Origin of the sequence: Paenarthrobacter sp. NPDC092416 (assembly GCF_044755025.1) — a bacterium.
Classification (GTDB): Bacteria; Actinomycetota; Actinomycetes; order Actinomycetales; family Micrococcaceae; genus Arthrobacter.
Genome location: NZ_JBIVQG010000003.1, coordinates 282219 through 337507, shown reverse-complemented (window position 1 = coordinate 337507; position 55289 = coordinate 282219). Strand labels below are relative to the sequence as shown.

The 55289-nt window shown below is 64.3% G+C and carries 52 protein-coding genes and 1 pseudogene (2 of these 53 cut by a window edge); 31 read left to right on the top strand and 22 right to left on the bottom strand.

Going from position 1 to position 55289, the window contains the following annotated elements; translation table 11 throughout:
* Nucleotides 1-679, top strand: partial view of a type II CAAX prenyl endopeptidase Rce1 family protein gene (locus tag ACIQC5_RS09350; RefSeq protein WP_400280762.1) — the 3' portion only. The gene continues 140 nt to the left of window position 1, outside the view; 679 of the gene's 819 nt are visible here — the last part of the coding sequence; its start codon lies beyond the left edge, outside the window; it ends in the stop codon at nucleotides 677-679.
* On the opposite strand, the gene ACIQC5_RS09345 is transcribed toward ACIQC5_RS09350, so the two are convergent.
* Entirely contained in the window at nucleotides 566-2017 is a 1452-nt protein-coding gene (locus tag ACIQC5_RS09345; protein ID WP_400280760.1) for an HNH endonuclease, read from the bottom strand. The genes ACIQC5_RS09350 and ACIQC5_RS09345 overlap by 114 nt on opposite strands.
* Before the next feature lie 148 nt (nucleotides 2018-2165).
* Between ACIQC5_RS09345 and ACIQC5_RS09340 the strand changes: the two genes are divergently transcribed.
* A complete protein-coding gene (locus ACIQC5_RS09340) occupies nucleotides 2166-2675 on the top strand; it encodes a MarR family winged helix-turn-helix transcriptional regulator (protein ID WP_400280758.1) in 510 nt (169 codons plus the stop codon).
* A 33-nt stretch (nucleotides 2676-2708) separates the two neighbouring features.
* Here the strand turns inward: ACIQC5_RS09340 and idi are convergent, their stop codons facing one another.
* Nucleotides 2709-3257, bottom strand: a complete 549-nt coding sequence (idi, locus tag ACIQC5_RS09335; protein WP_400280756.1) for an isopentenyl-diphosphate Delta-isomerase — start codon at nucleotides 3255-3257, stop codon at nucleotides 2709-2711.
* A 129-nt stretch (nucleotides 3258-3386) separates the two neighbouring features.
* Here idi and ACIQC5_RS09330 point away from each other — a divergent pair, with 129 nt between their 5' ends.
* Complete coding sequence (locus tag ACIQC5_RS09330) at nucleotides 3387-3722, top strand: hypothetical protein (protein ID WP_400280754.1); 336 nt, start codon at nucleotides 3387-3389, stop codon at nucleotides 3720-3722.
* On the opposite strand, the gene ACIQC5_RS09325 is transcribed toward ACIQC5_RS09330, so the two are convergent.
* Nucleotides 3719-4600, bottom strand: a complete 882-nt coding sequence (locus tag ACIQC5_RS09325; protein ID WP_400280752.1) for a helix-turn-helix transcriptional regulator — start codon at nucleotides 4598-4600, stop codon at nucleotides 3719-3721. The genes ACIQC5_RS09330 and ACIQC5_RS09325 overlap by 4 nt on opposite strands.
* A gap of 86 nt (nucleotides 4601-4686) precedes the next feature.
* On the opposite strand from ACIQC5_RS09325, the gene ilvD reads away from it, so the two are divergent.
* The gene (gene ilvD / locus ACIQC5_RS09320) at nucleotides 4687-6549 is read left to right on the top strand and encodes a dihydroxy-acid dehydratase (protein ID WP_400280750.1); all 1863 of its coding nucleotides are present in this window, start codon (nucleotides 4687-4689) and stop codon (nucleotides 6547-6549) included.
* 83 nt (nucleotides 6550-6632) lie between these two features.
* Here ilvD and ACIQC5_RS09315 read toward each other — a convergent pair whose 3' ends face one another.
* Entirely contained in the window at nucleotides 6633-7508 is an 876-nt protein-coding gene (locus ACIQC5_RS09315) for a LysR family transcriptional regulator (RefSeq protein ID WP_400280748.1), read from the bottom strand.
* Between the two features lie 68 nt (nucleotides 7509-7576).
* Here ACIQC5_RS09315 and ACIQC5_RS09310 point away from each other — a divergent pair, with 68 nt between their 5' ends.
* Nucleotides 7577-8494: an EamA family transporter gene (locus tag ACIQC5_RS09310; RefSeq protein WP_400280746.1), complete on the top strand. Its 918-nt coding sequence runs from the start codon at nucleotides 7577-7579 to the stop codon at nucleotides 8492-8494.
* Here ACIQC5_RS09310 and ACIQC5_RS09305 read toward each other — a convergent pair.
* A complete protein-coding gene (locus tag ACIQC5_RS09305) occupies nucleotides 8491-9528 on the bottom strand; it encodes a LacI family DNA-binding transcriptional regulator (protein WP_400280744.1) in 1038 nt (345 codons plus the stop codon). The two genes, ACIQC5_RS09310 and ACIQC5_RS09305, sit on opposite strands and share 4 nt — an antisense overlap.
* A 121-nt stretch (nucleotides 9529-9649) precedes the next feature.
* Here ACIQC5_RS09305 and ACIQC5_RS09300 point away from each other — a divergent pair, with 121 nt between their 5' ends.
* Together ACIQC5_RS09300 and ACIQC5_RS09295 are read left to right on the top strand one after the other, a co-directional pair.
* The gene (locus ACIQC5_RS09300; RefSeq protein WP_400280743.1) at nucleotides 9650-10834 is read left to right on the top strand and encodes a Gfo/Idh/MocA family protein; all 1185 of its coding nucleotides are present in this window, start codon (nucleotides 9650-9652) and stop codon (nucleotides 10832-10834) included.
* Between the two features lie 2 nt (nucleotides 10835-10836).
* Nucleotides 10837-11832, top strand: a complete 996-nt coding sequence (locus ACIQC5_RS09295) for a Gfo/Idh/MocA family oxidoreductase (protein WP_400280741.1) — start codon at nucleotides 10837-10839, stop codon at nucleotides 11830-11832.
* Nucleotides 11833-11889: 57 nt separating this feature from the next.
* On the opposite strand, the gene ACIQC5_RS09290 is transcribed toward ACIQC5_RS09295, so the two are convergent.
* The 5 genes from ACIQC5_RS09290 to ACIQC5_RS09270 form a co-directional block, all read right to left on the bottom strand.
* Nucleotides 11890-12684 (bottom strand): TIM barrel protein, encoded by a 795-nt coding sequence (locus ACIQC5_RS09290; RefSeq protein ID WP_400280739.1) that lies wholly within the window; start codon nucleotides 12682-12684, stop codon nucleotides 11890-11892.
* A complete protein-coding gene (locus tag ACIQC5_RS09285; RefSeq protein ID WP_400280737.1) occupies nucleotides 12681-13829 on the bottom strand; it encodes a Gfo/Idh/MocA family oxidoreductase in 1149 nt (382 codons plus the stop codon). Before ACIQC5_RS09285 ends, ACIQC5_RS09290 begins: the two co-directional genes overlap by 4 nt.
* 125 nt (nucleotides 13830-13954) lie before the next feature.
* Nucleotides 13955-14248, bottom strand: a complete 294-nt coding sequence (locus ACIQC5_RS09280) for a hypothetical protein (protein ID WP_400280735.1) — start codon at nucleotides 14246-14248, stop codon at nucleotides 13955-13957.
* Nucleotides 14249-14352: 104 nt separating this feature from the next.
* Nucleotides 14353-15069: a hypothetical protein gene (locus ACIQC5_RS09275; protein WP_400280733.1), complete on the bottom strand. Its 717-nt coding sequence runs from the start codon at nucleotides 15067-15069 to the stop codon at nucleotides 14353-14355.
* 249 nt (nucleotides 15070-15318) lie between these two features.
* The gene (locus ACIQC5_RS09270; RefSeq protein WP_400280731.1) at nucleotides 15319-16239 is read right to left on the bottom strand and encodes an aminoglycoside phosphotransferase family protein; all 921 of its coding nucleotides are present in this window, start codon (nucleotides 16237-16239) and stop codon (nucleotides 15319-15321) included.
* Nucleotides 16240-16608: 369 nt separating this feature from the next.
* Here ACIQC5_RS09270 and ACIQC5_RS09265 point away from each other — a divergent pair, with 369 nt between their 5' ends.
* Complete coding sequence (locus tag ACIQC5_RS09265; RefSeq protein WP_400280729.1) at nucleotides 16609-16986, top strand: META domain-containing protein; 378 nt, start codon at nucleotides 16609-16611, stop codon at nucleotides 16984-16986.
* A 103-nt stretch (nucleotides 16987-17089) separates the two neighbouring features.
* Nucleotides 17090-18091: a LacI family DNA-binding transcriptional regulator gene (locus ACIQC5_RS09260; protein WP_400280727.1), complete on the top strand. Its 1002-nt coding sequence runs from the start codon at nucleotides 17090-17092 to the stop codon at nucleotides 18089-18091.
* Nucleotides 18092-18222: 131 nt separating this feature from the next.
* On the opposite strand, the gene ACIQC5_RS09255 is transcribed toward ACIQC5_RS09260, so the two are convergent.
* Both ACIQC5_RS09255 and ACIQC5_RS09250 read right to left on the bottom strand, forming a co-directional pair.
* Nucleotides 18223-19527, bottom strand: coding sequence for an MFS transporter (locus ACIQC5_RS09255; RefSeq protein WP_400280725.1), 1305 nt, complete (start codon nucleotides 19525-19527; stop codon nucleotides 18223-18225).
* Nucleotides 19528-19648: 121 nt separating this feature from the next.
* The gene (locus ACIQC5_RS09250; protein ID WP_400280723.1) at nucleotides 19649-19816 is read right to left on the bottom strand and encodes a hypothetical protein; all 168 of its coding nucleotides are present in this window, start codon (nucleotides 19814-19816) and stop codon (nucleotides 19649-19651) included.
* Nucleotides 19817-20024: 208 nt separating this feature from the next.
* Between ACIQC5_RS09250 and ACIQC5_RS09245 the strand changes: the two genes are divergently transcribed.
* The 4 genes from ACIQC5_RS09245 to ACIQC5_RS09230 all read left to right on the top strand — a co-directional run bounded on the left by ACIQC5_RS09245 (nucleotide 20025) and on the right by ACIQC5_RS09230 (nucleotide 23687).
* On the top strand, nucleotides 20025-20828 hold the full coding sequence (locus tag ACIQC5_RS09245) for a hypothetical protein (protein WP_400280917.1): 804 nt from the start codon (nucleotides 20025-20027) through the stop codon (nucleotides 20826-20828).
* Complete coding sequence (locus tag ACIQC5_RS09240) at nucleotides 20812-21561, top strand: LamB/YcsF family protein (protein WP_400280721.1); 750 nt, start codon at nucleotides 20812-20814, stop codon at nucleotides 21559-21561. The genes ACIQC5_RS09245 and ACIQC5_RS09240 overlap by 17 nt, the downstream gene beginning before the upstream one ends.
* Nucleotides 21562-21589: 28 nt before the next feature.
* On the top strand, nucleotides 21590-22384 hold the full coding sequence (locus ACIQC5_RS09235) for a biotin-dependent carboxyltransferase family protein (RefSeq protein WP_400280719.1): 795 nt from the start codon (nucleotides 21590-21592) through the stop codon (nucleotides 22382-22384).
* Nucleotides 22385-22502: 118 nt separating this feature from the next.
* A complete protein-coding gene (locus tag ACIQC5_RS09230) occupies nucleotides 22503-23687 on the top strand; it encodes a Fic family protein (RefSeq protein ID WP_400280717.1) in 1185 nt (394 codons plus the stop codon).
* A gap of 13 nt (nucleotides 23688-23700) precedes the next feature.
* On the opposite strand, the gene ACIQC5_RS09225 is transcribed toward ACIQC5_RS09230, so the two are convergent.
* Nucleotides 23701-25056 carry a DUF445 domain-containing protein gene (locus ACIQC5_RS09225; protein ID WP_400280715.1) on the bottom strand — a complete coding sequence of 452 codons (1356 nt, stop codon included), beginning with the start codon at nucleotides 25054-25056 and terminating at the stop codon, nucleotides 23701-23703.
* A 49-nt stretch (nucleotides 25057-25105) separates the two neighbouring features.
* On the opposite strand from ACIQC5_RS09225, the pseudogene ACIQC5_RS09220 reads away from it, so the two are divergent.
* Nucleotides 25106-25990 (top strand): annotated as a pseudogene (locus ACIQC5_RS09220) (glycerophosphodiester phosphodiesterase family protein); the annotation flags it as partial.
* Here ACIQC5_RS09220 and ACIQC5_RS09215 read toward each other — a convergent pair.
* Nucleotides 25982-26719, bottom strand: a complete 738-nt coding sequence (locus tag ACIQC5_RS09215) for a fumarylacetoacetate hydrolase family protein (RefSeq protein ID WP_400280713.1) — start codon at nucleotides 26717-26719, stop codon at nucleotides 25982-25984. The pseudogene ACIQC5_RS09220 and the gene ACIQC5_RS09215 overlap by 9 nt on opposite strands.
* A 127-nt stretch (nucleotides 26720-26846) precedes the next feature.
* Between ACIQC5_RS09215 and ACIQC5_RS09210 the strand changes: the two genes are divergently transcribed.
* The 3 genes from ACIQC5_RS09210 to ACIQC5_RS09200 are packed head-to-tail and all read left to right on the top strand — an operon-like array spanning nucleotide 26847 to nucleotide 28368.
* A complete protein-coding gene (locus tag ACIQC5_RS09210) occupies nucleotides 26847-27281 on the top strand; it encodes a hypothetical protein (RefSeq protein WP_400280711.1) in 435 nt (144 codons plus the stop codon).
* Complete coding sequence (locus tag ACIQC5_RS09205; protein WP_400280709.1) at nucleotides 27278-28060, top strand: AzlC family ABC transporter permease; 783 nt, start codon at nucleotides 27278-27280, stop codon at nucleotides 28058-28060. Before ACIQC5_RS09210 ends, ACIQC5_RS09205 begins: the two co-directional genes overlap by 4 nt.
* Nucleotides 28057-28368, top strand: coding sequence for an AzlD domain-containing protein (locus ACIQC5_RS09200; RefSeq protein WP_400280707.1), 312 nt, complete (start codon nucleotides 28057-28059; stop codon nucleotides 28366-28368). The genes ACIQC5_RS09205 and ACIQC5_RS09200 overlap by 4 nt, the downstream gene beginning before the upstream one ends.
* 56 nt (nucleotides 28369-28424) lie before the next feature.
* Here the strand turns inward: ACIQC5_RS09200 and ACIQC5_RS09195 are convergent, their stop codons facing one another.
* Nucleotides 28425-29054, bottom strand: coding sequence for a TetR/AcrR family transcriptional regulator (locus ACIQC5_RS09195; protein WP_400280705.1), 630 nt, complete (start codon nucleotides 29052-29054; stop codon nucleotides 28425-28427).
* Nucleotides 29055-29145: 91 nt separating this feature from the next.
* On the opposite strand from ACIQC5_RS09195, the gene ACIQC5_RS09190 reads away from it, so the two are divergent.
* The 4 genes from ACIQC5_RS09190 to ACIQC5_RS09175 are packed head-to-tail and all read left to right on the top strand — an operon-like array spanning nucleotide 29146 to nucleotide 31644.
* Nucleotides 29146-29478, top strand: coding sequence for an MTH1187 family thiamine-binding protein (locus ACIQC5_RS09190; protein ID WP_400280703.1), 333 nt, complete (start codon nucleotides 29146-29148; stop codon nucleotides 29476-29478).
* A 40-nt stretch (nucleotides 29479-29518) separates the two neighbouring features.
* Complete coding sequence (locus ACIQC5_RS09185; RefSeq protein WP_400280701.1) at nucleotides 29519-30190, top strand: O-methyltransferase; 672 nt, start codon at nucleotides 29519-29521, stop codon at nucleotides 30188-30190.
* 3 nt (nucleotides 30191-30193) lie between these two features.
* Nucleotides 30194-30697: a GNAT family N-acetyltransferase gene (locus tag ACIQC5_RS09180; protein WP_400280699.1), complete on the top strand. Its 504-nt coding sequence runs from the start codon at nucleotides 30194-30196 to the stop codon at nucleotides 30695-30697.
* 47 nt (nucleotides 30698-30744) lie between these two features.
* Nucleotides 30745-31644, top strand: a complete 900-nt coding sequence (locus ACIQC5_RS09175; RefSeq protein WP_400280697.1) for a spermidine synthase — start codon at nucleotides 30745-30747, stop codon at nucleotides 31642-31644.
* A 60-nt stretch (nucleotides 31645-31704) separates the two neighbouring features.
* On the opposite strand, the gene ACIQC5_RS09170 is transcribed toward ACIQC5_RS09175, so the two are convergent.
* Together ACIQC5_RS09170 and ACIQC5_RS09165 are read right to left on the bottom strand one after the other, a co-directional pair.
* Nucleotides 31705-32247, bottom strand: a complete 543-nt coding sequence (locus ACIQC5_RS09170; protein WP_400280695.1) for a TOPRIM nucleotidyl transferase/hydrolase domain-containing protein — start codon at nucleotides 32245-32247, stop codon at nucleotides 31705-31707.
* Between the two features lie 23 nt (nucleotides 32248-32270).
* On the bottom strand, nucleotides 32271-33167 hold the full coding sequence (locus ACIQC5_RS09165) for a LysR family transcriptional regulator (RefSeq protein WP_400280693.1): 897 nt from the start codon (nucleotides 33165-33167) through the stop codon (nucleotides 32271-32273).
* Between the two features lie 136 nt (nucleotides 33168-33303).
* Between ACIQC5_RS09165 and ACIQC5_RS09160 the strand changes: the two genes are divergently transcribed.
* From ACIQC5_RS09160 to ACIQC5_RS09150, 3 genes are all read left to right on the top strand, one after another.
* A complete protein-coding gene (locus tag ACIQC5_RS09160; protein WP_400280691.1) occupies nucleotides 33304-34713 on the top strand; it encodes an MFS transporter in 1410 nt (469 codons plus the stop codon).
* 4 nt (nucleotides 34714-34717) lie between these two features.
* The gene (locus ACIQC5_RS09155; protein WP_400280689.1) at nucleotides 34718-35467 is read left to right on the top strand and encodes a 3-hydroxybutyrate dehydrogenase; all 750 of its coding nucleotides are present in this window, start codon (nucleotides 34718-34720) and stop codon (nucleotides 35465-35467) included.
* Between the two features lie 197 nt (nucleotides 35468-35664).
* Entirely contained in the window at nucleotides 35665-37128 is a 1464-nt protein-coding gene (locus ACIQC5_RS09150; protein ID WP_400280687.1) for an HNH endonuclease, read from the top strand.
* Nucleotides 37129-37141: 13 nt separating this feature from the next.
* Here ACIQC5_RS09150 and ACIQC5_RS09145 read toward each other — a convergent pair whose 3' ends face one another.
* Nucleotides 37142-38602: an amino acid permease gene (locus ACIQC5_RS09145; RefSeq protein ID WP_400280685.1), complete on the bottom strand. Its 1461-nt coding sequence runs from the start codon at nucleotides 38600-38602 to the stop codon at nucleotides 37142-37144.
* Nucleotides 38603-38884: 282 nt separating this feature from the next.
* Here ACIQC5_RS09145 and ACIQC5_RS09140 point away from each other — a divergent pair, with 282 nt between their 5' ends.
* The 4 genes from ACIQC5_RS09140 (at nucleotide 38885) to ACIQC5_RS09125 (ending at nucleotide 44789) form a co-directional block, all read left to right on the top strand.
* Nucleotides 38885-41014, top strand: coding sequence for an ALF repeat-containing protein (locus tag ACIQC5_RS09140; protein WP_400280683.1), 2130 nt, complete (start codon nucleotides 38885-38887; stop codon nucleotides 41012-41014).
* A gap of 199 nt (nucleotides 41015-41213) precedes the next feature.
* The gene (locus ACIQC5_RS09135; RefSeq protein WP_400280681.1) at nucleotides 41214-42200 is read left to right on the top strand and encodes an ATP-binding cassette domain-containing protein; all 987 of its coding nucleotides are present in this window, start codon (nucleotides 41214-41216) and stop codon (nucleotides 42198-42200) included.
* Nucleotide 42201: 1 nt separating this feature from the next.
* Nucleotides 42202-43818: an ABC transporter permease gene (locus ACIQC5_RS09130; RefSeq protein ID WP_400280679.1), complete on the top strand. Its 1617-nt coding sequence runs from the start codon at nucleotides 42202-42204 to the stop codon at nucleotides 43816-43818.
* A 164-nt stretch (nucleotides 43819-43982) separates the two neighbouring features.
* A complete protein-coding gene (locus ACIQC5_RS09125; RefSeq protein ID WP_400280677.1) occupies nucleotides 43983-44789 on the top strand; it encodes an IclR family transcriptional regulator in 807 nt (268 codons plus the stop codon).
* Nucleotides 44790-44813: 24 nt separating this feature from the next.
* Here ACIQC5_RS09125 and ACIQC5_RS09120 read toward each other — a convergent pair whose 3' ends face one another.
* Nucleotides 44814-45272 carry an SRPBCC domain-containing protein gene (locus ACIQC5_RS09120; RefSeq protein ID WP_400280675.1) on the bottom strand — a complete coding sequence of 153 codons (459 nt, stop codon included), beginning with the start codon at nucleotides 45270-45272 and terminating at the stop codon, nucleotides 44814-44816.
* Nucleotides 45273-45479: 207 nt separating this feature from the next.
* Here ACIQC5_RS09120 and ACIQC5_RS09115 point away from each other — a divergent pair, with 207 nt between their 5' ends.
* The 3 genes from ACIQC5_RS09115 (at nucleotide 45480) to ACIQC5_RS09105 (ending at nucleotide 49256) form a co-directional block, all read left to right on the top strand.
* Nucleotides 45480-47207 carry a urocanate hydratase gene (locus ACIQC5_RS09115; protein WP_400280673.1) on the top strand — a complete coding sequence of 576 codons (1728 nt, stop codon included), beginning with the start codon at nucleotides 45480-45482 and terminating at the stop codon, nucleotides 47205-47207.
* Between the two features lie 8 nt (nucleotides 47208-47215).
* The gene (hutH, locus tag ACIQC5_RS09110) at nucleotides 47216-48808 is read left to right on the top strand and encodes a histidine ammonia-lyase (RefSeq protein ID WP_400280671.1); all 1593 of its coding nucleotides are present in this window, start codon (nucleotides 47216-47218) and stop codon (nucleotides 48806-48808) included.
* Between the two features lie 199 nt (nucleotides 48809-49007).
* Nucleotides 49008-49256 (top strand): hypothetical protein, encoded by a 249-nt coding sequence (locus tag ACIQC5_RS09105; RefSeq protein ID WP_400280669.1) that lies wholly within the window; start codon nucleotides 49008-49010, stop codon nucleotides 49254-49256.
* 111 nt (nucleotides 49257-49367) lie between these two features.
* Here ACIQC5_RS09105 and ACIQC5_RS09100 read toward each other — a convergent pair whose 3' ends face one another.
* The 3 genes from ACIQC5_RS09100 to ACIQC5_RS09090 form a co-directional block, all read right to left on the bottom strand.
* The gene (locus ACIQC5_RS09100) at nucleotides 49368-49589 is read right to left on the bottom strand and encodes a hypothetical protein (protein WP_400280667.1); all 222 of its coding nucleotides are present in this window, start codon (nucleotides 49587-49589) and stop codon (nucleotides 49368-49370) included.
* Nucleotides 49590-49694: 105 nt separating this feature from the next.
* Entirely contained in the window at nucleotides 49695-54563 is a 4869-nt protein-coding gene (locus ACIQC5_RS09095; RefSeq protein WP_400280665.1) for an NAD-glutamate dehydrogenase, read from the bottom strand.
* A 176-nt stretch (nucleotides 54564-54739) separates the two neighbouring features.
* A protein-coding gene (locus ACIQC5_RS09090; RefSeq protein WP_400280663.1) for a phosphogluconate dehydrogenase C-terminal domain-containing protein crosses the window boundary here: on the bottom strand, nucleotides 54740-55289 show its 3' portion. The gene runs 311 nt beyond the window's last position; 550 of the gene's 861 nt are visible here — the last part of the coding sequence; its start codon lies off the right edge, out of view; the stop codon is at nucleotides 54740-54742.

Sequence of the window (55289 nt, the reverse complement as noted above, 5' to 3'; positions counted from 1 at the left end):
TGTGTCCGCAGCACTGATCGACCTCGGGTTGCTGCGGCATCTCGCGCTGATTGCTGCGGGAATGGTCATTATCAGCTCGGTTCCCCTCAACGCCGATCTGAGTCTCGAACACATGGCGCTCATGGGTGGTGCGCTGGCTTTGGCCGTCCTCGTGCCGTGGCTGGCGTCGCGATTCGGTTACCGCGAGAACATCATCAAGTTTCCTGTGAACACGGGCCGTAAATGGCCTCGGACCGCCAAGCTGTACCTGATCGGAGTGGTAGCGCTCGGATATTTCATCCTGCCCGTCTATTTGATCAGCACAGGGTCTTACCAAAACTGGCCGAACGCCTCCAACCCCACCATTTTTTGGCGGCTGTTCCTTGGAGTGAATGCTGTTGGCATCTGGGACGAACTGTTCTTTATCTGCACCACCTTCACACTCCTGCGGCAACACTTTCCGGACTGGCTGGCGAACATCTTGCAGGCAACGATCTTTTCGTCTTTCCTCTGGGAGATCGGCTACCAATCGTGGGGCCCGTTGCTGACGTTTCCGTTCGCGCTCCTGCAGGGGTACACGTTCAAATTAACGAAGTCCTTCACCTACGTTGTCACTGTGCACCTGCTCTTCGACCTGGTTCTGTTCCTGGCGTTGGTGCACGCACACAGCCGTGACTGGCTGCCGATCTTCCTGTCCTGACGCGGCTGGCAGTGTCCCCGGCAATGGTGGCGCTGTTGAGCGGTAGGTGTGTCCGGTGGGTGTTGTGACGTTCAGAGTGTGTCGGCTGCCCGGTTGAGGTTTGACGCTCCATCCGGGTGTTTCTTTGGTGTGGTTGCAGGCTTCGCAGAGTCCGGCGCCGTTGGCCAGGGTGGTGGGTCCGCCGTTGTGCCAGGGGATGATGTGGTCGATGTGTCGGATGGGCGCGTCGCAGTAGGGGGTGCGGCAGGTGTCGTCACGGGCTTCGATGAAGCGCCGCATCCCTGGCGGGAAGAATCTCGCTTTCGAGTCCATGGCCAGCAGCTCGCCGCTGCCGGGGGCTGTGAACAGGCGGCGGAGGAAGACACTGAATTCTGGATCCGGCCCGGTTTCCCTCTCCGGTTCGTCGGGTCTTTCGGCAGCGATCTGCCTGGCCCATTGGGCCGGGAGGATGCCGTACCCGGCCAGGCGAGCCGGTTCGCTGTCGCCTTGGAGGAGGGTGCGGTCTGTCATGACGAGTTGGATATCGACCCGGGAGATCCCACCGGGGGTGCCGGTGAGCCGTTCGACCAAGGTGTCGGCCATGACCTGGCCGTGGGTCCGGGTGTCTGCGGTGGATCGTGCCGAAGCGGCCTGGCGGGTCAGGGCGGCATACGCGGCGACGCCTTGGGCGACCGGGAGAAGCGCGGTCAGGTAAGTCATGGTGTCCGGGGCGGGTCGGAGGCTGACGCTGCGTTCGGTGGCCGCGTGGGCGGCGCGTTGGCTGAGGGTGCGGGGGTCGCGCCGGTACGCGGCGGCTTTCGCTGCGGCGATGATGGCCCGGTCTCCGGCGCCGGTGAAGGTTCCGGTGTCCGCGGCGAGTTCCTCGTCCACCGCGGCCCGGTCCTCGACGGGAAGGCACGCTGTTTCCTTCACCAGCAACGCGGCCCGCCATTCGTTCAGTTGCCCGGTTTCGAGCGCGGCCATGGTCCGAGGCATCTCGGTGACCAACGCCTTCGCGAGCCCGAGGAGCCGGGAGCCCTTGTTGGGGGATTCACGCCGGGCCAGGGCCAGCTGCGCGGCCACACCCTGGCCCTGCTCCGGGGCGGGCACCCCGGCCTCGGCCTGTTCACGGTACTGGTCCATCTCAAAAGCGATGGCAAGCCGGGCTTGTAACGCCGCGATACCGGACTTTACCTCCTCGAGACCGCGAATCTGATCGATCAACGCAGCGCTGTCCGCACCTGCCAGGAAAGAACCCACCCCTGCCAGAAGGGCTTCCACCGACCCGGCGGCAGTAACCGAACCAGCAGACGGACTCCCGGCCCCGCTGCCTGTCTGCGCTCCCTCGATCCCGTCCATGGAATCACTCTTCCAGCCAACAGCCAGAAGAATCAGAGCCCATTTCACCTATGTGGAAAACCCTGCGAAATCGCGCCCTGCGCTGAGGTGGTTGACTTACTATCAAATGCTAGGGAAACGAGCTTCACGCTTATCGAAGGATCACCTAATGGACGCGGACGGCCACGCGAAGGGCTACTGGTACGGAAAAGACGCAGGTCAGAACGAAATTGCCGTTGATGTCCTGAACGCTCTGCGGGACTACCGTGTCTCGGAACAGGCGATGCGCAGGCGGACCCGTTCATCCATGGGCATGGGCGAAAAGGACCTGTTGGCCTTGAGGTATTTGTTTGAGGCAGAAGCTTCGGGCCGGGTGATGAAACCGAAGGACCTGGGTGACCGGCTCGGCATAACCTCGGCTTCCATGACCACGCTGATCGACCGCTTGGTTGACTCTGGACACATCCGTCGCGAGCCTCATCCCACGGACCGCCGGGCCCTCATCCTGCGGCCCACGCCTGGTTCAGACCGGGAAGTGCGGCACACGCTGGGCGGGATGCACCGCAGGATCCTGGACGTTGCGAGTGCGCTGAGCCCCGCTGAAGCAAGGGTGGTCATGGATTTCCTGCAGCGAATGCGGGAGGCCGTGGACACCATCGACGAGGACCCCGCTCAGTGATGGGTCAGGCTTTTGCAGCAGGGTGGCGGGCGGTCACGCGTCGGGCTCCAGGCGCAGCGCGTTGATGTCGATGAGCTGCCGGAACTGAAGCTGAAGCCACGGGCTGAAGGCCGCGGGCGTGTGTTCGAGGGCTTCGCCGAGCATCGCGGGCGAGACCCAGGCCCAGTCGGCTACCTCGGCGGGGTTCGGAGTCAACGGGCCGGCGGACCGGGCAACGTAAACGGGACAAACTTCGTTTTCGACCACGCCTGCGGGGTCCACTGCCCTGTACCGAAATTCAGGCAACACCTCCTCGATTGCCTTAATGTCCGTTCCCAGTTCGAAGTGGGCTCGGCGAATGACGGCGTCCAGGGGGTCTTCGCCCGGGGTTGGGTGTCCACAGAAACTGTTGGTCCATACCCCTGGCCACGTCTTCTTTTCAGGTGAGCGGCGGGTGATGAGGACTTCGCCGGATTCGTTGAGCAGGTAGCAGGAAAAGGCAAGGTGCAGTGGTGTCTGCCGGGTGTGAACCTCTGATTTGGGAGCCTTTCCGATGGCTTTGCCGGCGTGGTCGAGCAGAATGACCAATTCGGTCGCGTTCATCTGTCACCTTCCTCGCACCACATATTTGCTAGCAAGACTAGTAAGTAGACTACCATTGCAGTCGCGCGACGACATGGCTAACGGGTTTGCGCCGGAAGATGAAGCCGAGCGGATTGTTAGGCTGGATTCATGAAACGTCACCTCGCAGCCCTGTCCATAATTCCACTGATGGTGGTGCTCGCCGGCTGTGGCGCGGTAGAAGAAGCTGCTGGGAACGCTGCCAGTGAGGCGGCCTCAAAGGTGGCTTCTGCCGCTGCCGATGAGGTGACCAAGCAGATTTGCGCGGTAGTCCAGGACGGCTTGGTGAGCGTGCAGGACAAGCAACTGCTCAGCGGCCTCGTCGCCTCGGCGCAGGCTTCCGGTGTTCCCGCGGAAATCACGACGCCGTTGGGCCAGATTGCGGAGGCCGGGGACCAAGTGCCGGCCGAGTCGGTCAAAGCACTGAAAGACGCCTGTTCAGCTTAGGTTGAAGGGCGACGGCGGCTGGTACCTTGCGCCAAAAGCGGCCCTTGGCCGTTCCCTTCCATGAGGCGCCGCATCTGGCCCTCGGCATTGCTGCCCGGCGTAGGGGTGTACACGACGATATGGAGATCGGGCCGGTCAGAGGGCGCTACCTGGTGATGCTCGAGCTGGAGGACTCCAACGGCCGGGTGGTGGAAGAGCCGCTCGCGTGATTCGAAGCCCAGGATGTCGTATTGATCCCAGCTCTCCTGGAACTCCCGGCTGGCCTCCCTGAGCCGTTCCACTTGGTACTTGACGTCGGGGTCGCCGAGGCGCTGGCCGGTTTCGGCGCGGAACTCGGCCAGGAACCTCTTGCTGGTGACGTCCCAATCGGGGAGCAGGTCGCGCACATACGGATCCGTGAAAACGAGCCACAGCAGGTTCCGGTCCGAGGCGGCAACGTGGGCGATGTTCGGGTAGAGGGCTGCGTAGGCCCTGTTCCAACCCGCCACGCCCCAATCCGGGGACAGCGCATAAGAAGGGTTGGGGTCCAGGGCATCGAGCAGGCGTTGAACATGGGCGGGAGCGTCGGTCGCGACGGGACCCGAGGGCTGCGCCGTCGAATAGCCGCCCAAGGAAAGGACGTAGCTCAAGCCGGTATCGGACAGGTGGAGGGTCCGGGCGATGGCCTCGAGGACCTGCCGGGACGGCGTGATGTCCCGGCCCTGTTCCAGCCACGTGTACCAGGTGACGCTTACGCCTGAGAGGAAGGCGATCTCTTCGCGGCGAAGGCCGCGCTCGCGGGTGCGCCCAACCGGCGGGAGGCCGTAGTCGGAACGCAGTGCTTGGTTTCTGCGGGTTCTGAGGAACAGCCCGAGTTCCTTGCGCCTCTCATCACTCATGCATCCAACACTATTACTCTGGTACTTTCACTACTAGTAGCAGCGCCGTCTTCCACCTGCCGTAGAAAATCAGCAGGATGGTACTTATGCCTGCACTTCGCTCCAGAACAGTCACCCACGGCCGCAACATGGCCGGCGCCCGCGCACTGCTGCGCGCCTCCGGCGTCGCCAACACGGACATCGGTAAGCCGATCATCGCCGTCGCCAACAGTTTCACCGAGTTCGTTCCCGGCCACACCCACCTTGCTCCCGTGGGCCGGATCGTCTCCGACGCGATCCTTGCCGCCGGTGCAGTGCCGCGCGAGTTCAACACCATCGCCGTGGACGACGGCATCGCCATGGGCCACTCCGGCATGCTCTACTCCCTGCCGTCCCGCGACCTGATCGCAGACTCCGTTGAGTACATGGTCAACGCCCACTGCGCCGATGCACTGGTCTGCATCTCCAACTGCGACAAGATCACGCCCGGCATGCTCATGGCGGCATTGCGCCTGAATATTCCCGTGGTGTTCGTTTCCGGCGGTCCCATGGAGGCCGGCCGCGTGACCCTGACCGACGGCTCCGTGCGCTCCCTGGACCTGGTGAACGCGATTGCCGACGCCGTGGACGAATCCATCTCCGATGAAGACATCAACCTCATCGAAGAGAACGCCTGCCCCACCTGCGGTTCCTGCTCGGGCATGTTTACCGCCAACTCCATGAACTGCCTCGCCGAGGCTATTGGCCTGGCCCTGCCGGGCAACGGCTCCGTGCTCGCGACCCACACTGCCCGCAAGGCGCTGTACGAGAAGGCCGGCGCCACTATCGTCGAGCTCGTGAAGCGCTATTACGACGGCGACGACGACTCCGTGCTGCCGCGCTCCATCGCCACGGCCGAGGCTTTCGACAACGCCATGGCACTGGACATCTCCATGGGTGGCTCCACCAACACGATCCTGCACCTGCTGGCCGCAGCCCAGGAGGCGGGCGTGGAGTACGGCCTGGCCGAGATGGACGCCAAGTCCCGTCAGGTGCCCTGCCTGGCCAAGGTGGCCCCGAATGTGGCCAAGGACAAGACCTATTACATGGAGGACGTGCACCGTGCCGGCGGCATCCCCGCGCTGCTGGGCGAGCTGAACCGCGGCGGCCTCCTGCACAAGAATGTCCACTCCGTGCACTCCGCAAACTTGGACGGCTGGCTGGACGACTGGGACATCCGCGGCGGAAAGGCCACCGAGGAAGCGCAGGCGCTGTGGCACGCGGCTCCCGGTGGTGTCCGCTCCTCTACGGCGTTCTCGCAGTCGAACCAGTGGACGTCACTGGACACCGACGCGGAGGGCGGCTGCATTCGTTCTGTGGAGCATGCCTACTCCAAGGACGGCGGCCTGGCTGTGCTGCGCGGCAACGTCGCAGTGGACGGCGCCGTAGTGAAGACCGCAGGCGTGGACGAGTCCATCTGGATCTTCGAAGGCCCCGCAGTTGTGTGCGAATCGCAGGATGAAGCGGTGGAAAAGATCCTGAACAAGTCCATTAAGGAAGGCGACGTGGTGGTCATCCGCTACGAAGGCCCCAGGGGCGGACCGGGCATGCAGGAAATGCTCTACCCGACCTCATTCCTCAAGGGCCGCGGCCTGGGCAAGAAGTGCGCCCTCATCACGGACGGCCGCTTCTCCGGCGGCACCTCGGGATTGTCGATCGGGCACATCTCTCCGGAGGCTGCCTCCGGCGGCGCCATCGCCCTGGTGGAGGACGGCGACATCATCAGCATCGACATCACTCAGCGTTCCCTCCAGTTGCAGGTCTCGGACGAGATCCTCGCCGAGCGTCGCGAAAAACTCGAAGTCAACGGCGGGTACAAGCCGAAGGACCGCGAACGCCACGTGTCTCCTGCCCTCCGCGCCTACGCTGCGATGGCACTGTCCGCAGACAAGGGCGCCGTCCGCGACGTCTCGCTGGTGGAGAACCTCTAGCCGCGGGGCTTCCGCCCGGCCGTTTGCCGCCGTCGTGGTCCCCTTGAAGGGGCCCGGCGGCGGGGCCTGTCAGCGCGCTGCTCTTAGTCCGCGCTATACAACCCCGCCAGCAACTCCACAATCCGGTCGCATTCCCGCGGCGGGTCTTTCTTGGACCACGCCGCATAGACGGGCACTGGCGGGGCGTCACGAACCAGGCGATACAGCAGTCCGCGCCGGCGGTATTGGTGCGCCGTGGATTCGGCGGTGATGCCACGGGCTTTGCCGCCGCCAATCACATTCAGCCAGTCGTCGATGTCCTGGACAGGGATCACTTCCTGGGGCCGCCCTTGCTCGGGCCACAAATCCAATGAGGTGCTGCCCGTCCGCTGGTCCATGGCCACCGGTCGTTGGGCAATGTGCGCGAGAGTCACCGACCGTCTCGCCGCCAACGGATCGTCGGAGGACATGGCGCAGTAGCGCCTCTCCGCGCCAATCCGGACATGCTCGACGGCGGCAGCATCCGGCAGGCGCCGAAGGATGGCGAAGTCCGTGGTTCCATCCGTAAGGCCCGCAGTGGGGGTGTTGGACCGGACAAGCTGCAATTCCGTGGTGGGGAACGTAGCCGCCCAGCGTCGCTGGAACTCCGTCGTGTGCTCGCCCAGGGCGGACCAGGCGTAGCCGATCCTGATCTTGCCGGTGCCGGCGCGGGCATCCCGCTCCAGATCTGCCAGGAGCGAGAGGATGCGCCGCGCCTTGGCCAGGACGCGCTCTCCTTCTGCCGTGAGTCCAACGCTGCGTGTGGTGCGCTCAACCAGCCTGACGCCCAAAGCCTGCTCCAGCCCGGCGATGTTGCGGGACACTGCCGCCTGGGACATTCGGAGCTCGATTGCGGCGTCGGTGAAAGTGCCCTCCTCGACCACAGCGGCCAGGCAGCGCAACTGCCTCAATTCGACGTCCATGCGGCTCATCTTATTCATGCACGTAGCGTATAAATAGCGGCGTCCATGCATTTAGTGGATGCGAGACCGAAGCGCAGAATTTCACCATGATCGAGACCAGCGCTTCCGGTGCCCCGCAGTTCCGCCACGCCGGGAAGTCCCGTAAGGCCGGCGGGGCCGCAACCCTGGTGGCCAGCGCCCTGTCCAACCAGCTTGGCGCAGCCAGCGGTTCCCTCGCCTTCCCTGTGATGGGTCCCGTGGGTGTGGTGGCCGTCCGCCAGCTGGTTGCCGCAGCCGTGCTCCTGCCGATCGTCCGCCCGCGGCTGCACAAACTCAGTTGGCGCCAGTGGTGGCCCGTGCTCCTGCTGGCTGTGGTCTTCGGGACTATGAATCTCGGCCTCTATGCGTCCATCCAGCGCATCGGCCTCGGCCTCGCGGTGACCCTTGAGTTCCTGGGGCCCTTGGCGGTTGCGCTGATCAGCTCCCGCCGGAAGAGCAGCGCGCTCTGTGCAGTCGCAGCTGGGATCGGCGTCGTCGCCATTACCCGGCCGGAGGCATCCATGGATTTCGCTGGCATCGGCTTTGGGCTGATCGCCGCTTGCAGCTGGGCCGCCTACATACTCTTGAACCGGACGGTGGGCCAAAGGATCCCGGGAATCCAGGGGACAGCAGCCGCGTCGGGTGTTTCGGCCACCCTGTTCCTGCCTGTCGCCGTCGTGATTTTCCTGAGTCGGCCAGTGGACGGATTCGCTGTCCTCTGTGCGGTGGGGGCGGGTCTCCTCGCGTCCGTCTTGCCGTATGTGGCGGACCTGATCGCCCTGCGCCGGGTTCCAGCGAATCTTTTCGGCGTGCTGATGAGCATCAATCCCGTATTCGCCGCAATTATCGGCGCCGTGGCCCTGCACGAAGATTTGGCGGCCGGGCAGTGGGCCGGGATTGGCTTGATTGTGCTGGCCAACGCGGGCGTACTGCTACTGCGGGGCGGCCACGAACCCGACGGCGGCAAGCCGGCCGAACGCCGCTAGGAACCGGCCGGCGCGTGCCCCGTTGACCCCCGAACCTGAAGCTGGGAAGGCACTTGGTGGAGCCGTCCCGGAAGATCGGGTGTGGTGAGACGCTCCAAGATGAACTTGCCGGCCTCGACCCCCACTGCGAGGTTCCCGTTGTCCACCGAGGTCAGCGAGAGGTGTCGGATCTTGGCCAGGTAGGTGTTGTCGTAGCCCACCAGTGAGAGGTCTTCAGGCACGGAGAGGCCGAGATCGTCCGCCGCCGAGAGTGCACCAATGCAGGCGATGTCGTTGTAGGCGAAGATCGCCGTCGGCCGATCCGGGCCGGCCAACAAACGGCTCGCGGCGCTGTAGGCACTCTCTTCGCTCACGCCTCCGGCTACGACGGTCGGGTTGAGGCCGGCCGCACGCATGGTCCGTTCGAAAGACAAACGCCGCAGCTTTCCCACCTCGCCCGGCCCCTGCAGGTGGGCAATGCGTTGGTGACCCAGATGCAACAGATGCTCGGTGGCTTGCTGCGCGCCGGCGTCGTCGTCATTGACCACAATGTCCACGCCGGGAAGGACGGGTTCGCGGGTTCCAGCGAGGACCACCGGGATGATTCGCGCGGCCTTTTCGATCGCGGCCGACTCGTTGGTGGTTCCGACAACCACCAGCCCGTCTATTCGCTGCTCCAGCAAGGTTTCCACGGAACTCCGGCCCACGCGCTGATCCGTATACGAGTCGGCCAGGACGGGCGCAACACCTGCCGCATGGAGGGAGGCTGTCAGCCCTTCGAGCAACTCGACGAACCACGGGTTGCGGATGTCGTTGAGCATCACGCCGATGGTCCCGCTGCGTGTGCCGGAAAGTCTCTGGGCCAACCGGTTGGGTCGGTAGCCGAGGTTGTCCATGGCTTCCAGGACCGCACGACGGCGGCTTTCACTGACGTTGGCGGAGCCCTGCAAGACGAGGGACACCAGGGATTTGGAGACACCGGCGGCGCTTGCGACGTCGCGGATGGTGGGCTTGGTCCCGGGCATGCTGGGCACGGATGCGGGGGCATCAGTCACGGCGTTGTCTCCTCTCGGTCCCGCGGGTTCCATCCAAGCTTAGAGGGGTTGACGAGCGGCCTTCCCGCACTCCATTATGGACCGGTCCAAATAAATTCCAAAACGTCAATGAGGATCTTCAATGAGTGCACCAAATACGCGGCGGCTGATCGCAGGCATGGTGGGAGGCGGCGCCGGGGCGGACATCGGCAAGACGCACCGTTACGCCATGCGCCTGGACGACCATTTCGAACTGCAGGCCGGGATCTTCGGGCGCGATCACAACACTTCGCAACTGATCGCCGCTGAACTCGGCGTGCCGGACGACCGCAACTACGCCGACTACCGCGAGATGGCCGCCGCCGAGTCCGCACGTGAAGATGGCGTGGACATCGTGGTCGTGGCAACTCCCAACGACAGCCACTTCGAGATCGCCCGGACGTTCCTCCAGGCAGGGATCTCGGTGGTCTGCGAGAAGCCGCTGACCCAGGACTCGGAAACCGCAGCGGAACTGGTGCGCATCGCCGCCGCCAACGACGCCGTCCTCGCCGTGCCGCACTGCTACTCGGCCTACGCGATGGTGCGCCAGGCTGCCCGGATGGTCCGCAATGGTGAGTTGGGCGCCATCCGGTTTGTCGACGTCGAACATGCCTCCGGCTGGGCTGCGACGCCGCTCGAACGGCTGGGCCACAAGCAGGCAAAGTGGCGCACGAATCCGGACATCGCCGGTTTTCCCAGTGTTGTTGGTGACCTTGGCACTCACGCCTTCCACCTGCTCCGCTACATCACCGGGCTCGAAGCCGAGCGCGTGTCCGGCCGGTTGCAGACCTTGGTGCCCGGCCGCCGGGTTTTCGATCACGCCACCGTTGAACTTGAGTTGGTCGGCAACGTGCCCGCGCGGCTCTGGGCCAGCATGGCCGCGACCGGCCACAACCATGGGCTCCGCATCCGCGTCTACGGCGAAAATGGCAGCCTCGAATGGCAGCACGAAGACCCGCATCACCTCACAGTCCAGGACGTGGCCGGCGCCACCACCACCCTCACGCACGGGCTCAGCGCGCTGCACGAGGATGCGTCCCGGCTCACCCGTGTTGGCCTCGGACATCCCGAAGGCTTCCTTGAGGCCTTCGCCAACTTCTACTCCGACCTCGCCGAAGTCCTCCGCGCCCGCCGCGACGGCACTGCATTGCCGGAGCGTGAGCTCAGCTTCCCTACCGGGGTCGATGGACTGATCGGTGTCCAATTCGTCGAGGCCGTCGCCGCCTCACACCACGACGGTTCCATCTGGAAAGTCCCCGAGTCCCTGAACCAGAAAGCAGCAATCTGAACATGACCCGTTTTGCCCTCCTGGGAGCCGGCTTCATCGGCTCCGTCCACGCCGCCAACCTGGCCGCCCACCCCGGCATCGATTTCCGGCTCATTTACGATGTCGACCAGCAGCGCGCACAGACCCTCGCCGCTGCGCACGGCGCGAGTGCCGCCTCGACGCTGGATGAAGTCTTTGACGCTTCGGCGATCGATGCCATCTTTATCGCTTCATCCACCGACACCCATTCCGAGCACCTCCGCCGCGCGGCGGCCGCCGGAATCGGGGTCCTCTGCGAGAAGCCGATCGACCTGGACCTTGACCGCGCCCGCGAGACCGCGTCCTTCGCGCAGAACAGCGGCGTCCCAGTCATGGTCGATTTCAACCGCCGGTTCGATCGTGACTACGCCGAACTCAAGCGTGTGGTGGACTCCGGCGAGATCGGCAAGGTGGAGCTCATCCAGCTCACCTCGCGCGGCCCGTCCATGCCGCCGCTGTCCTATGTGGCAGTGTCCGGTGGCCAGATGCGCGACCAGACCGTGCACTTCTTCGATCTTGCGCGCTGGCTCAGCGGTCTGGATCCAGTGGAGGTCTTCGCCGCAGGTTCTGCTCTGGCGGAGCCCGGGATTGCGAAGTACGACGACGTCGACACCTCCGCCGTGACACTTCGGCTGCCCGGAGGTGCTTTGGTCCAGATCGATTCCGTACGGCGCACCGGATATGGCTACGACGAACGCATCGAGATCATGGGCTCCGAGGGAATGGTGGAAGCTCGGCGGCACCGCAACGGAGCGGTTTCCCGGTACCAGTCCGGCCGGGTGGTGGACGACGGGCTGCACCCGGGGTGGTTCGAGCGCGTGCAGCCAACGTACGCCGCTGCCTTGGCCGCATTCGTTTCCTCGCTTGAGGAAGGCTCTGCACCAGTGCCCTCCCTGGAAGATGGCTTGAAGGCCCAAGCCATCGCGGAAGCCGCCGTGCTCTCACTCCGTAGCGGTCGCCTGGAACCGATCAAGTACTAACCCAAGTAGGTAGCAGTAGTGCGCGTTATGAGCAGTCAAAACGCGCACTACTGCGACTCAGTTGAGAGAGAAAGCGGCGCGGAAGGCGGCCAGTGCGGTGTCCCCGGCCTCGATACCTTGGCCGCCCATCGCGCCGGCTTCCAAGCCAATCACTCCGGTGTAGCCGGCATCGCTGAGAGCCTTGGCGATACCCGGGTAGTTGACCTCGCCGGTGCCGGGTTCGAAGCGTCCGGGAACGTCGGCTACCTGGATTTCGCCGGTCCACGGCTGTGCCGCCCGGACCAGCTCGATCAGGTTCCCCTCGCCAATTTGGGCGTGGTAGAGATCCAGCATCATCTTCACGTTGGGGTGGTTGACGGCCTGTACGAGTGCCAGTGTGTCCTTGGCCCTCGCCAAGGGGATGCCCGGGTGGTCGAGGATGGTGTTCAGGTTTTCCAAGGCGAAAGTGATTCCGTGCTTCTCACCCAATTCCGCCAACTGCTCCAAGGTGCGCAAGCCGGTCAGCCACATCTCACCGGTGGAGCGATGTGCAGGCCGGACCGCCACCCCGCCTTCTCCGAGCTCGGCGGGGTGAACCACCATCCTTTCGACTCCGAGCTCCAGCGCCGTGGGGATCAGCTTCTCCGCCGAAGCCACCACCTCGTGCGCATTGGCGGGGTCGATCACGCTGCCGCCGAAGTAGCCGCTCATCGACGAGAAGGTGGCACCGGTTGCTGCCAAGGCCGCGATGTCCCGCCCACGGGTGTCCCACAACTCCACTTCGAAGCCGTAATCGTGGATGCGCCGAACGCGGTCCATCAACGGCAGTTCGCCGTAGACCATCTCAGCGCAGACGGCCAGGCGGAAGCTCATGCTCCGGCCGCCTGCAGCGAGGGGCTGCCAATGGGTGCAATCTCGGCGGCCTGCAGGTCCGCGATCGAGGACACCTGAACCGGCAGCCCGGTTTCTGCGGATTTGAACGCGGCCAGGGCAACGGCGAGGGCATTGCGGGCATCCACACCGCCGGGAGCGGCTGGCGCGTTGGCCGCCGTCGTGCTCTCTGCGACTGAGCCGCGGCGTGCTCTGACATCGTCTGCGAAGCAGGCAAGCTCTGACGTGTAAGCGTCGTGGAAGAGGTCGATGTTCAGCCTCGAGGTTTCAGAATTGATGCCCGCTGCCGTGTAGCTGGTCGCGTTGCTCGCCTGCGGCCCGCCGGCAGTGACCATGCCAGCCGAGCCGAAGACTTCGCCGCGGACGTCGTAGCCGTAGAGCGCGTTGAAGTTGGCTTCGGCAACCGCGATTGCGCCGTTGCTGTAGGTGACGGTCACCACCGCCGTGTCCAGGAGTCCGTCTGGCTTGGCTTCCGGGGCAACCAGCGCATCGGCTACTGCGTGAACCGTGACGGGGACGGCGCCGGGGTTCAGCCAGTTGAGGGTATCGAAATCGTGGATGAGGGTTTCCAGGAAAATCGTGCCGGGGGCAATGCGCTCCGGGTTGCTGAGGCCGGCCTCGGTTCCGGGGTCCCGCGTCAGGGAGCGAAGCAGTTGCGGGACGCCCACGGCGCCGTCGTCGATCAACCTGCGGGCCGCCGCGAAGTCGGTGGAGTAGCGGCGGTTAAAGCCGAAGCGGAGCACGACGCCGGCAGCCTCGGCCGCGGAAATTGCAGCGTCCAGCTCGTCGATGGTGCGCCCGCCGGGCTTTTCGCAGAAGACGTCCTTGCCAGCCGCGGCTGCCGCGGCGATCAGTTCGGAGTGGAAGCGAAGCGGCGCTGCGATCAGCACGGCATCCACGTCCGGATCGGCCAGGACATCGGCAACATCGGTGGTGATTTTGGTGACGCCAAGTCTGCCGGCCAGTGCTTCGAGCGCGGGAAGAACAGGATCCGCGATGGCCTCCAGGCGCGCATTGGGGATGCGGCGGGCGATTGACTCGGCATGGAATGTGCCAATCCAGCCCGCGCCGATCACGGCAATGCGGACGGGGTGGTCGTCGTTGACCGGATGCTGAAGGTACGTCATGGTGCTCCTCGATTCAAATCTCTAGATCGTTCTAGTCGAACCATCGTTACACGGCTTGGGTCTCGCCGTCTAGATCGTTCTAGTCGATGTTTTGCTGGATGAGATCACGACGGCGGATGGCAGCTTCAGTCGATCCCGCGCGGCGGAAGCGGCGGTTGCGCCTGGCGCCCCGCGTCGCCGTCGATCTTCCCGGGCTGCGTCGGATCCAATCGCTCGACGCTACGCGCGTTTGCGTCGCTTTGCTTGCTACGAAGGCCCCCAAGGGCGAGGGCGGCGAGCGGAGCCAGCAAGAGGAGGAGGGACACGCTGACCACCGCGACGACGCCCGTCAGGACAACCAGTCCGGCCATCAAGATCAGGTGGCTGTCCAGGGTGTCGAAAATCGACAAGGCGGACGGCATTGACTTGGGGGTTTTCACATCGTGCTCCTGCAGCGCATCCGGTTCTCATCTTCCAATACCTATGAGTGTCGGGAAGCTGCGGAATGTGTCGGGGCTTGCCGTACCAAGTCACGTATGCGGTGTCAGGGCTGGCGCAACGGCGAGTCCTTGGCGAGTTTGACCACGATCATCTGGTCATTTCCCGGGTCCATTGGGTCGTACCAGAGCGTAGTTTCCTGCCCGTCCAGTACCGGCTCGGCGGCGTCGATCAGCATGGGGCGCTGCACCCAGCGTTGGACCCCGCTGCCGTCGCGGAAAGTGAAAGTGACCGTGGTGAAGATCTTGGCGCTGTCTCCGAAGACGACGTAACCCTTGTCTGTGACGGTTGCCGTGGTCGCTGCGCCCGCGCTCATCACCGCTTGCTCACGGGCCGCCAAGGCACGCCGCTTTTGGGCGGCCCAGATTCCCAAACCGGCCAGCAGGAGGCAAATGGCCAGGCAGCCTGCGGCTACCCAGGTAAGCGTTGGAGGGTTACCGAGTTCGACGGCGGCCAGCGTGACGCCGGCTGCCGCGCCAAACCAAGCGATGGTCCCGCCCAACGTCAGGCCGAGTCTGTTGTGCTTCATCGCGATGCCCATCCAGGCAATGGAGCTAAGCACCAGTAGCGGGATGCTGGAGATAACGGCTGCCATGGCCAAAGCAGGTGGCTCAGCCCCTTCGAACTCGGCCAGATGTGGCCACCCAAAACCCGCGGCCAGTCCGCCGATGAATTGGAAAGCCAGTGCGAGCATGATGCTGACCGGGCCAGGGCGTTTGCTCGCGCGGAGTTTCCTGAGGGCGACGGGGTCAACGGTGCTCATGGGCACATTAAACCCTGCGGAATTGCTCAGGCTTGCACTCTTGGCGGTACTGCCTGCGTGTTTCGCTGCGTCCCTGAGGAAGTGCCGGTTGAAGTTGGACAGGTTGGCGAAGTCCGGCGGCCGGGTCCAGTCGCCGGAGCCGGACCGATCGGCATCATCGCGGCACAGGCCGCCCGGACTGCGTGGAAGGGTTCGACGTCGGTGCCTTCTCTGACATTTCCGGCGCACTCCAGGCGGTCCGTTCCGGAGTCAAAGCCGTGGTCTACCCGGGCCGGTGACGTCGGCGATTACTTGCTCGATTTGGTAGCGGGAGACGCGAGCCAGTGCCGGGTTGGTGTGGACGTAATACGGATACGCCACCAAGCCAATGGACAGCGCCCACGCCCGCCCGCGGTCCCAGGTATTGTGGTCAACCTCGACGGCGGTGCGGAACGCCTCCCGTGTTGGTGCGTCCAGCAGATTCCAGGCGACGATCAGGTCAACAGCCGGATCACCGATGGCGAGGCCACCCCAATCGATGACGCCAGCGAGCCGTGAACCGCTGACCAAGAGGTTCCCGGGTTGCAGGTCCGTGTGGATCCACACCGCGTTGCCGTCCCCTTCGGGAGCTTGGGCCACCAGATCCCACACCTCCGTCAGCAGTGCCGTGTCCAAGAGGCCGTCGCAGTCGGCAATGGCCTTGCGCGTGGCAGTTTCGCGGGCGTCGATTCGCCCGCCACGATAGCTGCTGAGCGTGGCGTCGGAGGCAGGGACACCGACGTCGATCGCATGCAGTGTCCGGACGAACGCGGCCAGATCGGCAGCGAGACCAAGCTCAGCGCGGCCCGGGACCGGGTTTTCTCCGGGCAGCCATTCCGATACCGTCCAAGCCCATGGATACCCGCGGCCCGGCGCCCCTTTCGCGATCGGAGCAGGTATGGCGGCCGGTAGCTGCGGGCCCAGGAACGCGGAGTATTTCCACTCTTTAGCGAGGGACCCGGCTGCATCGTCTATCCGCGGGAGCCTGACGACGAACCGATCTCCCAATCGGAGCATCACGTTGTCCGTCCCGCTCGACGCCACAGGAACCAGTGGCATGCCGGCCCACGCTGGGTACTGATCTGCCAGCATGAGGGCGACCATTTCGACGTCGATGTCTACCTCGGCCTCGTGCAGTTTGCTGATCAACATTCGGCCAATCTACAACCGAACTCCCATTTTGGGCTTTGGTCCGGGGGTACCTTGCCAAGAAATGAATATTGTTCGAAAAAGCCGCGTCACGAATTTGAGGGTCCCCACACATAACCAATGCTCACCTTGGAGAGCCCCGCAGATTGAGCCGTCGCCCTTTTCGGCCGCGATCGCGGGTTAGCCAAGTCTGCAGCGGCGGGTGTGGCGGGTTCTGGGGCCCGCCCGGGGCGCCGTCGCTGCGGCAGGTGGGCAAAGTGCGGTCGGTCGTCTGAGTCGCGACCGACCGCACCCTTTGATGGTCATGTAGCCTTCGCGGCGAGTTCGCCCGGTGGCTGGTGGCCGTGGGTGCGCGGCCCTAGACTGTGCCGCATGCTGCTGACCCAGTCCCGCCCGCTCCGCGCTGCCTGCCTTGCCGTCATTGGGATCGCAGTCCTGTCCGGGTGTGTGGGAGCGACCAGTCCTTTCGTTGGTGCGTGGGGTGACACGAACGACGCCAAGCAACCGTCCCTGGAACTCATGTCCGACGGCAGTGCAAGCGGGACTGACGGCTGCAACCGACTGGTGGGCTCGTGGTCCGAGGACGGTAAAACAGTAAGCTTCGGCGGCTTCTCCTCCACCCGGATGGCCTGCGAAGGGGTGGACACGTGGCTTTCCAATGCCGCCACTGCCAAGATCCAGGAGGATGGGAAGCTGGCCGTGTTTGGTCAGGGTGGCACCCAGATCGGTACTTTGTCGGCTCGGCACTAGGTTCCGCAGGCGTTCTACATGAGGCGCCGCTCCCGGCGTCAGCTTCCGGTGTGCGTGCTTAGAACGTTCTATAGACTGGCTGCGGCACGAGCGAAGGAGGGCCATGACCGGGAAACGTCCCACCTTGATGGACGTAGCTGAGGCCGCCGGTGTGTCAAGGGCGCTCGTCTCGATCGTCATGCGTGACGCGCCGGGTGCCTCCGAAGCCACACGCCAAAAAGTGCAGGAAGCTGCGCGCCAGTTGGGGTACAGGCCGGACAGCCGGGCCAGGCTTCTGCGGAGCAGCCGCACAAGGCTTCTGGGTGTCAGCTTTTCCACCTCCCACGCTTTCCACGCCGAAATTGTGGACGCTGCGTATGCCGGTGCCCAGGCGCGTGGATACGAAATCGCGCTGAGCGCAGTTACCGATGACCGGCCGGAGTCACGGGCAATCGAATCCCTCCTCGATCTGGGATGCGAGGCACTGATCATGATTTCTCCAACATTGGGCGAGCCCGAGCTGGCTGGCTACGCTGCCCGGTTGCCAGTGGTTAGCCTGCTCCGTGACGACGTCGGCGAGTCCCTCGATTCCATCAGCAGCGACGACCATGCCGGTATCAGGATTGCCGTGGAGTACCTCGCCTCGCTGGGCCATCGCAGCATTGCCCACATCGACGGCGGCCACACCATCTCGGGTCCGGAACGCCGGGATGCCTTCCGCGCCGAGATGACCGCCCGCGGGCTGGAGGTCAGGATCATCCCTGGTGGTCCCACTGAAGAAGACGGGCTTCGTGCCGGCCGCGAATTGTTGGATGACCTTCCCACCGCCGTCATCGCCTTCAACGACCGCTGTGCCCTCGGAGTCTGGGAGAGTTTCCGGGCTGCGGGACTCCGTGTTCCGGAAGACGTCTCGGTCCTGGGCTACGACGACAGCCAGTTCGCCCGACTCAGCTACGTACAGTTGTCGTCCATCAGCCAAGACGCGCCCCTTCTCGCCCGGGCTGCGGTGGACCGTGCCATCGACCGGTTGGAAGGCTCGACGTCGCCCGCCCACCTTGTGCGGACGCCGCACCTGGTACTTCGGAGCACCACGGCGCCGGTCAACGAGCATCAGCAGGGCAAGTAACCGCCTCCGGTGTGGCGCACCAGTTCCCGCCATCCGCTCCAGCTGTGCCTGGTGCGCTGGGCGTGAAGTGGTGCGGGCCCAGGCCGTTCCTGCGGCCATGGGGCACGTCCTTACTTGCGGTAGTGAACAGGCTACACAGCGTCGGGCTGTGTGTCTGCGGACTCGGAATCGATGGAATCCGAAGTCAGCGGATTCTGGATCTCGTCGGTAGTCATGCGGCCCGCGAAGAGTGCCACGAATGCCATGATCGGGCACACCAAACCGGCGATGAGGAAAATGAGCCAGATCGGCACCGCCTCCGCCACGGGACCCGCCAGGGCCATCGAAACCGGCATCAGTGCCAGCGACACGAAGAAATCGAGGCTGGAAATCCGGCCCAGCAGTTGGCGTGGAACGCGGCGCTGGAGGAGCGTGCCCCAAATGACCACGCCGATGCCTTCGGTGAGCCCGAAGATCAGCATTGCGGCACCGAGCACCCAGAAGTTGTTGATGACTCCGATTGCGGCAACGGGCAGGCTGCCCAAGCCCCACGTCACCACCATGACGGTCAGGTAGCGTCGTGGCAGCCGGAACGAAGCCGTGGCCAGCGCGGCCAAAGCGCTACCGGCACCCATGATGGCCAGCAGGAACCCGAACATCCGCGAGTCGCCGCCAAGCTGGTCTTGGACCACAAACGGCAACAGAACCTCGATGGGGCCGATCAGGAACAGCACGGACAGGCACGCCCAGATCAAGGTCCACAACAACCACGGTGTCCGGATGGTGTAGGCGAAACCCTCCCTGAGGTCGTGGAAGAAGGAGCTCGGAGTGTGCGGTTCGTCGTGCTCGTGGCCTCGACCTTCCAAGGCTTCGCGGCTCAGGAAGTTCAGGATGCCAAATGCCAGGAAGTGGCAAACGGCCACGCCGGCCACGGCGTGCGCCGGCGAAAGAGTTGCCACCACGATGCCGGCAATGGCAGGACCGGCGGCTTGCTGCAGGATCGGCCGGACTGTGCCTTCCATGCCATTTGCGGCCAGGAGATCCTGGGCGGGCAAGATACGCGGCAGCATGGCCGAATATGCCGGAAAGAAGAAGGCCTGCCCAACTCCAAGGATGAACGCACCGACGGCCAAGTGCCACAGTTGGATGATGTCCAGCATGGCAAGCAGGGTGACAGTGCCGATCACGGCCAGGTTGGCGCCCTCAACGGCGATAATCAGGAGCCTCTGCGGGAATCGGTCGGCTGCGATGCCACCCACCAGCACGAACGCCACCAAACCGATACTCGCCGCAGTTGCCACCAACGACAATTCCAACGGGCCGCCGCCGAGGTGGATCACCTCGTAGACCATGGCCACGGCCCACATGCCCGAGCCGAAAATGGAAATGGACAGCGCGGAAATCAGCACACGGAATTCCCGGTGGGCAAAGGGACGCAGCGCTCTGAGTGCGGCCATCCCACTAGCCTAAGCCTGCTCGGCGAGGCTGTGGAGGGGAAGTGTGGCGCAGGGTTGCACTACCCGCTTGGGCGACCAGCGGGACTTGGGCGACCAGCGGGAAGCGCGGGAGGTCCGGAAGTTATGAAGCGCCCGACGGCGGGGCGTCGCCGTCGTCGGTATCCGGCCCTTCGGCGGGTTCCTGACTATGCAAACCGGTATCGTGCGAAACCCAGCCGTCCGTTTCGCCTTCTGCCGGAGCGTCGCTGTGGTGACGGGTCACGTGTTCGATCTTGTCTGTTGCCTTCATTCCGGATTCTCCCTGTCCACTGTGGGACTGCTCGGACTTCTTCCGTGAACGCACCCAAGTCTACGCCGGGTGGTGCCACTTGTGGGGCCCGGTGTGCGCGGAAATGGGGACTGGAAGGGCGTAGTGCGGGCCCCGCAACGGAAGGTTTGGCATAGGCTGAACCCACTGGCTTTCCATCCAAACCGACTAGATGAACGCAGAGGTGAAGATGCCCAAGCGCCCCAACCCGGCGGTGAAGATCGCCACGGAAACCGCCCACAACGCAGTGTTCGACGCCGAAGGAAACACCAAGCCCGGCGTGCACAACGTGCTGTTGAAAGCTGTGGATGTCCAACGCCCCCTGGTCCTCGCCAACCTGCGGCGGATGCAGCGCCGCCACCCCCAAGCCTCACCGGCCCAGTTGGCTGCAAAACTTGAGCGCGACTATCTGGCTGCGGTGGCCGGCGGAGGAGCAGCGGTAGGGGCTACCGCCGTCGTGCCTGGTCTTGGAACGGCGGCCTCGCTGGGACTATCAGCAGTGGCCACGGTCGGCTTCCTTGAAGCCACGGCTCTGTATGCGGCGTCGCTCGCCGAACTGCACGGTATTCGCCTGACCGAACCCGAGCGGGCGAGGACCATGGTCATGGCCATCATGCTCGGTGAGGAAGGGACGTCTTTGCTCGGTGCCCTGAGCGGGCAGTCGATGGGGCGCGGGAAGGGCGTGACCAATGCGTGGGGCCGGACCCTGACCAAGAAGATTCCCGGAAGTGGTTTCGGCGTCATCCGTGATGCCATTCAACGCGCGTTCCTGAAAAACCTGGTGAAGCGTCAAGGGACAGCCTTCCTGGGCCGGGCTTTGCCTTTCGGTATCGGTGCCGTTGTGGGCGGCGCCGGAAACCTCATGATGGGCAGGGCCGTGGCCGCAACAGCCAAACAAGCTTTCGGTGCCTTGCCGGAAAACATTCCGGGCGAGCTGCTCCCAGCCGCCCCAAAACCCTCGCTGGAAGGCGGTATTAGTGGACCTGAACGCTGATTTGGGGGAGTCCTTCGGCTCCTGGACCATGGGTGACGACGCCGCGATGTTCCGCATCGTGAGCAGCGCCAACGTGGCCTGCGGTTTCCACGCCGGAGACCCCCTGACCATGTTGGACAGCTGTCGGGCAGCCTTCGAACTGGACGTCCGGGTGGGCGCGCACGTGGGATATCGTGACTTGGCTGGCTTCGGGCGGCGATCGCTGGACATGAGCTTCGACGACCTGTTTGGCGATGTCCTGTATCAACTGGGCGCCCTGGACGGCATGGCCCACGCGGTGGGCGCCTCCGTGGATTACGTGAAGCCGCACGGTGCGCTGTACAACCGGATTGTGCACGACGCCGAGCAGGCCGAAGCCGTGGTGGCCGCCGTGCACGCATACGACCCCGGCCTTCCCGTGTTGGGTTTGCCGCACTCAGCATTCCTTCGCTTGGCCGAGGAATCCGGGCATCCGGTGTTCCGCGAAGCATTCGTGGACCGGAGCTACTTGCCGGACGGCACGCTGATGCCGCGCTCGCAGGAAGGCGCCGTACTCCATGACCCTGCCGCCGTGGTGGCGCAGGCCGTTCGCCTCGCTACGAAGGGCGAGGTTGTTGCCGTGGATGGAACTGTGGTGCCTGTTCGTGCGGATTCCCTGTGTATCCACGGCGACACACCAGGTGCCGTGCAGATGGCCGCGGCCGTGCGGGCGGGCCTTCAGGACGTTGGGGTGCAGATTGAAGCTTTTGCCTAAGGCAGGCTAAGGACTTGAAGGGAATCTGATGGGTGCAGTGGTGGTGGATCCGGGCGCTTTGGCGTTGGTGCTGGAACCGGACCAGGCGTTGGACAGGGCATCGATGAACCTGGCCAACACTTTGGTTGGGAACCCCGGTTCGGCATCTGGGCTTGAGGTTTTGGTGGGCGGCTTGAAGCTGCGGTTCGTCACGGGATCGGCTGTGGCGGTCACCGGCGCCGAGGGCCTGACCAAGCTGAACGGATCTGAACTGCCGTTGAACACGGCAGTCCGAGTGGCTCCAGGGGCTGTCCTGGAATTCGGGCCTGCGCTGTTCGGGATCCGCTATTACGTGGCGGTTCAGGGTGGCTTCGAGGGGCGCATGGAACCGTTGCAGGCCGGAGATTCTGTCACCTTCGGCCGCCCGCACGGCCACGGTTTCCCCGCAGACAGCCAGACCCCACGGCGCGCCTTGGATCCTGAACGGCCGGTGGTTGCCAGGGTGGCGCGTGGCCCGCGGGCCGGAGATTACGACGCCGGTACTTGGCACCAGTTGACCACCGAACCGTGGATTCTCTCGCCGGAGTCCGATCGAGCGGGTGCGCGGCTGGCGGGAAGACCGCTTGAGGTGGCCAGTGCGCCTGAGCCTGCCCGGGCTCCAGCCGCCGAAACCCCGGTGTTGGCTACAGGCTCGGTCTTGCTGCCGGCGTCGGGCCTTCCGATCATTGCGCTGGCCGGCCATCCGCCCACCAGTGAGTCCCCGGTCATCGCAGTGGTCCGCGACGAAGATCTGGATCTTCTGGGCCAAGCGCGCCCCGGGCAGATGGTGCACTTGCTGGGATGAGAAAATTGACGGCTGATTTTCTCAGGAATGGCGGTTTGTGAGAAAATTGACGGCTGATTTTCTCAAGAAGTGATGTTTATGAGAATATTGATGATCAATCTTCTCAAAGGAGGGCACCGTGACCGACTCACGTACGTGGCCACCCATCAGCTATGAAGAGCGCCCATGGTCAACAGAGCCTGCAGCGGGCGGGTCCAGGCGGCAACGCCTGATGGCTCGCGGGCCATACCTGGCCGCCGTTCCGGCCGGAATTGCAGGAATCGAACCGGTCATTGGTTCCCGGACCCAAGCGTTGGTTGAAGCCGCAACTGTGGAAATGGTCCGCTTCGATGCCGAATTAGGGCAGGACTCGGCACCTTTCGCAGCGTTGCTGCTGCGCAGCGAGTCGGCATCGAGTTCGCAGATCGAGAACCTGACGGCAGGGGCCCGGAAGATTGTGCTGGCACAGTTGGGCGACCGATCCAGTATCAATGCTTCGCTCATAGCGTCCAACGTTGAGGCGATGCAGGCTGCCATTGCGTTGTCTGAGGACCTGACCGTGGACAATATCGGGGCCATGCACCACACGCTACTGTCGTCCACAGACCAAGTCATTGCCGGTGAATACCGCAATTCCCAGGTCTGGATCCGCGGGAATTCGCCGCACTCAGCGGAGTTTGTGCCACCTCATCACGAGCGTGTCATGGATGCCATGCAGGATCTCGTCGAGTTCATGCAGCGGGACGATATTCCCGCGCTGATACAAGCTGCCGTGGCGCACGCGCAGTTCGAGACCATCCATCCGTTTGCGGACGGAAACGGACGCACCGGCCGGGCCATTGTCAGCGCCTTGCTCCGGGCGAAGGGAGTAACTGAGCGGGTCACGATTCCCGTGTCTTCAGGGCTCTTGACTGACACCCGCCTGTACTTCGATGCCTTGGGCGCCTACCGTCAGGGTGATGTCCTGCCCATCGTGGAGCGATTCGCTGAGTCCGCGATGTTTGCAGTCGACAACGGCCGCTTGCTCGCCGCCGATATCCGTGCTGCAGTGTTGGGATTTCGAGCCAGCGTTGGAACCGCGCAGGAGTCGATACGAAAGATCATGGAGTTGCTGCCGCGGGAGCCTGCGATCACTGCGGAGATGGCCGCGGAATACACGGGAGTGTCACCAGCGACTGCGTATCGCGCGGTGCAACGGTTGGAAGCGGTCGGCATTTTGACGCCCGCCGGAAAGGTCCGTGGCGTCAGCGCATGGATTGCGGGTGACATCATCGCGGCACTGGATGACTTCGCTGCGCGGGCGGGCCGCCGGACCCGCCACTAACCGGCTCCGGAACCTACCCGAACAACAAATGCGCCACCGTGAAGATCGCCAGCCCGGCCAGCGCACCCACCACGGTGCCGTTGATGCGGATGTACTGAAGGTCCTTGCCCACCTGAAGTTCGATTTTCTGTGAGGTTTCCTCGGCATCCCAACGGGCCACAGTATCCGAGATAACCCCGGCGATGTCCGAGCGGTAGGTGTTCACGAGGTATCCGGCGGCGTCGCCGATCCACGCGTTGACCTTGCCCGCCAGTTCGTCGTCGTTGACCAGTCGCGAACCGAAGTCGCGGACGGCGCTCTTGAAGCGCTGGCTCAGTTCGCTGTCGGGATCGTCGACGGCGGTCAGCAGCGCATTCTTGACCGTTCCCCACGTGCGGGACGCCAGTTCGCGGACCTCCGGATCGCCCAGGATCTGCGCCTTGATAGCTTCAGCCCGCTCGATCATGGCGGGATCGTGCTGGAGGTCCTGGGCGAGGTCCGTCAGGTAGGCATCGATCGACTGCCGCACCTGGTGGTTTGGGTCCTGCTGAACAGCACGCACAAACTTCAGCAGTTCCACGTACACCTTGTCGCCCACGAGCCCGTCCACGAACGACGGCACCCACAGCGGCGAACGGTCCGATACAAGCCGGTTCACCGTGGAATGGTTGGCGTCCACCCAGTCGGCGGCGCGGTCCACCAGCAGGTCCACCAGTTTGTGATGGTGTCCGTCGGCGAAGATCCGCTCGGCCATCCGCCCCACGGGCGGTCCCCACGGCGGAGTGAGCAGGTGCTTACGGACCATGCCCTCGATGACAGCCTGTACGTCGTCGTCGTTCAATACGGTGAACACGCCGCGGATGACGGCGCCGCCTTCTTTGGCCACACGCTCTGCGCCGCCCGGGCCGGAAAGCCAGGCGCCGGCCTTGCGTGCGATGTCGACGCTGGCCAACTTGTCCTGCACAACTTCCTGGGACAGGAAATTGCTCTCCACAAAGTCGCTCAGTGATTCGCCAATCTGGTCCTTTCGGCGCGGAATGATGGCGGTGTGCGGGATTTTGAGGCCCATGGGGTACTTGAACAGCGCGGTCACGGCGAACCAGTCGGCCAGCGCGCCAACCATTCCGCCCTCGGCGGCCGCGCGGACGTACTCAAGCCACGGGTACTGCTTCTGGAAGGCGAAGGCGACCATGAAGACAACTGCCATCCCGATCAGGAGGGCCAGCGCCAGCCGCTTCATCCGGCGCAGCGCGGCCGCTTTTTCCTCGTCGCCGGCAGAGCGGCCGACGACGGCGGACCCGGGATGAGCGGTTCCCGCACCAGCCGTCCGGGCCGGTTTTGGGCGGTTGGTGACGTCTTCGGCCGGGATTTGTTCAGAGTTCACCTGCATTAGCCCAGCGTAGCCCTGTGCGTGCAGGCGCGTGGGCTACCGTGTCTGCATGATCAGTGACGACTTCGCCCCTCGCCGACCCAAGGTCTACGCCCATCGAGGTGCCAGTGCTGCATTCGCCGAGCACACGCGGGCCGCCTATTTGAAGGCGATCGCGGACGGCGCTGATGGCGTCGAATGCGACGTCCACCTGACCCGGGACCAGCATGTTGTGTTGCTCCACGACGCCAATCTTGACCGGACGTCCACAGGCACCGGACCCGTGGCAGATAAGACGCTGGAGGAGCTTCGCGCCCTGGACTTCTCATCCTGGAAGGGTGCCCGGATTCCTGATGCCTACGGGGGAATCGCCGATCAGCTGCTGACGTTGCCTGAACTCCTGGATATCCTGCGCGGGGCAGGTCGCGAGGTCGGCCTGGCGATAGAACTCAAACACCCCAGCCCATACCAGCTCAAGCTGGAGGACAGGGTGCTGAACGTGCTGGCAGCGGAGGGCTGGACTCCGGAGGAATCCAGGCTGGAGAACATCCAGGTCTCGTTCATGAGCTTCGAACCCGACTCAGTGAAGCACCTGCTCCAGACCGTACCTGCGGAGCACATCTGCCAACTGGTGGACGATATATCCGTCCAGGAGATCCGGCAGGAACTCGGGCTGGGCCCCATCACGGGCGGGGCCGTGGCCAACGTCATGAAAGCGGCGCAGCTTGAAGGCGAACGCATCCTGGACCAAGGCGAGGTAGGCATTGCCGGGCCGGGAATCGACTATGTGCGGCAGCACGCCATGAACGTCCAGCGCTGGTTGGAGTCGGGCCGCGTGTTCCGTGTGTGGACCGTGGACTCCGAGACCGATGTAGCTCTTTGCCAAGGTCTCGGCATCCACGAGATCACCACCAACAAGCCGGCACAGGTCCTCGCGCAGCTCACGTTAGACGACGGTGTTGCTCAGCGTTCCGATGCCGCCGAGGGTGATGTCTACGCGATCACCGGGCTGGACAGCCACGAAGGTGCCGGGCGCACCGGTCATGATGACGTCGCCGGGTTCGAGCGTCAACCATTGAGTCACGTAGACCAAGCACTCCGTAACGCTGGAGGGCAGGTTGAACGACCCTGATGTGGCTTTGACCTCGCCGTTGACGGTGACTTCAGTGCTGACGTTGTCTGGATCGGCAAGTTCCGTTTCTATCCACGGGCCCAGGGGCGTGTAGTTGGTACCGGACTTGCCTTGGAACAGCTTTTCGTCGATCTGGTTCTGATCCACGTTGGTGACGTCGTTGACCACCGAGTAACCGAGGACGTGGTCCAAGGCGTTCTCGGCCGTGAGCTTGTCCGCCCGCTTGCCAATGACAGCTGCCAGCTCGCCCTCGATGTTCACCGTTCCTACGCCACGTACTGCCGCGATGTCGTCGCCGGGTCCGGCAACCGTGTGAACAGATTTATGCCAGGCCTGGATGGGCAGGACATGGCTGTTGTTGCCCAGGTTGTGGCCGATGCCGATGATCACGGAGGGCTGCACGGGAGCCAGGAAGACAGCGTCCTCTTGGGGCGTTGAAGCGCCTGTGAAGGTCAACCGTTCGGCGAAGGGGTCCTCGATGTGGTCCCATCGTCCGTCACGCAAGGCAGCGTGCCGGGCTCCGGCGGGGGTCTTTAGTCGTGCGATGCGCATGGGGCTCCTCTTCGAGTGGTTATGAGAGAAGCTACACCATATTGAACAACGTTCACTACTCTGAACGCATCGGGTGCGTGAAGTGACCCTTTTATGGCGGCATGCACGCTTGTGATTGAGTGGTCTCATGTCACTACGCTGGTCAGCCCGAACTACCCAAACCGCCTCTGCCCTTGGCTTGAGCGCGCTTCTCCTGGCCAGCGCCATGAAGCACTTCCGCACGCCGCAGTTCTACTACCCGGTAGTGCCGGAATACCTGTGCCGCCAGGACGAGGCCGGGAGCCGACCGAATGGACCCATGGCTGTAATGTCCCGTGAGGAATGGGTCGCTTCCAGCGGTCTACTTGAGGCGACCGCCGCCGTCGGGCTCCTGTTTCCCGCTACTCGAAAAGTAGCCGCCGACGGTGTCACGGCGATGTTCACTATATTCCTCGCAGGGCATATTGATGCTTTACGCCGTTCCTATGGACCAGGCGGCACGCAAAAGCAGCGCCGAATCCACGCACTTCGCCTGCCTCTGCAGATTCCGCTCATCGTGTGGTCGTGGAGCCTCCGGAAATGAGCCAGGATGCCGTTCCCCTGAAGCTTCGGGACTCGCCGGCGTTCAAAATCGCAGTGTCACTGAGTATCGCCACTGGTCTTTACGGCGTGTCCTTTGGTGCATTGTCCGTGGCGTCCGGGTTCGATTTCTGGCAAACCATGGTGCTGAGCCTCTTGCTGTTCAGTGGAGGATCCCAGTTTGCTTTCATCGGCGTCGTAGCTGGTGGCGGTTCCGGCGTTGCAGCAATGACGGCCAGTGCGCTGCTCGGGTTGCGCAACGGAATTTACGGCATGCAGCTGAACGCCCTGATGCGTCCCGGTGGCTGGCGCCGCTATGCAGCTGCCCACTTCACCATCGACGAAACCACCGCTACGGCATCGGGCCAGACGGACCCCGATGAACAGCGCCGCGGTTTCTGGACCGCAGGCATCGGAATATTCCTGTTGTGGAATCTTTTTACTGCCATCGGCGCGCTGGCCGGGGACGCCATGGGCGATCCGAAGCAGTGGGGACTCGACGGCGCGGCCGTGGCGGCGTTCCTGGGGCTTCTCTGGCCGCGGCTCAAGGGCCGCGAGCCGTGGGCCATCGCCGCCGCCTGCGCCCTGGCCACCATTCTGGCCGTGCCCTTTGTTCCGTCGGGCGTCCCCATCCTGGTGGCGGCCCTGGTTGCCGGCGTCATCGGCTGGTTCAGCCATGCACGCATGGATGAAGGGCTGGAACCCGACGTGGACCCCTACGCCCATCCCCACAAAGAAAGCATCCACAAGCGGGATCATCACCACGGCGGGAGCGAGTCATGAACCTCTGGCTCTGGATCGGGATTGCTTGTGCGCTGGCGTACCTCACCAAACTCGTGGGCTACTTTGTGCCGGCAAAGCTGCTGCAAAGTCCACGGATCATGCACATCGCCGGCACCATGACCATCGGACTGCTGGCATCACTGACCATCGTGAATGCCCTTGCGTCGGGCCAGGGCTTGGTGCTGGATGCAAGGATCGGAGCTTTGGCCGCAGCCGCGGTGGCACTCTGGCTCAGGGCGCCGTTCCTCGTGGTGGTCATCTCAGGGGCGGCAGCTGCCGCACTGCTCCGGCTGCTCGGCTGGGGCTAAGGCCCTGGGGCACCCAGCCCAGCCAACCCACCTGGCGCCAAGCTCTTGGGGCTGGGCTACACAGCCTCGCTGAACGAAACTCCGGGGATGTCCGACTGCTGCGGCAAGGGGCGCGAAGGGCGTTCCGTCCGGATAGCGTCCTCAATCAGCGCCACAGGACGTTCCCAGGCACGTGAGCCCGGTTCCATGGTGTCCACGGCGCCGATCAGCATGGCCACAAGCCGGACCATGTCCTCGATGGTGATGTCGCGCCGGAGCGAACCCTGGCCTTGGCCGCGCTCCAGGAGCGTACCCATGGTGTCGATGAGTCCACCGGTGATGCCGATCAACAATCCGCGGCGTCCGGCGACGGCATCCAGCAGGTTGGCGTCTTCGCTGGCAACCTGCATGACGGCGTCGATCACGTTGATAAGGCCGACGGCGGCATCCATGCCCTCGAGTGCGGCTTCCGCAACCGGGTCAACGTGGAGCCGGAGCTGCCGCGACAGGGCGGCGAGCACCAGTTGTTCCTTGTCGGAAAAGTTGCGGAACAACGTGGCCGGGCCCACGCCCGCTGTTGCGGCAATGGTCTGCAGGGGAACTTCCGGACCGTGTTCCCGGAAACACTGACGGGCCGCGGTGATGATTTTGTCCACATTACGTGCGGCGTCCGCCCTGAGGGGCTTGCGTTCAGAGGGCTGTTCCATGCTGTCAGATTAGCAATGGAGCGGTGTTCCCCCGTTGTTACGCGGCAGTAGGCCGTTATATGACAAACTCGCACGTGAAACACTGGTTTTCATGTTGCTTGCATTCTCAGTTGCCCCTTCGGGCCAGCCCGCATCCGCCACGCACGGCGGACCCGCCTCCGACGCCTCAGTCCACGACGCCGTCGCGGCGGCGGTCCAAATTGTCCGGGAGTCCGGACTGCCCAACCAGACGGACTCCATGTTCACCACCATCGAAGGTGAATGGGATGAGGTCTTCGACGTCGTCAAACGTGCCACTGAAGCTGTTGGCCAGTTCGGCAGCCGTGTGTCCTTGGTGATCAAAGCCGACATCCGTCCCGGCTACAGCGGGGAGTTGACCGGCAAAGTCGAGCGTCTGGAAGAAGCCATTTCCGCCTCGGAGTAGCGCCTTCCCCCGGGCTGCCACGAGTGCCAGACTGGGGGCCATGATTGAACACGTGACCGAGCCCGGCTGGGTGGACGTCGAGCGTTACTTGACCGACGTCGTCGTTCGTCCCGATCCTGCGCATAAGCGCGCCCTGACATCGGCGGTGGAGGCCGGCATGCCGCCTATCGAGGTGGCGCCCAACGCGGGCAAGCTCCTGAAGATGCTCGTGCAGATGTCCGGGGCCACAAGGGTCCTGGAGATCGGCACCCTTGCCGGGTTCAGCAGCATCTGGATGGCGCAGGGCCTTCCCGACGACGGGCGCCTGGTCACGTGCGAATTCCTGCAGAAACACGCGGACGTCGCCCGGGCGAACGTTGACGCCGCGGGGTTGGGTCACAAAGTGGACATCCGGGTGGGTGCTGCCTTGGACACGCTCCCGACCCTGGTGGGCGAAGGTCCGTTCGACCTGGTGTTCATTGACGCCGACAAGGAAAACGACTCCAACTACCTGGACTGGGCCATCAGGCTGGGCCGGCCGGGGACGGTGATCGTGCTCGACAACGTCATTTGGGACGGTGCGATCCTTGAGCCGGAGCGGGACGAGGTCAATGCCCCAGGCATCGTGAGCGCCCTGGAAATGCTGGGCCAGGATCCCCGACTGGACTCAACGGCCATTCAAACGGTCGGAACCAAGGGCTGGGACGGTTTTGCCCTGGCGCGGGTGCGGTGACGCATGGACTTTACGCTTCGACCAGCCACGGTGGACGATGCCGAGGCCATTGCGATCATGCATGTCCAGTCCTGGCGCGAAAGCTATGCACGCCTGCTCCCGCCGGAATTCTTCGCGGAACAGGAAGCCGCCCTGCCCAACAGGATCGAGCGGTACCGGGCGTCCATCGCGGCCGGCCAGCCACGGATGATCGCCCACGATCCCGACGGCGGACTGGTGGGCATCGCCGCCGCGGGGCCGGGCCGCGACCCGGACAGCCCCTGCGACCTTGAGCTGTTCATGCTCTACACGTTGGAGCGCATCCATGGCCGCGGCGTAGGTCAGGCGCTGGTGGACGCCCTTCTGGGCAATGATGCGGCCTATCTGTGGGTCCTGGATGACAACCCTCGGGCGCAGGCTTTCTACCGACGCAACGGCTTCGTCCCGGACGGCAAGCGGCAGCTCTGCGACCCCTCGTGGCACTCGCTGCCGGAACACCGGATGGTGCGTCCCGCCGTCGAGCCTTAACGCTCGCTCCACTAGGCTGGACGCATGACTCAGGCAGGGCGGCGCTAGTGGCCAAATCCAGCAAGGCTGCAAAAGCGAAACGCTCGACGACGGGGGTCATCGAGGTGCCTTCGGGCACCCGCCCTGACGGTCCGGTAGCGGGCGTTTACTACATCGATACCGGCGACTGCGAGCTGATTCCGGACCAGGACAACTCCAACGGCTGGCTGCTGAAGATCAACGGCGTGATGAGTTCGCATATCGATCTCGCGGATCCGCTGTTCCTGGATTTCGAATACATGCGATGGATCGCGGCGCTGGTGGAGTCACGCTGGCCGCGCCAGGACAAGCCGAAACTGCGTGCGCTGCATTTGGGCGGGGGAGCGTGCTCCATGGCGCGGTACTTCCACGCCGCCTACCCGGACGCGCGACAGGTTGTGGTGGAGCTCGACGGGAAATTGGCCGAGCATGTGCGCGGCTGGTTCGACCTGCCGAAGGCACCGCTGTTGCGGATCCGCGTTGGCGAGGCGCGCCAAGTCACTGAAACGCTCACGCCCGATACCCGGGACCTCATTATCCGGGACGTCTTCGCCGGAGCTTTCACGCCAAGGGCCCTGACCACCCGTGAATTCAATGCCCAGGCGGACGCCGTCTTGGCACCGGACGGACTGTACGTGGTGAACTCCGGCGACGCGCCGGACCTCAAAAACGCCCGGGCCGACGCCGCGACCATCGCCGCTACGTTTGAGCACACGATGATCATCGCCGACCCCGCCATGCTGAAGGGCCGCCGCTACGGGAACATGATCATGGCCGGCAGCCACGTGCCCTTCGGAGATGACCCCGGCCTGGCCCGCAAGCTCCTGGGCGGCGGAGTTCCGGCTCATATTTGGGACGACGCGAAGGTGCGGGCCTTCGCCGCCGGAACGCCGGTGCGGCACGACCCACCTTCAGTTCCGGTTGAGTGAACTGTTCCAGGCTTCCCACAAGCCGGGCGTACACGCCTCAGCCCGTGACGGCAGGTCGGTTCAGAAGGAGTCGATGAGGCTGGCGAGCGGCGCGGGTGCCTGTCCGGCCGGCAAAGCATCGACGAGCAAGGGCGCATACCGGATCTTGTTACCGCTGCGTCCTCCGAAGAATCGGCGCAATTGTGTGTTTGTCGGTTGCTCCCGCTGTTCCGGCTGCCGTTGGAGGAGCCGGAACGAGGCCAGCTCACCTTGGGCCTCGATGACGTCGAGCACCGCGTCGATTCCCAAGCATCGGATGAGTTCGTCCTCAAGGTCGGCGTGACAGACTTGGAACCCAAAATCGGCCAGCGAACCCGACCAGAGACCCGCCTCGTCGAGTGCGCGGGCGATGCCGTGAGATTCCCTGGCATCACACAGGCCGAGCAATCGGTGGTCTGCTCCATGGGGGCCGTAGCGCTCAAGGTACCGGACAATGCTGGTGGCGCCTCCCATCGGCACCACCGTCACCCGCTCGGCTGTCAAGTGGTGGCCACGTCGAACGGCGAGAGTCTCCACCGCCACCCGGTCACTTTCGCCCTCGACCAACACTGTCGTCGCTCGCATGGAACCAGTATGTCGGACGTTCCTTACCCCGCGCCGAGCAACTCGTCGCGTCTGGCCGCCGTTTCCTCGCGCAGTGCCTGGACGACGGCGGCTACCGCGGGGCGGCGCATCGAATCGGGGCGGAGGACCATCCAGTAGGGGAGCAGCTCGGCGAAGTCCCTGGGCAGCAGCCGCACCAGGTCCGGGTGGCGATCGGCCATGAAGCACGGCAGGAATCCGATGCCTGCCCCTGCCCGCGTGGCCTCGACATGGACGAACACGTTGGTTGAACTCAGTCCGTCGCGCATGGTCGGGACCAGCCTGCGGGGAGCGTCCAGATCGTCCACCTGCAGCATCGAGTCCACAAAGTAGACCAGCTGGTGCTGCGTCAGCTCCTCGATACTGCTGGGCGTCCCGTTGTCCACAAGATAGGTGCGCGAGGCGTACATTCCCAGCCGGTAATCGCCCAGTCTGATCGCCTCCGCCCGGTGCACTTGCGGCGTCCCCACCACCACTTCGATGTCCAGGCCCGAGCGCTGCTGCAATGCCCGGCGCGTCACCGTGACGATCTCCACGCTGAGGCCGGGGTGCCCGCGCCTCAGTTTCGCCACGGCGGGTGCGGCGATGTAGGCGCTGAAACCATCAGTTGCGGTCATGCGCACGACGCCGGTAATCGGGTCAGGCGCGCGGTCGCTGGGACCCAGCGCGCCCACTGCAGCCTCGATCCGTTCTGCGACCAGGACGGCCTCGGCACCCAGCTCCGTTACCTCCCAGCCACCGGCCGCCCGCGCCAGGACCCGGCCGGCCAGCGCCTTTTCCAGCGCCGCTATCCTGCGCGAAACGGTGGTGTGGTTCAACCCCAAGGCTTGGGCCGCCGTCGTAAATTTTCCTGACCGTGAGACGGCGAGGAGGATCAGGAGGTCGTCCGGGTTCGGATTCATATCTGCAATTTTGCACACACTTGGTGCCACATTGGTCATTGAGGCCCCGTAAATCTGCGGCAATACTCAGTGGAGCATTCCGTGTTGTGGATCACAACGCGCACGTAGGGTCAAAGAGGACACTGAGGAGATGGACATGAGCGTAGAGCAGCGCTCCGCAGCAAAGGCCGGGCACGACGCCGGCAAAGGCTCCGGCCTGAAGAAAATCGTCGCCGCCTCAATGGTGGGCACCGTGGTGGAGTGGTACGAGTTCTTCTTGTACGCCACCGCCGCGACGCTGGTGTTCGGCAAGTACTTCTTCCCGAGCACCGGCAACGAGTTGGACGGCATCATCCAGGCCTTCATCACCTACGCGGTAGGTTTCGTAGCCCGGCCACTCGGCGGCATCGTCTTCGGCCAGATCGGCGACAAGCTTGGCCGCAAACCCACCCTGCAGCTGACAATCGTGATCGTGGGTGTCTCCACCTTCCTGATGGGCTGCCTCCCGGGCTTTGCCGACCTTGGCTACTGGGCTCCGGCCATGCTGGTGGCGCTCCGCTTCATCCAGGGCTTCGCGCTCGGCGGCGAGTGGGGCGGTGCCGTGCTGCTGGTGGCCGAGCACAGCCCCAACACGTCCCGCGGCTTCTGGTCATCGTGGCCCCAGGCCGCAGTGCCGGTAGGCAACCTCCTGGCCACCCTGGTCCTGTTCGTCATGTCCACGACGCTGAGCAGCGAAGCCTTCCTCGGCTGGGGCTGGCGCGTCGCGTTCTGGCTGTCCGCAGTGATCGTGTTCGTCGGCTACTACATCCGCACCCACGTGACCGAAGCCCCCATCTTCCTCGAAGCCAAGGCACAGGTGGAGGAGTCCAAAGCCATCAGCTACGGGGTCGGCGAGGTCATCCGCAAGTACCCCAAGGGCATCCTGCAGGCCATGGGCCTCCGCTTCGCAGAGAACATCATGTACTACCTGGTGGTGAGCTTCGCGATTGTCTACCTGAAGAGCGTGCACAAGTACGACACTTCCTCGCTCCTGCTGGCTCTCCTGATCGCGCACGTCATCCACTTCCTGGTCATCCCCCAGGTCGGACGGCTCGTGGACTCCTGGGGACGCAAGCCCGTGTACCTGGTCGGAGCCATTGCCGGCGCAACGTGGCCGTTCTTCGCCTTCCCCATGTTCGACACCAAGAACGCAGTGATCATCGTGCTCGCCGTGACCATCGGCCTGTGCCTGCACGCCTTCATGTACGCAGGACAGCCGGCCATCATGTCCGAGCTCTTCCCCACGCGCATGCGCTACTCCGGTGTCTCACTCGGCTCGCAGGTCACGTCCATCTTCGCGGGCTCACTCGCGCCACTGCTGGCAACCCAGTGGCTCAAGGACACCGGCTCCTGGCTCCCCACCGCGATCTACCTCGTGGTCGCCTGCGCTGTTACGGTCGTCGCCGTTGTCTCGCTGAAGGAGACCAAGGGCATCGCGCTGCAGGACGTGGACGAGGCCGACGCCATCCGGCACGGACTGGCCACGGCTTCCGCGGGCGCTGCTTCGAAGCAGGGCACGAAGGGCTGATCTGATGGACAACACCTTGAACGGACGTAAAGCACTGGTGACCGGGGGCGCGAGCGGAATCGGGGCAGCCTGCGCCCGAGCGCTCGCCGCCCGTGGGGCGAAAGTAGTAGTGGCCGACGTCGATGCCTCCGGAGCTGCGGCGCTCGCCGATGAACTCGGCGGCACGGCGTGGGCTGTTGACCTGCTGGATGTCGACGCCCTGGCAGCCCTGAGCCTGGACTGCGACATCCTGGTGAACAACGCCGGTATCCAGAAAGTTGCGCCGATTGAGGAGTTTGAGCCTGCGGAGTTCCGGCGGATCCTTTCGCTCATGCTCGAAGCGCCGTTCCTGCTCATCCGGGCCGCGCTCCCGCACATGTACTCCAACGGATTTGGCAGGATCATCAACATCTCGTCGGTGCACGGCCTCCGCGCCTCCGCCTACAAGAGTGCCTACGTTTCCGCCAAGCACGGCCTCGAGGGGCTCAGCAAGGTCACTGCCCTGGAAGGTGGCGAGCACGGGGTCACGTCCAACTGCATCAACCCCGGCTACGTTCGGACTCCGCTGGTTGAGCGCCAGATCGCCGATCAAGCGCGTTTACATGGCATCCCCGAAGCAGAGGTGCTGGCCAAGGTGATGCTCACGGAGTCAGCGGTGAAGCGCTTGGTTGAGCCCGAGGAAGTTGCGTCGTTGGCGGCGTGGATGGCCTCCGACGACGCCGGCATGGTCACCGGCGCGAGCTACACGATGGACGGTGGCTGGTCGGCGAGGTAGATGGTTTTCTGGACCTCCTCTGGTCCCGCCCGCTTGCCGCGAGGTGACAGATAGCCCCCTTGTTTCTGCGGAACGAGGGGGTTATCTGTCGTGTCGGTGTGTGCTGATTTTGTCACCCGGCCGGGGGCCTTTCGGGTTTTCCACATAGGCGAATTGGGGCCTGATGTGGGCCGGTGCTTGCTGGCAGAGTGATTCCCATGGATGGGATTGGGGAGGCGAGCACAGTGATTACGACGTTGCCTGATCCTGATCCCGTATCAGACGGGCTGGAGGACCCGGACCAAGCTCGCCGCGCCGCAGTTGAGGCTGCCGACGCTGGCTCGGTGGAGCGTCTCCTCTCCGAGGTGCAGTCTTTCCGCGTCAGCGGAGGCAGCAACGAGTTGATCGAGCAGATTCGTGGGTTGGAAGATGTGAAGTCAGCGATCGCTGCTTTGCAGGCGCGCGCATCGGTGGCGTTTGACCTGGCCCAGCGCCACGAGCAAGCCGCCACTGGTGTCCCCTCCACTGAGCAGGGCAAGGGTGTGGGAGCGCAGATCGCCCTGGCCCGACGCGAATCACCCAATCGCGGGTCGCGTCTCCTCGGGCTGGCGAAGGCGCTGGTCACGGAGATGCCGCGCACCATGGCCGCACTGGAAACCGGGCAGCTGAACGAATGGCGGGCCACGCTACTCGTGAAGGAAACAGCCTGCCTGTCCGCCGAAGACCGGGCAGCCGTTGATGCGGAACTCGCCCCCGATACCGGAACCTTCGACGGCGCCGGAGACAAGACCATCATCGCTGCCGCGAAGGCGGAAGCCTACCTCCGCGATCCCCGCTCAGTGACCCAACGCGCGGCCCGCGCCGCGACCGATCGGCACGTCAGCCTCCGCCCTGCCCCGGACACCATGACCATCCTGACGGCCTTGCTCCCCGTCGCCCAAGGCGTCGCCGCGTATGCCGCGCTCACCCGCCACGCCGACTCCTCTCGCTCCGGCGGCGACACCCGCACCCGCGGCCAGATCATGGCCGACACGCTGGTTGAACGGGTCACCGGCACTCCCGGCGGCATCAGCGGCATCAATGTGCAGCTCGTCATGACCGACCGGACCCTCTTCCAAGGCGACAGCGAACCCGCACGGCTCCAAGGCTACGGAATAGTCCCCGCCGAATTGGCCCGGACGCTCATCGCTGGAGGGCAAGCCGGGCCAGATGCAGGGGTGAAAGACGGAGCCGAGATGCAGGCTGATGGGAGCCCGGAGTCCAAGGAGGGCAAGGACTTCAACGTCTTCCTTCGCCGGCTCTACACCGCCCCCGTCAGCGGTGAACTGCTGGCTATGGACTCCAAAGCCCGACTCTTCCCACCCGGGATGCGACGCTTCATCGAAACCCGCGATGACACCTGCCGCACACCCTACTGCGACGCGCCCATCCGACACATCGACCACGTCATTCCCTGGCACAACGGTGGCGCAACCAACCTCGCCAACGCCGCCGGGCTCTGCGAAGCATGCAACCACACCAAAGAAAACCCCGGCTGGAACGCAAGAACAATCCCCGGCGGCCGACATCAACTGGAAATCAGCACCCCCACCGGCCACAGATACCAGTCCAAAGCCTCACCTCCGCCAGGCCACGTGGGCGAGCATCGGCGGGAGCCAGCGCGTCTAGCAACCCGTGCCTGACCTCTCGCAGGAGCTACGGAGCTTTCACCAAGGGGATCGACGCGGTCTCGTCCACCAGCTCTGCACGGCGCAGGCCACCACCGCGGACCCACAGTTTGTAAGCCACGAACAGTAGGACAAGCCACGTGGCGCCAACGTACAGTGCCACGCGGGTGTCCTCGAAGACGCCCAGGATGACGATCACCATGGCCATGAACGCGATGGTCAGGATCGATGCTGCGGGCCACAGCGGCGAACCGAATTCCGATGCCGGCAGGCCCCTGCGCTTGATCTCCCGCTTCATGGCGACGTGCGAAGCCAGGATCATCACCCAAACCCACACGGTGGCGAACGTGGCAATCGATGCGATCAGCACGAACACGTCCTCGGGAATGACAGCGTTCAACACCACGCCCACCAGCAGGATGCCGCCCATCATCACCACGGTCATCCACGGCACACCATGCCGGGAGATCTTGCCGAAGCTCTTGGGTGCGTGACCCTGCTGGGCAAGGCCGAACAGGATGCGGCCGGCGCCGAAGATGTCGCTGTTGATCGCAGAAAGCGCTGCCGTGATGACCACGGCGTTGAGGATGTGCGGCGCCGCGGGGATCCCCAGGCCATCGAAGATCTGCACGAATGGACTGCCGCTGCTGCCAATTTCGTTCCACGGGAAGATGCTCATCAGCACGCCGAGGGTCAGTACGTAGAACAGAAGCACGCGGACGGGAACAGTGTTGACTGCCTGCGGGATGACCTTCTTGGGGTCGGCGGCCTCACCGGCGGTAATACCGATCGTTTCGATCCCACCGAAGGCAAACATCACGACGGCGAACGCGGCCAGGAGCCCCTCGAAACCATTCGGGAACAAACCGCCGTGGTTCACAAGGTTCCCCAGCCCCGGTGCCACGCCACCGCCGTCGCCCGTTTGGAAGCCGAATACGACGATCGCCGTACCGCCGACGATCATGGCGATGATCGCCACTACCTTGATGAGCGAGAACCAGAACTCGAGTTCACCGAAGACCTTGACGCTCAGGAGGTTCATGGCGCCGAGGAACAGGATGATCGCGAGGACCCAGATCCATCTGTCCACTTGAGGGAACCAGAAGCCCATATAGATGCTGAAAGCGGTGACGTCGGCGATGGCAACGATCGCCATCTCGAACACGTAGGTCCAGCCGGTCACGAAGCCTGCGAATGGTCCGAGGTACTTGCTTGCGTACTGGCCGAACGAGCCGGAGACGGGGTGCCTGACGGCCATTTCGCCGAGTGCGCGCATCACCATGAACACGGCGGCGCCGCCGATGATGTAGGCCAGCAGGACGGCTGGGCCGGCTTTCTGGATGGCGGAGGCGGAACCGTAGAAGAGCCCCGTGCCGATTGCGGATCCGAGTGCCATGAAGCGGATATGACGGACGTTGAGGCCACGGCTGAGCGCCGTACCGGCGGCCTGGAGGACAGTGTCCTTCGAGGCCAGCGTGGTTTGTTGCATGGTAAAACCTTCTCGTCTTTGGGAGGGGATCGCTATCCAGCACATCACTTTTGGCTGCCTTGTGATCGGTCTCACGGGTGTTTGCTGTCTTTGATCGCAGACATTGGGGCCCGGGCAGGGTTGGGATGCCCGTGATCCGTGGAAGCTCGGTGGTCAAAGTCGTAGTCGAACGTCAGATAGGATGACCGCGGACAGCTCATCATCCCGGTCAGGCATCCCTCGCCCCGTGCGTCGCCTCCGATGACATGAGGGCTGCCGTCGGACTTTATTGGGGGACTCTTCTTGTCTGTATTCCGCTCTGCTTCATTCCGTGCTGCACGTCGCCGTTGGACCGCTGCTGCTGTGGCGTCGCTGATCGGTTCGGCGTCGCTGCTGTTCGCCGCTCCCGCGCAGGCTTACGACCTCCCGGACTTTGAGCTCCCGCACGCGTCGCAGGCTCCCGTTCCGTTCGTGAAGCGGGCTGGTGACGCTGCCGGTGTGCTTGAGCTGTGGAGGACAGGTGGCCCGGCAACGCGCGCGGCTGCGCAGCTTGCCTTGGTGGGCGGTCCAGGCGCCACGCAGACATTCCTCGACGGCGGACAGGACGTCGCGCTGGCCGCCGACCGCAAGCAGTTGGTCACCGAACTGACGACGCGGGGGAGTGCAAGCGTGCGGGAAGGGGCCGCCAAAACGCTGGCCACCAACGACCCCGCGAAGATCGATGCCTTCCTCTCCAAAGGTTGGGCGGGTGCCTGGGAACTTGATCTGCGGATCACAGCTACATGGTTCCTGGACACGGAGGGACCACTTCGGGCGGCCGCTTCCGACAGTCTGGATAAGGGCGAGGAAGCCATCGAGCGGTTCGTCCTTGCGGGCTGGCGGAAGATAGCCCAGGGGCAGGACCGGGAGGCCGCATATCAGCTGACCGAATCACGCGTACCTTCAGTAACCCGCGGAGCTCAGGCAGCACTCGACACGAACAACCCTGATGCAATAGCTGACTTCCTCCGGTATGGGCAGTTCGCCGCCGCAGACCACCATGCAGAATCAACGGCGGTGGCCGCCATTCTTCAGAAGGTCAAGGACGACATCGCGGCCAACCCCAACGGCACCGCAGCCGTCGCAGACCGGGCGAAGACCGCCGTCGAGCACGCTCGAAGCACCGCAGCCGCCGCGAGGTCAGCGGACACATCGCGTCTGGTCGCGGACAGGGATTTCCTTTCGTCCTTGGCCACGCCCCGGCAGGCCATGGATAATGCGCTGCTGACATCGGAGGAGCCCGCAAAGGCCGCCTTCGCTAAGGCGGCCGACGAACTTCCGGAGCTACTGGCAACCCTGAATGCGCCCGGTGCCGCGCTGGATGCGTTGATCAAGGAAGCCCGTCAGGCCACGCTGGACCTGGCGCTCACCGGCACCCCTGAGGTGAAGAAGGTCGCTGAGGCTGCCCTGCGGGGCGGGGACTCTGCAATCAAGGGCTTCATCACCGACGGCTACGCTGCGGCCTTCACACTGGACGGCTCTGCTTTGGGCGCCGACCGGCAGCGTGTTTACCAGCTTCTCGACCTTGGAGGCGGGCACGTAAACGCAGCTGCCGACGCCGCTCTCAGTTCCAGCAGCCACGCAGATGTCCGGTACTTCCTGGAGTACGGATTCGATCAAGCGCTGAACCTCGATAACCGCGTCCAGACGACCTTCGCTTTGGATTCAACACCAGAGGTCCGGGCAGCGGCCAGTGTCGCCCTGGACGGCAGCCGGGCAGATCTTCAGGCATTCATGACCCGCGGAAAAGCCGCGGCTGCCGAGCGTGACAGGGCCACCGCGGACCACGTCGCCTCGCTCGAGGCCATGATCACCGAACTCGCAGCACTGGCGGACAAAGCAGCGCTCGACGCCCGCAAGGCGGCCGACGCTGCCACGTCGGCTGAGGCGGCACGCCAGGCAGAAGCGGCCAAGGCTGCTGAAGCAGCGCGCCAGGCTGAGGCGACCGCAGCTTCACGTCAGGTTGGTGCGTTGCCGCTGGTGGACGTCGACCAGTTGACCGGAGCAGCCCCGGCCGTGGTGCCGTGGCAGCGCGCGCCCGTCTCCGCCGTCGTGATCCCCGCAACGGGCGGGATGCCTGCGCTGCCAGCCCTTGATGCTCCCGTTCTCCCGGCTCCTCCGGCCGGCACCGCGAACCCGAATGACATCGTTTCAGTGGAACCCGAGGCTCAAATGCCCGCCACAGCGGCAAGTACGTCGACCGGTCCAAACGGCTGGACCGTCGGGCTGATTGCGTTGCTGGTTGCCGCAGCCGCCGGTGGCATCACCTTCCTGCTGCGCCGGAGGACGCCGACAACGGCAACGGCCAAGCCCGCGACAGCAACCAAGCCCGCGACAGCAACCAAGCCCGCGCCGGTGGCTGCGACGAAGCCGAAGCCTAAGCCCAAGCCTTAGGCGCACGCCCCTGGGGCGGGGTTCTGGAGGAGCAGGTGCCTCGCCAGCCCTTCCGGGTTCGCCAAGGCCCAGGAGGTGGCCGCCTGGCATGACATCCGGTGTGAGTCCCAATCGCTCCCGGAAGTCTTGACGATTTCCTAACGCGGATGGGGCGGTATCTTTCTTCACAGACGCGCCGATCCTGCGTAACGTCGGCTCCATGGATACCGTCATTCAGACCGTTGATCTCCATAAGAATTTCGGCCAGGTCAAGGCATTGGACGGCCTTGACCTGGAAGTCCGTGCTGGGCAAGTCCATGGCTTCCTTGGCCCGAACGGCGCGGGGAAATCCACCACGCTGCGGATCCTGCTGGGTCTGGCACGGGCCTCATCCGGCAGCGCAAGCGTCCTTGGATTGCACCCATGGGCCGACGCCGTCGAACTTCACCGCCGTGTGGCCAGCGTTCCCGGCGACGTGAGCATCTGGCCGAATCTTTCAGGGGGAGAGGCCATCGACTTCCTGTCCCGGCTCAGGGACGGCGGGACGGATCGCGGCGAGTATCGGCGGCGAAAAGAGCGCTTGTGCCAACTCTTCGACTTCGACCCCACCAAGAAGGGCCGGGCTTACTCCAAAGGCAATCGTCAGAAAGTTGCGCTCATCGCAGCCCTCGTTGCGGACGCCGAGGTCTACCTCCTCGACGAGCCGACCAGCGGTCTGGATCCGTTGATGGAGGCCGTCTTTACTCGCGAGGTTCGCAGGCTAGTCGGTGAGAACGGGGCAACCGTCCTTCTCTCCAGCCACATTCTCTCCGAGGTAGAGCAGCTGGCCGACAGCGTGAGCATCATCCGCGCCGGTCGGATTGTCGACGGCGGCACCCTCGACTCGCTGCGGCATCTGACCCGTACGGGGATCTCGTTCGCAACGGACAACGTGGACGTCCAGGCCCTCGCTAATCTTTCCCAAGTACACGACCTCACCCTGGCCGCCGGCAGGGTCAAGTTCAGTGCCGACTCGGACCGCGTCCATGAAATCCTGCCGCTCCTTGGCAGCCTTGGCGTGCAGGGTCTCCTGGTCGCTCCACCGTCGCTTGAAGAGTTGTTCCTCCGGCATTACGGCGTTGCCCTTCCACCCCAGACAGAGGAAGCGAAGTCCGACGGCGGCACTCACCATCGGCACCGCCGCCCACCCGCCCGGACGGGCCATTGAGATGAGCCGTTTCCTTGACCTGTACTGGCAGCGGCTCCGCCGTGACCGGTGGCAACTTCTGAGCTGGGTTGTATCGATCGGTGCGCTCGCGCTGTTTGCAACAACCGCGGTGGCTTCGGCGTACGGTGACGATGCTTCCCGTGCCGAGATCCTGCATGTCGCAACGGCAACTCCCGCCATCTTGATTCTCCGCGGGCTTGTTCGCGGCCCGGCGCTGGATGCGTTCACGTTCTTCCAGATCTTCGCTTTCATCGGAGTACTTGCCGGACTGATGAACACGTTCATGGCCGTGCGGCATACGCGCGCCGAAGAAGAAACCGGCCGGGCTGAGCTTGTCGCGGCCACAGCGGCCGGTCGGTGGATGCCCTTGGCGGCGACTGTGACTCATGGGCTCGTGGCGAACGTGCTGGTGGCCGCGGCTGTCATGTTCGGTTTTATCGCCGGCGGGCTCGATGCCGCCGGCTCCCTTGTGGCCGGCCTTGCGACAGGAGTCATTGGGTTGGCGTTCCTTGCGGTTGGACTGCTGGCATCCGAGTTCATGAGTACCTCACGTGGGGCAAACGGTGCCGCGGCAGGGCTGGTGGTGGCTGCCTATCTTCTGCGCGGTTTCGGCGACGCGACCGGCGAGGTCAGCCAGGACGGACTCACTGTCACGGCGGCGTGGCCGAGCTGGGTATCGCCGATCGGCTGGGGACAGCAGACGTTTGCCTACACAGGAAACCGATGGTGGCCCTTGCTGTTGCCGCTGGGTCTTGGCGTCGTATGCGTCGCCCTGACCGCCGTCGTGATGTCCAGGCGCGACGTTGGCGCCAGCGTGCTGGCGGGACGGCGAGGCCGCGCGGACGCCCGCCGCTCGCTCCGTGGGCCCTTCGCTCTGGCACTCCGTCTCCAGCAGGGTGCGATCGCCAGTTGGTGCATTGGCGGGTTCATCGCGGGCCTGCTCACCGGGGCGCTCGGGGCTGCCATCCAGCAGGTCAGCATCACAAATTCCTCCGTCACAGCCATTCTGAGAGCCATGATTGAGGCGCAAGGAACAACAATGGCGCAGTTGCTCATTGCTGTTTTGTTCGAAATCGGCGGCATCCTTGCGGCGGCCTGCGGACTCCAGGCCGTTCTGCGGTTGAGGCAGGAAGAAGTGGCAGGCACCGCCGAACTGGTCCTTTCGGAGCCGCTGGGACGTGTCCGGTGGTTCGGGAGCTTCCTCGGCCTTGGCGCGGCCTCGGTGGTCCTCGTGATGGTGTTCGCGGCGTTGGGTGCCTGGTATTCCTTACTGGTCTCCGGCGAATCAGCCGTGGGCAATGTATGGGAAACAGCTCTGGCCCAGATCCCGGCTGCGTTGCTCTACTTGGCGTTGCCGGCTGCGGTTTTCGTCGTTGTTCCCCGGGCTACTGTGCCGATCGGCTGGGCGTTGCTGGCCTTGGGCGTCGTGCTGGGTGTCTACGGCGGAATGCTGGGGTTCGATAAGTCACTCAGGGACCTTTCGCCCTTCACTCACACGCCTGTGGTCACCAGCTCCGGAACCGATTGGAGCGGCGGGTTCTGGATGTTGGGGATTGGGGCGGCGCTGGTGTTGTTCGCGCTCGTGGCCGTACGGCGTCGGGAGGTTGGTACGGCCTGAGCTGCCGCCGGATGATCGTGGCCGGCGGTCCAAGTCTGGTATTCCGGACACGCCTCTTGTGAAGTGGCATGGCGCCCACCCCTCCAAGGGTGCACGCTTAAGTACGGGATACCGGACAGCGTGCTTTCCGGTGCCCGCTCCAGCACCACGAGCAGCGAGGAATCATGACAACGACGCCATTGGCACCAGGCAAGGCCACGTCCAAGGTCCCTGCCGCCGAAAATACGCTGCGCATCCTGAAACTGTTGGCCTCGCGCCGCGGTCCCATGGCGGCGTCGAACATTGCAACGGCGCTCGGTTTGCCGCGCTCAAGCGTTTACCACCTGCTCGGCGTGATGGAAGCGAACGGCTTCGTTCTGCACCTGCACGAGGAGCAGCGCTATGGGCTGGGCATCAGCGCTTTTGAGCTCAGCTCCGCCTATTCGAGGCAGGAGCCGCTGTCCCGGCTGGGACGGCCCATGCTTGCCTCGTTGGTTGACGCGATCGGCGAAAGCGCGCACTTGGCCGTGCTCCACGGCCGCGATGTCCTCTACATCGTGGAGGAGCGTGCCAAGAACCGCCCGAGCCTGGTGACCGACGTCGGCGTCCGCCTGCCCAGCCACCTCACCGCGTCTGGTCGCGCGATCCTGGCTGCCTTGCCCAAGTCGCAAGTCCGGGCCTTGTACCCGAACGCAGCCGCCTTCACGTCCCGGCACGAGGTCGAATCCCCCATCATGAAGTACTCGGCGCTGTCCTCGCATCTGGATCAGGTACGACAGCGCGGCTACGCCACGGAAAACGGCGAAATCACGCCGGGATTCGGCTCCATCGCCGCCGCCGTGACCGACCATTTGGGATGGCCGACGGCGGCAGTCGCCGTCACGTTCATCGAGGACAAAGTGCCGGCTGAGCAATGGCCGAAACTCGCTGCCCGCATCCAAAAAGCGGCTGACGAGTTGTCAGTCCGCATCCACGGCCGCCCGGCGGGCTAATCCGTTCGCATACTCCGTATGAGCCTATTCTCCACTCGGCTTCGGTCCGCCTGGCCCCGAGGCTTCGCGCTCGACGAGTTTGCGGAAGGTCTCCAGCTCACCGCGGAAGCTGCCCCGGTAGGATCCCATGGCGAAAAGCCGCGCGAAGATCGCCGAGACGAATCCTCGGGTCTCGAACTCCTGGTTGATGCGCGTGCCCCCGCCCTCGGCGGCAAACCTCACATCTGACTCGCCCTTCAGGATCGCATTGCCGAACCGTGTGCGGAGGTGCCAAGGCCGCTCGACGGCAAGGATTTCGGTGGGGCTGGCCATTCGCCCGAACCACACTGTGTAGCGGCTGCCCGCCTGGTCGATTGAGCCGATGCGGTCGGTCACGCGGGTGACTCCGCCGATCCATTCAGGGAACCGGTCCGGGTCCGTCCAAGCCGCGAAGACGTGCTCGGGCGGCGCCGCGACGAGCGTCGTCACTCGGAACGTTGCCATGGGTCCAGCATGCGCTCAATGTAGCGCGAATGCGAGGGGTGGCGATGCTGTACCACCGCGCCTGGCCGGGGGATCGCAGCCGGAAGGCGTGCGTCTGTAATCCCGGACAGCACCCTTCAAAAAGCCGTTCCGGCGGCGCAATAAAGGGGCTTTAGTAGAAGCAGAAGATCTTTCCACCACACACTTCCCACAGACGAAGGAGTCATCATGGCACCCGCCGATTTCACTACTGGTGCCCGTCCGGTTAAGGCCGCTCGGGGTACTTTGCTTACTGCCAAGTCGTGGCAGACTGAGGCGCCGTTGCGCATGTTGATGAATAACCTTGATCCTGAGGTTGCTGAGCGTCCTGATGATTTGGTGGTGTATGGGGGTACGGGTCGTGCTGCGCGGTCGTGGGCTGCGTTTGATGCGATTACCCGGACCCTGGAGACCATGGAGAAGGACGAGACGTTGTTGGTGCAGTCGGGCAAGCCGGTGGGTGTGTTCCGTACCAATGAGTGGGCTCCGCGGGTGTTGTTGGCGAACTCGAACCTGGTGGGGGATTGGGCGACGTGGCCTGAGTTCCGTCGCCTCGAGGCTGAGGGTTTGATGATGTATGGGCAGATGACGGCCGGGTCCTGGATTTACATCGGTACCCAGGGCATTTTGCAGGGCACGTATGAGACGTTCGCGGCGGTGGGTAACAAGCTCGCTGCGGAGGGCCGGCACCCGGCCCCGGCTGCCGGGGGTTCCACCGAGGGCCCGCTGGCGGGGACGCTGACCTTGACCGGTGGTTGCGGTGGCATGGGTGGTGCGCAGCCGCTGGCCGTGACCCTGAACGATGGCGCGTGCTTGATTGTGGACGTCGATGAGTCCCGTTTGCGCCGCCGGGTGGGCAAGCGCTACCTGGATGAGGTTGAGACGGATCTGGACACCGCGATCGCGAAGGTCCAGGCGGCGAAGGCCGAGCGTCGTGGTTGGTCTGTGGGTTATGTTGGCAACGCTGCGGAGGTCTTCCCGGAATTGCTGCGCCGGCACAAGGCCGGGGACGTGAGCTTTGATGTGGTCACCGACCAGACCAGTGCCCATGACCCGTTGTCTTACCTGCCCGAGGGCATTACCGTGGCGGAGTGGCACGCCGAGGCCGAGGCTGACCCGGAGGGGTTCACGAAGAAGGCCCAGGCTTCGATGGCCAAGCATGTCCAGGCGATGGTGGAGTTCCAGGATGCCGGGGCTGAGGTGTTTGATTACGGTAACTCGATCCGTGATGAGGCACGCAAGGGCGGTTATGACCGGGCGTTCGAGTTCCCCGGGTTCGTTCCGGCGTATATCCGGCCGCTCTTCTGCGAGGGCCTGGGCCCGTTCCGCTGGGTGGCATTGTCGGGGGATCCGGAGGATATCCGGGTCACGGATGAGGCGATCAAGGAGTTGTTCCCGGAGAACACGCACTTGCATAAGTGGATTGATGCGGCGCAGGAGCGGGTGGAGTTCGAGGGTTTGCCGGCGCGTATTTGCTGGCTTGGGTACGGCGAACGGCACAAGGCCGGGCTGCTGTTCAACCAGTTGGTCGCCGAGGGCAAGGTCAAGGCCCCGATCGTGATCGGCCGTGATCACCTGGACTCAGGCTCGGTGGCGTCCCCGTACCGGGAGACCGAGGCCATGAAGGATGGTTCGGACGCGATTGCTGACTGGCCGTTGCTGAACGCGTTGACTGCGGCGTCTTCGGGGGCGACGTGGGTGTCGATCCATCATGGTGGGGGTGTGGGCATTGGTCGGTCCATCCACACCGGGCAGGTCTCGGTTGCTGATGGCACCGAGCTCGCAGCCCAGAAGCTCGAACGGCTCCTGACCAACGATCCCGGCATGGGCGTGATCCGCCACGCCGACGCGGGCTACGACCGCGCTATCGAGGTCGCCAACGAACGCGGCGTCCGCATCCCCATGAACGAGAAGTAGGCAACAAAGTGACTATTACTACCCACGAACCCCTGACCGTTACCCTCGGTTCCAGTGGCGTGACCCCGGAAGACGTCGTCGCCGTCGCACGCCATGACGCCAAGGTGACCATCTCCCAGGAAGCCCTGGACAACGTTGCCAAGGTCCGGGCACACATCGACAGCCTCGCCACGAGCGACGTCCCCGCTTATGGCATCTCCACGGGCTTCGGTGCGCTGGCCAACCGCCACATCCCCAACGACCTCCGCACGCAGCTGCAGAAGTCGCTCATCCGCAGCCACGCTGCAGGCATGGGCCCGGCTGTCGAACGCGAAGTGATCCGCGGCATCATGTTCCTCCGCGCCAAGACCCTGGCATCCGGCCGCACGGGCGTCCGTCCCGTGGTCCTGCAGACCATGGTTGACGTCCTGAACGCCGGAATCACCCCGCTGGTGCGCGAATTCGGCTCGCTGGGTTGCTCCGGGGACCTCGCGCCGTTGTCCCACTGCGCCCTGGTGCTCATGGGCGAAGGCGAAGCAACGGGTCCCGACGGCGAGCTGTACGGCGTTCCGGGCAAGGCAACGGTCGCTGAGCTGCTGGCGCAGCACGGCATCGAGCCGGTCACCCTCGCGGAGAAGGAGGGCCTTGCCCTCGTCAACGGCACCGAAGGCATGCTCGGCATGCTGCTGATGGCCATCGCTGACATTCGTCTGTTGCTCGCGACGGCGGACGTCACTGCGGCGCTGAGCGTCGAGGCATTGCTGGGCACGGACCAGGTCTTCCTGCCGGAACTGCACGCAGCCCTGCGACCCCACCCGGGTCAGGCTGCCAGCGCAGACAACATGCTGCGCGTGCTGTCCAACTCGCCGATTGTCGCGTCCCACCGGATTAACGACACCAAGGTGCAGGACGCCTACTCGCTGCGTTGCGCCCCGCAGGTTGCAGGCGCTGTCCGCGACACCGTGGACCACGCCGCACTGGTGGCTTCCCGCGAACTCGCCGCCGCGATCGACAACCCGGTGGTCCTCCCCGACGGCCGCGTCACGTCCAACGGCAACTTCCACGGCGCCCCCGTGGCCTATGTCCTGGACTTCCTGGCGATCGCCGTCGCGGACCTCTCCTCGATCGCGGAGCGCCGCACGGACCGCATGCTGGACCCCGCACGCTCGCACGGACTCCCGGCCTTCCTGGCCGCTGACCCCGGCGTGGACTCCGGCCTCATGATCGCCCAGTACACGCAGGCCGGCCTGGTCTCGGACAACAAGCGACTGGCCGTCCCGGCATCGGTGGACTCCATCCCGAGCTCCGCCATGCAGGAAGACCACGTGTCCATGGGTTGGCACGCCGCCCGCAAGCTGCGTAAAGCCGTGGAGAACCTCCGCCGCGTCCTGGCCGTGGAGCTGGTCACCAGCGCCCGGGCCATCGACATGCGTACGCAGATGTCCGACGGCGAACTCACCCCGGGTCCTGCCGGCACGGCAGTGCTTGAGGTGCTTCGCGAAGTGGTCCAGGGACCGGGTACCGACAGGTTCCTGTCGCCGGAACTGGAAGCGGCTGACCGTTTGGTTGGCTCAGGCGCGGTCCGTGCGGCCGCCGAATCCGCCGTCGGGATTTTGGCCTGACGTCGAATAAAGCGCTCATTTACTGAGCAGATTTGTCATGCCCCGGAAATTGTTCGCAACGCAATCTCCGGGGCGTGGCAAATGTAGTAGAACTTATGGTGTACGTCACGTCCACGCCAACGATGTCGTGGGCTTGACGGGCAACCGTTCAATAACTCAATACACATACAGAGAACATCCACAAAGGGGTAGAAGTTCAATGAAGGCACGCGGAGCAGTCCTGTCCAGGCGAAACGCTCACTCGGCTACGGTTTCCGACTGGAAAACGCTGAAGGTTGGCGAGAGGGTCGAAGTGGTCAAATACGCCCACGTGATCGCAGCAGGGCTGGTCGAGGAAATCTCCAGCAGTGGAAACGTGGTGTGGCTTGAGCATTCAGGGCCCGGTGTCACCGAGGAAGGCAAGGAACTGTTCATGAAGTCCGACGGCGTGACTATCCGCCGGGCATAGGTGGGGTCCCGCAGGGTACTTCGAAGAACACAACAAAAAACCGGGGCCATGGCCCCGGTTTTTTGCGTCGCTGCTGTTGCTAACTACGCAGTTGCCAATCGGCAGCTGCTGCTAGGCAGCGAGAACTTCGTGGGTCTGGCCGAAGGGAACGGATTCGTCCAGTGCCACGGTGTAGGTGCCGGGCTCGTGCCGGGTCACCAGAATGCCGCAGCTTGCGTCGGCAGCTGCACTCTCGATCAGCGTGTCCACGGCGCGGTCGAGTCCGTCATGGATCTCGTCCGCGCGCTCAAAGGACAAGCGGATTTCGCGTTCTTCAGTCATTACAGCGGTCATGTTGGGGGCCTCCTATTACGTGTCGCATGCGAGGGCGACCTATCAATCATAGGACCTGTGACCCAAATATATGTAAGATGACTGGCAAAGTTGGTGACGCAGCTCTCATCTCCGGACCATGGCGCGCAGTAGTTTTACCGCCACTGAGAGGGCCGCGATGTCCACCGGACCAGGCTTGATGGCCTCTTGGATGGTGTCCTGGATGCGTGCGAGCTGTTCGATGTTTCCCCGCTCCCAGTCCATGATCCGTTCCACCGGATCGGCCGCTGCTTCCGAGGATCGGGGCGTGTGCCGGACCACTGCTTTGGTCATGTCGGCCAGGACCAGGTACATGTCATCGCGCAGCGCGGCCCGGGCCAGCGCTTCCCAATGGGTATCCCGGGGAAGCATGGTGATGTGCTCCAGCAAGGGGATGGCCGAGATTCGTTCAAACACTGCGAAATAGACCTCGGACACCGCCTCCACGGGTTCCTGCAGTTCCTCGGCGATCGCGGAGATGTCCAGGAGCCCATAGCTCACCAACAGTTCCGAGGCACGGATACCCAAGGCATGCGGCAGTCCGACGGAGTCCGTGTGGGCCAGGCGCTTGAGGGAATGGTTCAGGTTGATGCCGTGCAGGAAGCTTGTGAACTTGGACCGCAGCAGTGACATGGGTGCTTCGAGGCGGCTCAGGGCATCCGAGATGGGCTTGTCCCGGAAATCGTGCGTGACGTACCAGCGGGTGGAGCGGTCCAGCAGCCGCCGCATGTCCAGTGCTACGGCGCACCCGTGCTCGCTGGGAATGCTTGCGGGGAGTTGTGCAATGGCCTCGGTCACGGAATCGAGGTCAAAGAGGTGTCGCATCACCACGAACCCGCGTGCCACTGCCGAGGCTGAAACCGTGGTTTCTTCCATGGCTCGGAAGGCGAAGGCGATGCCACCGAGATTGATCATGTCGTTGGCCACCACGGTGGCCACAATCTGTCGGCGCAGGGGATGCGTGGAGAGGTGTTCGCCGAACCGTTCGGAGAGCTGCCGGGGGAAGTATTCATGCATGGTTTGGGAGAACCACGGATCATCCGCCAAGCCGCCTTCGGTCAGTTCCCGGGCCAACTCGATCTTGGCGTAGGCCGCAAGCACAGCGAGTTCCGGCGTCGTCAGGCCGCGGCCGGCGGCGACGCGGGCCTGCACTTCCTCCGTGGTGGGCAGGCATTCAAGATCGCGGTCCAGGTCAGTGACCGTGTCCAGCCAGTCCATGGTCCGCTCGAAACTCGGGCTCCATTGCATGACGAGCTGCTTGTCGTTGAGCAGGAGGACATTCTGGTCCGTGTTCGTTTTCAACACGAGCCGCCCCACTTCGTCCTGCAGGGAATGCAGGAACTCTGTCCTTTCCTCAACAGGCATCCTGCCTGCGGCGATCATGCGGTCCAGGAAGATTTTGATGTTTACTTCATGGTCCGAGCAATCCACGCCGGCGGAATTGTCGATCGCGTCCGTGTTCACCAGCACGCCAGCCAAGGCGGCTTCGATCCTGCCGCGCTGGGTGACTCCCAGGTTGCCGCCTTCGGCGATGATGTGTGCACGGACCTGGGAGGCGTTAACCCTGATGGCGTCGTTCGATTTATCCCCGACGTCGGCATGGGACTCCGTGCTTGCCTTCACGTAGGTGCCGATTCCGCCGTTGTACAGGAGATCGACGGGGGCGCTGAGGATTGCCCTGAGAAGCTCGGGCGGGCTCATCGCCATGTGGCCTTTCGGAACGTCGCCTTCTTCCAGGCCCAAAGCGAGCCGGACCTCTTCGGTGATGGCGATTGATTTCTCCAGCCGCGAGAACACGCCGCCGCCGGGGCTGAGCTTGGCAGGGTCGTAGTCCGCCCAGGAGGAGCGCGGGAGCCGGAAGAGACGTTCCCGCTCGGAGTAGGACGCGCCCGGGTCCGGGGTGGGATCAAGGAAGATGTGCCGGTGGTCGAAGGCGGCCACCAGCTTGATGTGGTTGGACAGCAGCATGCCGTTGCCGAACACATCTCCGCTCATGTCGCCGATGCCCACCACGGTGAAGTCCTCCGCGCGTGAGTCGATCAGCAGTTCACTGAAGTGATGCCGTACGGACTCCCAGGCGCCGCGGGCCGTGATGCCCATCTGCTTGTGGTCGTAGCCCACAGAACCACCCGACGCGAAGGCGTCACCCAGCCAGAAGCCGTACTCCGCAGCCAAGGCGTTGGCGATGTCCGAGAAAGCGGCCGTCCCTTTGTCAGCCGCCACTACCAAGTAGTAGTCGTCGCTGTCGTGGCGCACAACGCGAGGTGGCGCGACCACCCGACCGTTCGTGCCGCCGTCGGGATCCGGCACCAGGTTGTCCGTGATGTCCAGCAGTCCCCGGATGAAAATGCGGTAGCTTTCCTGTCCTTCGGCCAGCCAAGCGGTCCGGTCCTCGGCAGGGTCCGGGAGATGCTTGGGGAAGAACCCGCCCTTGGCACCCGTCGGCACAATCACGGCGTTCTTGACCGTCTGGGCTTTCACCAAGCCAAGGATCTCCGTGCGGAAATCTTCACGGCGGTCGGACCAGCGGAGGCCGCCGCGGGCAATCGCGCCGAAGCGTAAATGCACGCCTTCAACGCGCGGCGAATAGACCCAGATTTCAAACTTTGGCCTTGGCGCGGGGGCCACCGCAATGGACGACGGGTTGAGCTTGAAACTCACATACGGCTTGTCCAGGTAGAAATTGGTGCGCAGCGTCGCCTCCACCAGGCTTGCGAGGGACCTCAGGAGACGGTCGGCGTCCAGGACCGGGACGGCGTCGATCGCTTCTGTCAGTTCGGTGCGGGCGGCATGGACGGCCTGTGTCCGGTGGCTGAGTTCGCTGCTGCCTTCCTCGAAAACATCACCGTGAACCAGCTTGGGATTGAAAAGGACAGGTTCGAAAAGATCCGGCGCAAAGGTGTCCGGATTGAACTTGGCCTCGAACAACTCGAGGAGCGCGTGGGTGGCGCGGACATTCTCGCGAAGGGTGTCCGCGATGAAGCCGTAGGAGTTGGTGCTGCCCAGTTGCCGGAGGTATTTGGCGTAAGCGCGCAGGATGGCGGTCCGGCGCCAGTCAATCCGCTCGGTCAGGACCAGGGCATCGAACGCATCCGACTCCACATCACCGCGCATGGCGGCACAGAACGAGCCCGCCAGAAGGTCGCCGGTGCCGAGGGGATCCACGCCGCGGGGGTACTTGAGTCCGAGGTCGTACAGGAAGAATTGCCGGCCGTCGGCACGTTGCACGTCGAAGGGCCGCTGGTCCAGCACTTTGAGGCCCAGGTTGTGGAAGAACGGCAGGATCTGGGTGAGGCTCTGAGGCCTGGTCAGGTAGATGCGGATCCGTGCGTCCTCGGCCAGGACTGCTGTGCCAGGGCGCCGGTAGACGGTCAACAGTGGGTCGGCTCTTTCGTCGTCTCCGGCCGGGAAGCTTTCGAACTTCGCGATGTCCTCAACCGCGTCCTCTACCTCATAATCGGCCTTGTAGACGGGCGGAAACGCTGCGGCCCACTGCCGGGACAAGCGCGAGGCCTCATCGGATGGGTACCGCGCCAGGAGTGCCTCGTCCAGGCCCTCCGCCCACGAGCGCGTGGCGGCCACGATGCGCTGCTCCAGGACCGCGGAATCGACGACGGCGGGCGCACCCTCCTGCGGCAACAGCACCCTGAAGAACACGCGGGCCATGGCGGATTCGCCCAGGCGCAGCTCAAATTCGATCGCATCCGATCCGAAGGCCTCACGCAGTTCACGCTCGATGTTGAGGCGCACCGCCGTGCTGTACCGGTGGCGGGGCAGGAACACCAGTGCGGTCATGAACCGGCCATGCGAATCCGGCCGCAGGAAGAGCCGCGTACTGTGCCGTTCCTGCAACCGGAGGATGTCCCGGGCGTGCATGGCCAGTTGCTCGGCATCTATATGGAAGAGCTCGTCACGCGGATAGGCCTCCATCACGGCCAGGAGTTCCTTGCCATGGTGCGACGTCGGGGCGTAGCCGAAGCTCTCCAACACGTCCTCCACCGTGTCCCTGATGACCGGGATCTGGAGTGCGGAGCGAGAGGCGGCACTGGGCGCGAAGAGGCCCACGAAGCTGCGTTCGCTGGTGGTTTCACCGCGTGCGTCCACGGTTGTAAGGCTGATTTCGTCGAGGTAGGCGCGGCGGAGCACGGTGGAGCGCAGGGTGGATTTGGTGAGTGTGAGGACTGGCGCTCCACCCGGTCTTGGTGACGGGTTGGCCGGCTGGGCCGCACCCTCAAGGCTCTCCCGCAGGAGCCCCAAACCTTGCCTGCCGCGATATCCCAGGAACACGAAATTCCCGTCCTCCAGCCAGCGCAGCAGCTCCTGGACTTCCTGGCCGCCAGGTTTGCCTTCCAAACTTTGGATCTCGTGGGCCAGTTCTTGGTGGATGGCCGGCGTGTCTTCTGCTGCGGCCCGGACATCGCCGATGACGGTTTGCAATCGCTCCACCAAGCGCTCGGAACTCTCTTCATCGGGCAACCTGGAGATCTCCACTGCCACCCAAGCCTCGGTGAGCGATCCGGCGTCGTGCGCGTCCGTGTCCGAGTCCGCGTCCGGCGAGGTGACCGAGGCGGACGAGGAAGTATCGACGCCGGACGGCAGCCCGGTCCGATGCGGGCCTTTGTGGACCTCGATCAGGCGGCGAGTGGCCGGATCACGGGTGACGCTGAACGTGGGATGGACCAGCAGCCGGATGGCGGCGTTGTCCCGGGCGATCTCTGCGGTCACGGAGGGCAATAGATAAGGGATGTCGTCGGTGACAATCGCGACCACGCTGGCATCGGCCTCGTTCAGGACTCCGATCAACGCCTGTCCAGGTTCACGGCGCTCGGCCAAGGATCGGTGGTAGCGGGCCCGTTCCAACAGGGTGTCCGCGGTGCAGTTGCGGACGTCGTCGTCGGCCACGTGCTCGTAGTAGTCGGTCAGGAACCCGTCCGCTGGCTCAATAGTGGGTGACATGTCGCTGCGCCTCCGCGGCGCAAGGGGCGGCCGTGGGGTTGCGGTCGGCGGTGCTTGCGCCTCATTTCATGATCGCTGGCGCGGGGCGGCTGGTAAACCCCTTAAACACCTTCGCGAGGCGCCACTTAACCTCCAAATATGGGGATAAATGCCGTCTCGCGAAGGAGTTGGAGGATTTAGCGCTTCACGGCGTCCAGCTTGAGCATCTTGGCGATCACGCCGTCCAGTTCGGAGTCGTCGAAGATCTTCTTCCAGTCGTCCTTGATGATGGTGTCCTTGCCGTACTGGATGGCGATTTCGCAGGCCTCCGAGAACGGGTTGGAGCCGCGCAGGGCGTTGGTGAGCGCGATCTGGACGTGGCCGAACAGCATGGCCTTGGCCGCTTCCTCGGGAACACCGGCGGTGTGGACTGTTTCGTGGAGGGCTTCGTTGAGCAGGGTGCCGATCATGCAGGCCACGGTTTCCACCAAGGTGGGTTCCAGAATGGCGAGCTGCTTGACGGTGACCCAGTGAACGTCGATCACGGGGGCGTAGATGGTGCGGATGACGGCTTCGGCTACGTCGCGGGTCGCGGCGGGTGCGTCCTCGTCGATCGCGGAGACGACGTTCTGCGGGGCTCCCTGGCCGCCGAAGGTATCTGCCCATTCTTCCTTGGTGGTGCGCTCCAGGAACACGGACGGGTGGCACGGGTGGGCGACGGCCTGGACCACGTCGTCGCGCTTGGCC

What these genes read in the sequence shown, in the direction of transcription:
- ACIQC5_RS09345 (WP_400280760.1), bottom strand. Translation starts at nt 2,017, where the DNA reads ATGGACGGGATCGAGGGAGCGCAGACAGGCAGCGGGGCCGGGAGTCCG.
- ACIQC5_RS09340 (WP_400280758.1), top strand. Translation starts at nt 2,166, where the DNA reads ATGGACGCGGACGGCCACGCGAAGGGCTACTGGTACGGAAAAGACGCA.
- idi (WP_400280756.1), bottom strand. Translation starts at nt 3,257, where the DNA reads ATGAACGCGACCGAATTGGTCATTCTGCTCGACCACGCCGGCAAAGCC.
- ACIQC5_RS09330 (WP_400280754.1), top strand. Translation starts at nt 3,387, where the DNA reads ATGAAACGTCACCTCGCAGCCCTGTCCATAATTCCACTGATGGTGGTG.
- ACIQC5_RS09325 (WP_400280752.1), bottom strand. Translation starts at nt 4,600, where the DNA reads ATGAGTGATGAGAGGCGCAAGGAACTCGGGCTGTTCCTCAGAACCCGC.
- ilvD (WP_400280750.1), top strand. Translation starts at nt 4,687, where the DNA reads ATGCCTGCACTTCGCTCCAGAACAGTCACCCACGGCCGCAACATGGCC.
- ACIQC5_RS09315 (WP_400280748.1), bottom strand. Translation starts at nt 7,508, where the DNA reads ATGAATAAGATGAGCCGCATGGACGTCGAATTGAGGCAGTTGCGCTGC.
- ACIQC5_RS09310 (WP_400280746.1), top strand. Translation starts at nt 7,577, where the DNA reads ATGATCGAGACCAGCGCTTCCGGTGCCCCGCAGTTCCGCCACGCCGGG.
- ACIQC5_RS09300 (WP_400280743.1), top strand. Translation starts at nt 9,650, where the DNA reads ATGAGTGCACCAAATACGCGGCGGCTGATCGCAGGCATGGTGGGAGGC.
- ACIQC5_RS09295 (WP_400280741.1), top strand. Translation starts at nt 10,837, where the DNA reads ATGACCCGTTTTGCCCTCCTGGGAGCCGGCTTCATCGGCTCCGTCCAC.
- ACIQC5_RS09290 (WP_400280739.1), bottom strand. Translation starts at nt 12,684, where the DNA reads ATGAGCTTCCGCCTGGCCGTCTGCGCTGAGATGGTCTACGGCGAACTG.
- ACIQC5_RS09285 (WP_400280737.1), bottom strand. Translation starts at nt 13,829, where the DNA reads ATGACGTACCTTCAGCATCCGGTCAACGACGACCACCCCGTCCGCATT.
- ACIQC5_RS09275 (WP_400280733.1), bottom strand. Translation starts at nt 15,069, where the DNA reads ATGAGCACCGTTGACCCCGTCGCCCTCAGGAAACTCCGCGCGAGCAAA.
- ACIQC5_RS09270 (WP_400280731.1), bottom strand. Translation starts at nt 16,239, where the DNA reads ATGTTGATCAGCAAACTGCACGAGGCCGAGGTAGACATCGACGTCGAA.
- ACIQC5_RS09265 (WP_400280729.1), top strand. Translation starts at nt 16,609, where the DNA reads ATGCTGCTGACCCAGTCCCGCCCGCTCCGCGCTGCCTGCCTTGCCGTC.
- ACIQC5_RS09260 (WP_400280727.1), top strand. Translation starts at nt 17,090, where the DNA reads ATGACCGGGAAACGTCCCACCTTGATGGACGTAGCTGAGGCCGCCGGT.
- ACIQC5_RS09255 (WP_400280725.1), bottom strand. Translation starts at nt 19,527, where the DNA reads ATGGCCGCACTCAGAGCGCTGCGTCCCTTTGCCCACCGGGAATTCCGT.
- ACIQC5_RS09250 (WP_400280723.1), bottom strand. Translation starts at nt 19,816, where the DNA reads ATGAAGGCAACAGACAAGATCGAACACGTGACCCGTCACCACAGCGAC.
- ACIQC5_RS09245 (WP_400280917.1), top strand. Translation starts at nt 20,025, where the DNA reads ATGCCCAAGCGCCCCAACCCGGCGGTGAAGATCGCCACGGAAACCGCC.
- ACIQC5_RS09235 (WP_400280719.1), top strand. Translation starts at nt 21,590, where the DNA reads ATGGGTGCAGTGGTGGTGGATCCGGGCGCTTTGGCGTTGGTGCTGGAA.
- ACIQC5_RS09225 (WP_400280715.1), bottom strand. Translation starts at nt 25,056, where the DNA reads ATGCAGGTGAACTCTGAACAAATCCCGGCCGAAGACGTCACCAACCGC.
- ACIQC5_RS09215 (WP_400280713.1), bottom strand. Translation starts at nt 26,719, where the DNA reads ATGCGCATCGCACGACTAAAGACCCCCGCCGGAGCCCGGCACGCTGCC.
- ACIQC5_RS09210 (WP_400280711.1), top strand. Translation starts at nt 26,847, where the DNA reads ATGTCACTACGCTGGTCAGCCCGAACTACCCAAACCGCCTCTGCCCTT.
- ACIQC5_RS09205 (WP_400280709.1), top strand. Translation starts at nt 27,278, where the DNA reads ATGAGCCAGGATGCCGTTCCCCTGAAGCTTCGGGACTCGCCGGCGTTC.
- ACIQC5_RS09200 (WP_400280707.1), top strand. Translation starts at nt 28,057, where the DNA reads ATGAACCTCTGGCTCTGGATCGGGATTGCTTGTGCGCTGGCGTACCTC.
- ACIQC5_RS09195 (WP_400280705.1), bottom strand. Translation starts at nt 29,054, where the DNA reads ATGGAACAGCCCTCTGAACGCAAGCCCCTCAGGGCGGACGCCGCACGT.
- ACIQC5_RS09190 (WP_400280703.1), top strand. Translation starts at nt 29,146, where the DNA reads ATGTTGCTTGCATTCTCAGTTGCCCCTTCGGGCCAGCCCGCATCCGCC.
- ACIQC5_RS09185 (WP_400280701.1), top strand. Translation starts at nt 29,519, where the DNA reads ATGATTGAACACGTGACCGAGCCCGGCTGGGTGGACGTCGAGCGTTAC.
- ACIQC5_RS09180 (WP_400280699.1), top strand. Translation starts at nt 30,194, where the DNA reads ATGGACTTTACGCTTCGACCAGCCACGGTGGACGATGCCGAGGCCATT.
- ACIQC5_RS09170 (WP_400280695.1), bottom strand. Translation starts at nt 32,247, where the DNA reads ATGCGAGCGACGACAGTGTTGGTCGAGGGCGAAAGTGACCGGGTGGCG.
- ACIQC5_RS09165 (WP_400280693.1), bottom strand. Translation starts at nt 33,167, where the DNA reads ATGAATCCGAACCCGGACGACCTCCTGATCCTCCTCGCCGTCTCACGG.
- ACIQC5_RS09160 (WP_400280691.1), top strand. Translation starts at nt 33,304, where the DNA reads ATGAGCGTAGAGCAGCGCTCCGCAGCAAAGGCCGGGCACGACGCCGGC.
- ACIQC5_RS09155 (WP_400280689.1), top strand. Translation starts at nt 34,718, where the DNA reads ATGGACAACACCTTGAACGGACGTAAAGCACTGGTGACCGGGGGCGCG.
- ACIQC5_RS09150 (WP_400280687.1), top strand. Translation starts at nt 35,665, where the DNA reads ATGGATGGGATTGGGGAGGCGAGCACAGTGATTACGACGTTGCCTGAT.
- ACIQC5_RS09145 (WP_400280685.1), bottom strand. Translation starts at nt 38,602, where the DNA reads ATGCAACAAACCACGCTGGCCTCGAAGGACACTGTCCTCCAGGCCGCC.
- ACIQC5_RS09135 (WP_400280681.1), top strand. Translation starts at nt 41,214, where the DNA reads ATGGATACCGTCATTCAGACCGTTGATCTCCATAAGAATTTCGGCCAG.
- ACIQC5_RS09130 (WP_400280679.1), top strand. Translation starts at nt 42,202, where the DNA reads ATGAGCCGTTTCCTTGACCTGTACTGGCAGCGGCTCCGCCGTGACCGG.
- ACIQC5_RS09125 (WP_400280677.1), top strand. Translation starts at nt 43,983, where the DNA reads ATGACAACGACGCCATTGGCACCAGGCAAGGCCACGTCCAAGGTCCCT.
- ACIQC5_RS09120 (WP_400280675.1), bottom strand. Translation starts at nt 45,272, where the DNA reads ATGGCAACGTTCCGAGTGACGACGCTCGTCGCGGCGCCGCCCGAGCAC.
- ACIQC5_RS09115 (WP_400280673.1), top strand. Translation starts at nt 45,480, where the DNA reads ATGGCACCCGCCGATTTCACTACTGGTGCCCGTCCGGTTAAGGCCGCT.
- ACIQC5_RS09105 (WP_400280669.1), top strand. Translation starts at nt 49,008, where the DNA reads ATGAAGGCACGCGGAGCAGTCCTGTCCAGGCGAAACGCTCACTCGGCT.
- ACIQC5_RS09100 (WP_400280667.1), bottom strand. Translation starts at nt 49,589, where the DNA reads ATGACCGCTGTAATGACTGAAGAACGCGAAATCCGCTTGTCCTTTGAG.
- ACIQC5_RS09095 (WP_400280665.1), bottom strand. Translation starts at nt 54,563, where the DNA reads ATGTCACCCACTATTGAGCCAGCGGACGGGTTCCTGACCGACTACTAC.